Origin of the sequence: Gemmatimonas sp., from assembly GCF_044376735.1 — a bacterium.
GTDB lineage: Bacteria > Gemmatimonadota > Gemmatimonadetes > Gemmatimonadales > Gemmatimonadaceae > Gemmatimonas.
Map to the genome: position 1 here is coordinate 1 of NZ_JBILKJ010000006.1, position 57,671 is coordinate 57,671.

Here is a 57,671-nt window from a genome sequence, read left to right on the forward strand (position 1 = left end):
ATCCGCTGCCGGAAGCGCAGCTCGATCGCTTCATGCTGGAAGTCATGCTCGACTACCTCCCGGAAGAAGACGAAGTGGCGGTCGTGAAGTCCACCACGTCGTTGCCGCCGGAAGCGGTGCAGTCGGTGGTGTCGAAGGAGGAGATTTTAGCCTACCAGCGCGTGGTGCGTCGCTTGCCCATTGCCGACGCCGTCACACGCTACGCCGTGAAGCTGGTGCGCACCACGCGCCCGGGCGACGGCGCCCCCGACTACGTAAAGCAGTTTGTGTCGTACGGCGCCTCGGTGCGTGCCGCGCAGGCGCTGGTGTTGGGTGCCAAGGCGAGGGCGCTGCTGCAGGGGCGGGCCAGCGCCAGCTTTGAAGACGTGCGGGCCTTGGCGCGTCCCGTCTTGCGGCATCGCGTGCTGGTGAACTTCACCGCGCAGTCGGAGAAGGTGACCACCGATTCGCTCATCGGGCGTCTGCTCGAGAGCGTACCACTCCCCCGCTCGTCGCTCTGAGCCATTCGTGGCCACCGCTCCCGCCTCCTTTCTCGACCCCGCCATGCTGGCGCGGATCTCCGACCTCGCGCTGTTGGCGCGCACGGTCGTGGACGGCTTCATGCACGGCCAGCACCGGTCGTTGCGCAAAGGCTCGTCGCTGGATTTCGCCGAGCATCGCTCGTACCAGCCCGGCGACGACCTGCGCCGCATCGATTGGCGCGTGTATGGGCGTACCGACCGGTTCTACATCAAGGAGTACGACGCCGACACCAACGCCGGCGTGATCTTCGCACTCGATGCCTCGGGGAGCATGGACTTCGGCAGCGGCGCGGTCACCAAGTTCGACTACGCGCGTTTTCTCGTGGCGTCACTGGCGTGGCTGTCGAAGTCGCAGGGCGATCGCATTGGACTGGCCACGTTCAAGCAAGAGTTGGTGGATGTCGTGCCGCCGTCGGTGCGTCATCTGCAGCTGCTGCTGCACACACTGGCGCGCGCCAAGGCCGCGGGTCCGAGTCGGTTAGTGCATTCCATCAGTCGCATCGGACACCTCACCACGCGCACCGGCATCGTCGTGCTGGTGACCGACTGCTACGAGCAACCGGAAGCACTGGGACGCGCGGTAGCGGCGCTCCGCATGGGCGGGCACGACGTGATCGTGTTTCACGTTGTCGACCCGGCCGAGACGCAGTTGCCGGGTGACATGCCGGCCACCTTCGAGGACGCCGAGAGCGGCGCGCTGTTGCCGCTTCGTCCGGGCGAACTGCGCGACAAGTACGCCACGCTGATCACCGCGCACCACGCGGCGTTGCAAGAGCGCTTCACCAGCGCCGGTGCCGACTACGTGCGCCTCGACACGAGCGAACCGCTCGACCGTGCCCTGCATGCGTACCTCGACGCGCGACTCTCGCGCAGTCGGGTCCGCTGACGATCGACTAACCGAATATTTCGCGCATGGGCATCGGATTCCTCGTTCCCGCATTTCTGGCCGGACTCGCTGCATTGGCGATTCCGCTGCTGATGCATTTGCGGCATCGCGACAAGGACCGGCCGTTCCGGTTCCCCTCGCTGATGTTCCTCGAGCAATTGCCCATCCGCACGTCACAGCGCCAGCGCATCACCGACTGGCCGTTGCTGCTGTTGCGCGCGCTGGCGGTGGCGGCCCTGGTGTTCGCCTTTGCGCGCCCGGTCCTCACCGACCGCGCGGCGGCTGGTGGCGACACGCGTCGGCGGGCGGTGGTGCTGGTGGTCGATCGCTCGCTCAGCATGGGCTACCAGGGTGTGTGGCCACGGGCGCTCGATTCCGCACGGGCCGTGGTGAACGCCCTCGGCACCGGCGATCGCGTGGGCGTGGTCGCCTACGACGACGCCTCTGAAGTGCTGCAGCGCATGAGCGACGACAAGTCGCAGGCGCTGGCGGCCATCTCCACGCTCAAGCCGTTGTCGCGTGGCACTCGGCTGGCGCCGGCGTTGCGCACGGCGCGCCAGATGCTGCTCGACGCGCCCTTTGCGGCGGCCGAGATCATCGTGATTTCCGACCTGCAGCGAGCGGGCGCGGCGGGCCTCGCCGGCATCGATCTGCCGGCTGGCGTGAAGCTGCGCAGCATCCCCGTGGGTGCAGCCACGCGCGCCAACAGTGCCGTGCGCGTGATCGAAGCGCGGCGGGTGCTCGATGGTACACGCTCGCTGTTGGCGGTGAAGGCGCGGGTGCAGTCACACGAGCTGCCGGCGGCGCGCATGGTGAAGGCGCGCCTTACGGTGAACGGTCGTGATGCCGCCGGCAGCGACGTGTCGTTGCAACCCGACGGAGAAACCGTCGTCACGTTCGCCCCGGTGCCGGCCCCCGATGATGCCGTGGCGCTGCTGGTGTCGCTGGAGTCCGACGCGCTGGTGGCCGACGACACGCTGCACGCCGTGGTGCCGCGCGACGACGCCGTGCGCGTGGCGCTGGTGTCGCCGTCGGCCGGCGCGGCCAGCGAGGCGCTGTTCCTGGAGCGCGCACTCGCTATCGGCGCCGCACCGGCCATTCAGATCGACCGGCTGGCTTCTGCGCCGGTGAGCCGCGAGGCGCTGGCCCGTACCAGTCTCGTGATGTTCTGGGACATGCTGCCGTCGGCCTCGTCGGTTGCGGCGTTGCAGGAGTACATGAACAAGGGCGGCGGCGTGGTGATCGCCGCCGGCTCGCGGCTGGCGGGGCAGCGTGGCGACAACTTGCCGCTGCTGCCGGTGCGCATGAGCGGACTGGCCGACCGGTTGGCCGATCGCGGCGGCACGCTGCGCGATGTGCGCATCGAGCATCCCCTGTTTACGCCGTTCCGCGAAGTGCCGGATGCCTTGAGCTCAGTGCGTTTTCTGCGCTATCCGCGAGTGGATGTGTCCGGTGCGGTGGACGTCTTGGCGCGTTTCGACGATGGGTTGCCTGCCGTGCTCGAACAGCGCCTCGGGGAGGGCCGGTTGGTGGTGCTCACGGTGCCGCTCGACGCCCAGCGCAGTGACTTCCCGCTGCAACCCGCCTTCCTGCCCTTCGTGCGACAGCTCGTGCTGCACACGTCAGGCCGCGATGCCGTACCGCTCTGGCGCTCCACCAGCGAGAGCTGGTCGTTGGCGCCGTCGGTGAACGATCCGGTGGTGCGCGCTCCCGATGGCACGCTGCTGCGGCCGCAGGCCGACTCATTGGGCACGGCGGTGCCGCTGGCCGATGCCGGCGTGTACGAAGCGTTTGCGGTGAGTGCGACCGGCGCCTCCGTGGGGCGGGTGGCGGCCAACGCGCCGGCTAGTGAATCGGAGCTCACCCCCATGGACACCACCGAGCTGTTGCTGGGCGTGCGCGACGCCGAGCCCGGCACGATGGCGTCGAACGCGCCGCCCACCACGGTGGAGCTCGAGCGTCGCCAGAATCCGTGGCGCGTGTTGCTGATCATCGTGGCGTTGGTGTTGGTGATTGAAACGATCATGGCCACGCGCGGATGGCGTGCCGTGGCCCGACGTGTCCGTCCTGTCTCTCCCGCGTCCGCTTCCGACCGGAGCCCCACATGAGTCCCGACCGTCAGCTGCTCACCACCCTTGGCGCCCTGCGCCGCCAGTGGCGCCAGCGCATTCTCCTCGAGTCGCTCGTGTGGATCGGGGCATCGATATTGCTGGCCGTGCTGGCCACCATGCTGGTGCTCACCGTGTTCAGTGGCGACGGACGGGCGCCGGTCATCGCGCGAGTGATTGGCTACACGCTCATTGCGGCGGCGTTCATCCGCGGACTCGTGCTGCCCCTCATGCGTCGCGCCAGCGACGAGCGTTTCGCGCTGTACGTGGAAGAACGCGCACCGCAACTCAAGCAGACGCTGATCACCGCGGTGCAGGAAGCACTCGTGCCGGAGCGCGAGCGGCAGTCGGGCGCGCTGTCGGCGCGATTGATGTCGCGCGCGAGCGCAGCGATTGCCCCGCTGCAACAGCGCGCGGCGCTGGAGCGTCCGCGCATGGTGCGTGCGGGGCAGATGTTGGGTGGAGTGGCCGCGGTGGCGGCGCTGATGTTCGTGGCGGGCCCCGCGCGTTTGCGCGAAGGCGCCAAGTTGCTGTTTGTGCCCTTCGGGACGGCCGAAGCGGCGGTGCCGGTCCGGGCGCTGAGCGTCGAGCCGGGGAACGTGGCGGTGCCGCGTGGTGGTGCGATTGAAGTGCACGCCGCCTTGGTGGGTTTCGCCGCCGATGGGGCGGAGCTCGTGTTCCGCAGCGATTCCGCCGGTGAGTGGCAGCGACTCCCGATGAGCCCCGAAGCCGATTCGTCGCGCTTCCGCTCGCGGCTATTCGACATCACCAAGCCCACCGAGTACTACGTGGAGTCGGCCGACGTGCGGTCGCCCACGTACATACTCACGGTGAACGACCTGCCGGCGGTGTCGAATGTGTCGCTCGACCTCAGCTTCCCGGCGTACAGCGGCCTGCCCGCCGAGCATGTGGAAGACGGCGGTGATGTGGCGGCGATTGTGGGCACTACCGTCGTGGTGCACGCCAAGGTCACGCGGAAGGTCGCGAGCGGCGTGTTGCGTTTCGACGACGGCACCACGGCGCCGATGGCGATCGAGGGCGACAGCGCGGTGAGCGGCCGCTTCAAGGTGTCGAAGAGCGGGTTCTATCACGTGGACCTCGTTACCACCGACGGCACCACGGTGGCGGGTTCGGTGGAGTACGTGATCGATGCGATCCCCGATCGGGGGCCGCGCGTCACCATCGAAGAGCCGGGGCGCGACACGAAGGCGTCGAACACCGATGAGGTCACGGTGGCCGTGCAGGCCAGCGATGATCTGGGTGTGGTCGCGCTCGAACTGCGCTATCGCGTGAACGGCGGGGCCGAGAAGCGCATCGTGATGCAGGACAGCACCACGCGCCGGCCGCGTGATGCGCGCGCGGCGCACACGCTGTTCCTGGAGGAGATGTCGCTGGTGCCGGGTGACTTGGTGGCGTATCACGCCGTGGCCAAGGACGGCTCGGGCCACAGCGGCAGCAGCGATGTGTACTTCCTCGAGATCCGTCCGTTCTCCAAGGACTATCGGCAGGCCGAACAGCAGGGTGGTGGCGGTGGTGGTGGCGGCGGTCCGCAGGGGGAATCACCCGAAGGCTTCGTGGCGCGGCAGAAGGAAGTGGTCGCCGGCACCTTCAACTGGTTGCGCGACAGCAGCAGCACCGCTGACAAGCGTCGTCGCGAGAACATTACGACGCTTACGATCGCCGAAGGGCGGCTGCGCGAAGAAGTGACGAAGCTGGCGAACAGCCTGAAAGAGCGCGGGCTCGCCGCTGGCGACACGATGTTCGCCAAGATCCGTGTGGAAACGGAGACGGCCGCCGCCGCGATGAAGCTGGCCGAGGAGCAGCTGGGCCGGGGACGCGGCACCGACGCATTGCCGCTGGAGCAGAAGGCACTGCAGCATCTGCAGCGCGCGGAGGCGCTGTACCGCGACGTGCAGGTGCAGATGGGGGGCGGTGGCGGAGGCGGCGGTGGTGGTGGCGGCGGCGGACCGAAGGCGGAGGACCTGGCCGATCTGTTCGAGCTCGAGAACGACAAGCTCCGCAATCAGTACGAAGCCGTGCAGCAGCAGTCGCAATCGCAGCAGAGCGCGCAGCAGGCGGTCGACGAAACGCTGGAGAAGCTGCGGCAACTCGCGCAGCGGCAGCAGCAGGAAAACGAACGGATGCAGCGACAGGCCGAAGCCATGCGTCAGCGCGTGGGTCAGCAGCAGAGCGGTGGCGCCTCGGGCAGCAGTGGCGGTGCATCATCCAGCGGAGGTCGCGGGCAGCAAGGACAGCAGGGTGGCCAGCAAGGCGCGCAGGGACAGCAGGCCAACAGTGGTGCGCAGCGTGAGTTGGCGCGTCAGGCGGAAGAAGAAGCTCGGCGCCTTGAGCGGCTGTCGCGCGAGCAGAACAACCCGGAGTTGGGTAACGCCGCGCAGCGGTTGCAGCAGGCGGCCGACGCCATGCGTCGCGCATCGAGCGGATCGGCGGCGCAAGGCAATGCGGCACTGGAAGAGTTGAACCGGGCGGCGCGCAATCTCGAAGGCACGCGCGCCAACGAACTCAATCGCGGCGTGCAGCAGTTGGCCGAGCGCGCGCGGGACCTCGAGGCGCGTCAGCAGGAGATCGCCGAGACCGTGAAGTCGATGGCGGGGGCGGCGCCGAATACACGCAACGAACAGCAGCGACGGTTGGGCGAGCAGAAGGACGCGCTGGGCAACGACGTGCGCAAACTGGAAGCCGATGCCGATCGGTTGGCCCGTGAGGCCCGTCGCGATCAGCCGAAGGCAGCGGGCAAGCTGGGCGAGGCGGCGGAGACCATTCGCGACACGCGGGTAGCCGACAAGATCGACTTCAGCAAGCAGGTGATTCGCGGCGGCTCGGCCGAGTACGCGTCGCAGTTCGAAGGGCAGATCGGCGAGAATCTGAAGGACGTGGCGGAGCGGCTCCGGGCGGCCACAGGCGCGATGTCGGGCGAGTCGGCGGCGCGCGCGCAGGAACGCACGCTGGAGCGCACGCGGGCCCTCGTGGAGGGTTTGGAGTCGCTGCGCGAGCGCGTGGCCGACAGACAGGGCCAACAGGGGGGCCAGCAGGGCTCACAGGGGCAGCAAAGCGGCCAGCAAGGGCAGCAGAGCCAACCGGGCAAGCAAGGGCAGCAAAGCGGCCAGCAGGGGCAAGGTCAGGGCCAGCAACAGGGCCAAGGCCAAGGCCAGCAGGGCCGCCAACAGGCCAACGGCGGACGCGGCGGCAATTCAAGCGGTGCGCCGCGGGCCGGTGGGATGCCGAATGGCGAAATGCCCTCCGGGCAGTCGTCGCCGACCGGCAACGAGGGTGGCATGATGCCGTCGGGCACGCCGGAACAGTTCGCGCGAGAGTTCCGGTTGCGTCGTGAGAACGCCGAAGGGCTCCGTCGCGAGGCGGCGGCGCAGGGCGTGGATACGCGTGAACTCGATCGCGCCATCGAGGGGCTGCGTCAGCTCGAGAACAGCCGCGCGTTCGGCGACCCCAAGGGGCTCGAGCAGTTGCAGACGGCCATGCTGGAGCGCCTTAAGAACTTCGAATTTGCGCTGTATCGCTCGGTGGGACTGGGCGCTGATGGTCGGCCGGCGGCCGGTGCCCGCGCCGCCGCACCGGCGGAGTATCGCGCGTTGGTTGACGAGTACTATCGGGTGTTGGCGGGAGCGAAGCGGCGGCCGTAGCCGTCGTTCACCAGCCGTGAGCGGCTGCCGCTCACGGCTACCGCGCGCGTGCCGGCCGCGCGAACAGCTGTCGCTCCGGTGCATCATCGAGCGGCCGTGGATCCGGCGGCGCGGTGGCACCGTGCGCCGCCATGGGCGTGAGCCACGACGAGATCCACCAGCGGTAACGCTCGTCCTGATGCAGCGCCAGAAAGCGCGGCCCCGCTCCGCTCATGGCCGACGCCGTGAACGGCAGCATCGCGCTCTGGATGTATCGTCCGCGCTCGTCGTAGTAGTCGAGCACGCGCCCCTGGCGGTCCGACTCGAGTCCCACCAACACCACGAAGCCGCCATCCACGATCGCGGCATCGACCACGAATGGCTGCCGCAGACGCGCGCTGTCGGTCGCCGTTCCACGACGCTCGATGGTGGGCGGCGGCCCCGAATCGCCCGGCGCGCGGAGCGTGGTGAGTTGAGGCGACACACCCGTGCTGGGGTCGACGGGCGCGCTCACGATAAGCACCTCGCGATCGGTAAGCAGCAGACAGCGCCGCGCGTCTCCATTGCCCCACCGCAGTCGCGATGACGGGGCCACGATGAGACGATGCCGTCCAACCAGCGCATCGTCTGTCGGGCTCGCCGTAATCGTGAACGCCTCGAGCGCGCTGCGCTGCCCCAACGTGCGCACATGCAGCAACGTGGCCGGCGACAGCGTGCAGAGCTTGCCGCTGCCGCCGCGCAGCAATGGCAGTTCGCGACGGAACATGAAGCCGCCGATCGACTCGCGCACCAGCGTGCTGGTAACGCTGTCGATCACATCAACCTCGCCGTCATCGGTGATACGCGACAGTTCGGTGGGGGCGATGATGTCGCGCGGAACCGCCGCGTTCAGCACCGAGTCGATACGCACCGGACGCGTGGCCAGCAACATGCCGCGCCGATTCAGCTCGAACAGCGAGATGCGCATCGGCGACGCCTGCAACAGCGCCACCGTGGTGCCACCGGCCCGGAACACCAGCGGCACCATGGTGCTGTCGGTGTGCTCCGTGATGTCGGTGCGCCACTCTTCGCGCTTGGCCGGATAGATCGTGCGCGTGGCCATCGCCGCCCGGAGCGCGGGCGGGGCCTCGTCGCTCACCGGCGCCGTGCGATCACACGCCAGCACACCCACCGGCAGCGTGAATACGAGCAGGACGCGCGCGATTATCCCCCGCACACGTTCCAGCGGACCACGGTCTCGTCGTTGCACCGGTACGTGCAGAAGCCGCAGCTGTTGCCCGCGATGTTCGTGCACGCGCCGTAGCCCGGTACCCGCGCGAACTGCGGGCAGCGACGCTGCCGAGCCTGCGACTGCACGTGCGACGATGCCGACACAAGCAACGTGAGCACCGACAGGGCGGCATACCGGACTCGTCCGCTACAGCACATGGCCTTGAGTATTGAAGAGTTTGGCATACGAGTGAACTAGGGGGTGGTGCGAAAGTCGGCAAGAGCGGATCATCGCGGTCTGCCCGCGGCATGCTGTTGCACTCCCCCGCCCTCGCGCCGCGCCCAGGCAGGCGGTATGTTCGCTCCGCCCTGCTGGCACTTCTCAATCGTTGGATTTCGCAAGAGGAGCATTCATGAATCGCTGGAAAACAGTGGTGCTAGGCGCGCTTGTGCTGGCATCGACGACCGCCTGTTTCAGGCAGGTTGTACAGACCGGTCGCGCGCCGAGCCAAACGGTCGTTCAACAGAGTTGGGTGTCCACGTGGATTTTCGGCCTCGTTGCCGCAACGCCGATCGATGCCCGCACGAAGTGTCCGAGTGGCGTGGCCACCGTCGAGACGCTGACGAGCTTCCCCAACGGATTTGTGAGCGCCCTGACGCTTGGCATTTGGGCACCGCAGACGGTTCGGATTACCTGTGCCTCGGGCACGGCGGCGCTCCCGAACGGCACGGAGATCGTGCACGTGGCATGGTCGGCGACCGATTCGCAGCTCTCCGACGCGCTACAGCAGGCAGCCGCGCGCTCCGCGCAGCTGGATCGCCCCGTCGCCGTGCAGTTCGGTGACGTGACCTCGGCCGAGGAGTAACGTCCATGCGCATCACCAACATCCTCTCCGTGGTGGCGTTGGTCGCCCTCAGCGCCTGCTACCGCGTCACCGTCAACACGGGCGCGCCGCCGGCGGCCACCGTGATCGACAAGCAGTGGCAGCTGTCGTTCGTGTATGGCTTGGTCCCGCCGCCGGCGATCGACGCCAAGCAGACCTGCCCTCAGGGCGTCGCCTCGGTCGTGACCGAACGCAGCTTCCTGAACGGCTTGGTCGGCGCCATCACGTACAGCCTCTTCACGCCGATGCACACCACGGTCACCTGTGCGTCCGGGCCCGTCGCGAAGTAGATCACGCACGATGGGTACCGCGGGGGAGCGTCTCTCACGAGATGCTCCCCCGTAGTGCATCCCGGGCACCGCGAGCACCGATTCGGCGTTGAGCCGTCTGTTCATCACCGTGTATCACTCTCATCACCGTTTCTCAGCAGGAGTAGTCGATGCGTCGTAGCGGAAAGGCCGTGTGGCTCGGCACGGGATTGGAAGGCTCGGGGAGTCTGACCACGCCAAGCGGCGTGCTGACGGAGCAGCCGTACTCCACGAAGATGCGGTTTGCCGATGCCGAGGGGCGGAGCGGCACCAACCCCGAGGAGCTGATCGCGGCGGCGCATGCCGGATGTTTTGCCATGGCGCTGTCGTTTCAACTCACCGGCGCGGGCTTTCCGCCGACCGCGCTGCACGTGGAGTCGGTGATCACGATGGGGCAGCAGGGCTTCGACTGGTCGATGACCGGCATCGTGCTCACGCTGGATGCCGTCGTGCCGGGAATCGACGACGCGACCTTCCGTGAGAAGGCGAACGCGGCAAAGGTGGGCTGTCCGGTGTCGCAGGCGCTGTCAGTGGTGCCGATCACACTTGAAGCGACGCTTCGGGCGGAGTAGGGCCCAGCGTCGCTCGCCACCAGCCGGCGGGACCGCGTCGACGCAAAGGGAGTGGGCCGTTAAGCTTGGTGGATGTTCCCCCTCCTGTTCGCGCTGCTGCAGCAAGTCAGTGGTCCCGCTCCCGCCCAACCCCCCGCCGGAGGGGAGTCGTTTTCGGGCCGGGCGCGGGCCCTCGACGTCCGCGCCCCGCGACTGTCTGATGCCATCGCCATCGATGGGCAGCTGACCGAACCGGCGTGGCAGCGCGCAAGCCGTCTCACCGAGTTCACATCGTACAATCCCGTGGACGGGCGTCCGGCGCAGGACGAGACGGAGGTGAGGGTCTGGTATGCGGCCGATGCGATGTATGTCGGCATTCGCGTGTACGCGCCGGCGGGGACGGTGCGGGCCACGCTCGCCGAGCGCGACCGCATCGCGAACGATGACTGGGTGGCGCTGCATCTCGACACGTTCAACGATCGCCGCCGCGCCTTCGTGTTCGCGGTGAATCCGTTCGGTGTGCAGGCCGACGGCATGCGCACCGACCAGTCGGCCGGCCCCGGCGTGTCGCGAGCCTCGCTACAGGCCGTGGACCTGTCCCAGGACTACGTGTGGCAGTCGAAAGGACGCCTGCTCGATGACGGGTACGAGGTGGAGGTGCGCATCCCCTTCAAGTCGATCCGCTATCAGTTGCGCGAGACCCAGGACTGGGGGCTGCAGATTGTGCGCCAAACGCAGCGCACCGGCTACCAGGACACGTGGGCACCGACCTCGAAGGCCATTCAGGCCTTTACGCCGCAAGCTGGCTATCTGCGGGGGATGACCGGCATGAAGCGCGGGCTCGTGCTCGATCTGACCCCCACAACGACCACAGCGACGCGCGGCACCCGCGACGAGAAGGGCTGGCGCTACGGGACCCAGGGGGAGGCCGGCGGCGACGTGCGCTGGGGCGTGACGTCCAACTTCACGCTGAACGCGACGGCCAACCCCGACTTCAGCCAGGTGGAAACTGACGTCGGCCAGATTCCCGGCGACGTGCGTTTCGCGCTCTTTTTCCCGGAGCTTCGCCCGTTCTTCGTGGAGGGCAGCGAACAGTTCGACGCCCCGAACCGGCTCGTCAACACCCGCTCCATCGTGCAGCCCCTCGGTGCCATCAAGCTCACCGGCAAGATTCCGCGCACGGATGTCGGCCTGCTGTCGGCACTCGACGCACCGAGCGCGGGCAGCGATGGCAAGACCAGTCCGCTGTTCACCATCGTACGGTTGCGCCGTGACCTTGGCGAGCAGAGCACCGCGGGGATCGTGTTCACCGATCGGAGCGAAGGCGCCCGCTTCAATCGTGTGGCCGGCTTCGACGCGCGTCTGCAGTTCGCCAAGGTGTACAGTGCCGACCTCCGCTTTGCCAACAGCACCACGCGCGACAGCGTGTCGCGCAGCGGTACACTCTGGGAAGCGAACACCGGACGCTCGGGACGCGAGTACGGATACCGCTTTGCGCTGCAGGGCTTCTCCCCGGGATTCCTCACTCAAACCGGCTTCGTCAATCGTGTGGACTTCGTGCGCGCGCAGGTCAACCAGCGCTATACGATCTTCGGCCGCAAAGGTGGATGGTGGGATCAGCGGCAGCATTTCTTCAGCGGTTCTACCCTCTGGAGCTACAATGGCTTTTCCCAGCGTGACACCCCGCTGGAGTCACGCTTTTCGCTCGACAATTCCATGACGATCCGCGGTGGGTGGCGCGTAAGCGTCACTCCCGACTTCCAGGTGATCTCGTTCGACAGCCGTCGCTATGCCGACTACAGGGTGCCGACCGCCACGCAGCGCGACACCGTCGCGTTTGCTGCAAGCGCGGCACAGCGTACCAGCAGCACGACGCTCGTCGTGAACACGCCGCAGTGGCGCCGGGTGGGCGCAACAATCACGGCCGTGGTCGGCAGCGAGCCGGAGTTCTTCGAGACCGCCACCGTGAATCGGCGGGACGTCGAGGCGCAAGTCGACTTGCGACCGTCGACGCAGGTACGCATTGGCACGCTGCTGCGCTACCAGCGCTTCGTGCGCGCGCGAGACGGTTCGCTGTTCAGTACGCAGATCGTGCCGCGGCTGCGACTCGAGTATCAGTTCTCGCGCGCGCTCTTCCTGCGGTTCGTGGGGCAGATGGAATCACGCGACCGCAGTGCGCTGCGCGACCCCCGCACGGAGCAGCCGCTCTTTCGCCGATCCGCCAACGGGTCGCTGGTACGGCAGTCGGCTCGGCGCTCTCTGCTCGGTCGTGCCGACTGGCTGATCAGCTACCTGCCAAGCCCGGGCACGGTGGTGTACCTCGGCTATGGTACCGGCGTGGACGCCACCGAAACGATGCGCCCCATCGACGTCCAACGCACCACGGACGGCGCGTTCGTGAAGTTCAGCTATCTGTACCGGGTACGGGGTACGACACGCTGAGTGAGGTTGGGGGGGAGCCGCACACCGAGCGTACCCGGTGGCCGACTCGCGCCGGCACGGACCGACGCGCATGCTTCCCTCATGCAACTCGAGCTGCCCTGCCGTCAGCCGGTGATCCTTCTGCTCCTCGCGACGGCACTCGCCTGCGATGGTGGGCACGACGCGACGACGGCCGCATCGGAAGACACCGCGCCGGTGCTCGTGTCCGGCCCGGCGCCCCGCATTGTGCCAGTCGGTGCCACGTGGACGTTCACGGTGACTACCACCGGCGCGCGACTCGCCTACCAGTGGCGTCGCGATGGACAACCCATCGCCGGCGCCACGGCGGCGGCCTATGTCTTCACGCCGCGCTCCATGGCCGAGGGGGGCCGTTTCGACGTGGTCGTACGCAACGGCGCCGGAGCGGTCACCAGTCCGCCGGTCACCGTGCGCGTCGTGAGCACGCAGGGGCCGTGGCAACAGGATCTCAAGATCGCCGTGGGCACCGACGCCGACCGCTTCGGCACCCCCACCACGTTCGTGCGGCAGGCTGGCGTCGTCAGTCTTGCCCGCCGGACCAGTGGGCAACTGGTGGCGGTCTTTCAGTGGTTTCCCTTCGATGACCCCGATGCGTTCGACCTCGTGGCCGCGTCCGTCTCCACCGACGGCGGCCGCAGTTGGTCCGCGCCGCGGACTCTGACCGTCACCGGCCTCCCCGCCGGCTTCCAGCGCCCCTTCGACCCCACCATCACGGTGCGGGAGGACGGCGCGCTCCGGCTGTTCTTCACCTGCGGCCCGCTGCCTGGGGGCGCCACCACCGCGACGCTGGGCTTCTGCAGCGCCACGTCCACCGACGGCGTCACCTACACCGTAGAGCCCGGGTACCGGTTCAATCCGGGGCGCAACGCCGTCGATTGCGCCGTGCTGCGCTGGAACGGCCAGTGGCACCTCACCGCACCCATCGGCGCCCCGCAGGAGGGGGCCTACCACGCCGTGAGTGCCGACGGCCTCACCTTCACCCGCGTGGCCGACATCCCTAGCACCGCCACGGTGAACTGGACCGGCAATCTGGTGGCGGTGGGTAGTACCCTGCGCTTCTACGGCAGTCCGCTTTGGTACGCCGCCACCACCGACGGCGCGACGTGGGGTACACCGCGATCGTTGGGCGTCACCGGCGGCGATCCGGCGGTCGTGGAGGCCGAGCCCGGTCGCTGGTTGATCGTGTACACCGGCGCGCCGGGCAGCTGACGGCGCACGACGGGCGCGCCCTTGGGCACGATCGGCTAGCGGCCGGTACGCACGCCGTACACCCGGCAATCCAGGCTGCCGACGTACACCACGTCATTCACGATCGGAGGGGGCCCGATGGTTGACGGGGCGTTGACCCACTTGCCGGCGTCGAACCGCCAGTGCACTTCCCCGGTAGCGGGATCGAGCGCGTGCAGCGAGTTCCCGCCGGGTACGTACAGGACGTCGCCATACCGCACGGCGCTCCCCACGGGGCCGCCGCCAAGGTCGTACGAGCGGGTGTCGCCGTCGGTGAGCCGCACCGCGTACAGGCGGTCGGCGCCGAAGTAGACCCATTCCCCGTCGATCAGCGGCGTCGCTTGGCTTAGTGTGTGCGTATTGACGGACCACCGGACGGCACTGCGCTGCAGGTCGTAGCCGATCAGCGCAAAGCCGTCATCGACCTCGGCGTTGAACACGAGCAGCGCCCCCTGCTGCACCAACGGGCTCAGGATGCGCGTGGCTGGCCGCAACAGCGTCACCTTGCGATCGGTGAGGTCGAGCGACACGAGATACCCGCTGCGCGTGCCGTAGCGGAGTATGGGGCCATCGGCGATCGGCGTGCGATCGGGGCGATCTGGGAGCGGGATCTCCTCGAGCAGTGACCAGTCCTCCGGGTCGAGCACCATCAGGGTGGGCGTCGCACTGGCGCTGAGGTACAACCGCCCATCGGTCACGAACGGCAGCCCGTACACATCCGCCCGCCTCCACAGGAGCGCGCCGGCGGCGCTGAAGGCGCTGAGAGCCCGCCCATCCCAGTGGTACAACACGTCGTCGATGACGCGGAGCATGCCGCACCCGTTCGGCTGGCCGCGGCGCCAGAGCTCCTTCGACGTGCGGAGATCGACGGCGATGAGCCGTTCCTCATTCTTCCAGTTACTGCCGCCGCAGAACACGAGGGTCGTGCCCATGACCACCGGCGCCGGGCAGTTGCAATCGCCCCGCCAGAAGCGCGCATTGAAGGTGGTATACGAGAACGCCAGCCGAGCATCGCGACGCGGGCGCAGTCGGGGGGCCAGCACCACCAGCACGCCGATGAGCGCCAGCAGACCAATGATCGCCCAAATGGCTCGTCCTGCTGGTGGTCGCATGAAAGCTACGGTGTGCGCGTTGAGACGGTCGGATCGGCGAGGCATGGAACCGCCGGGTACATGAGAATTCCGGCGTCGCGTTCCGATCCGCAGTAAAGTAGATCGGGCGTGCATCGCCGGCGAGGATCAGGGCCTATACTCGACCTGCTTCGATGGCATTGCCCCCCGGATCACGGAGCCCGTGCACGGCGCCGTCGATCTGGACGTGTTCCCCCTCACCCCCTGAGAGCCGTTCGCATGCGTACGAATTGGCGTGTCGTTTCGCTGTTGTGCGTCGTTGCCGGCATCGCCTATCTGGTGCGCACCGACATCGCCGTGGCGCAGGAGCGCATGGCGCCCGCGATCGGTCTCACGATGACGGAGATGGGCGCAATCACCGCGTGGGGCTTCCAACTCAGCTACGCGTTGCTGCAGGTGCCCGCTGGATTGTTCGGCGAGCGTGTCGGCGCCCGCATTGCACTCGCGCTGGCGATGCTTGGCGGCAGCCTCGCGTCACTCGTGGCCGGGCTGATGCCGGCGGCGGCGGCGACAGGCACCTTGATTGGTTCCCGCATTGTCCTCGGTGTCTCGCAAGCGGCCGTCTTCCCGGTGGCGGCGCTGGCGGTCTCACAGTTCGTCGACGCGGCATACCGGACCCGCGCGCTGGCGATGGTGATCTCTGCATCCTCACTTGGCGGTGCGGTCGCACCACTGCTGATGGCGCCCGTGATGGAGCAGTTGGGGTGGCGCGCCGTATTCGTGATCAGTGCAACGATGGGCGCCGCGACGGCGGCGGCATGCCTGTTGTTCATGCCGCGCGCAACGCCAGCCCATGTGGTGTCTCGCCAGCAGCCCGCGTCTGGTTTCTTCCACGGGGCCCGCGTGCTGCTGGGCGAGCCGAACCTGCAGCGCCTGTCGATCGCCTATCTCCTCCACTCGGCCGTCTACTTCGTGTTCGTCTTCTGGTTCTTCCGCTATCTCACGGAAGGGCGAGGCTTCACGATCCTTTCCAGTGGCGTGTGGGCCAGTCTTCCGAATGTGGCGGGATTCGTCGCGGCGCCACTCATCGGGACGTTCGTCGATAGATTTGGCGCCCGCATCGGCGGCGCTACCGCGCGCCGCCGTGTTGCCATGGCGTGCCTACTGGGCGCCGCGGCGTTCGCACTCACGGGGGCCGTCGTTCCGGGGGCGGTCCTTGCGATCGTTGCGCTGAGCCTCTCGTCAGCGTGTCTCAACGGCGCGGAGTCACCGTTCTTTACGTCGGCTACGACAATCGGCGGGCCGCACGCGGGTGCCGCCGCCGGACTCCTCAACCTGATGGGCAACGTCGGCGGCGTACTGTCGATCTGGCTTGCGCCGCAGATGTCAGCGGCGTGGGGATGGAATGCGACGTTGCTGTGCTGGGCGGCGGTCGCGTTCGTGGCGGCGATACTCTGGCTGACGGTGCGCGTCAACGATCACGCCACGACGACGCGCGATCGATGACGCGCGATCGATGACGCTACGGCCTGGATGCAATCCAGGACTCGACCTTGCTCCCCAGCACCGCCAGCGGAAGGGCGCCGGAACCAAGCACCACCGCGTGGAAATCCTTGATGTCGAAGCGCGGGCCCAAGGCACGGCGCGCCTGTTCGCGCAGCCGGATGATCTCGAGTGCCCCGATGCGATACGCCAGTGCCTGTGCCGGAAGATCGACTGAGTACCGGAGCATTTCCGTGCCAAGCTGCGTGGGGCTCTCGATGACGCGCGCCGCCATGTAGCGGAACGCCGAGTCACGTGGCCAGCCGTAGTAGTTCATGCCCGTGTCCACCACCAGTCGGCACGAGATGAACAGTTCCATCTGCAACCGCCCGTAGCGGTCGTACAGATCTTCGTACATCCCCATCTCGCCGGCGAGACCCGAGGCATAGTCGCCCCAGCCCTCGAGAAAGGCCGTCGGTATGATGGCCTGACGAAACGGGGGAAGCGCCGCGTTCTCCAGCTGGAGGCTGATCTGAAAGTGATGGCCCGGCACCAGCTCGTGGTAGATGAGCGCCGCGGCACTGATCTGCGGACGCTCCTCGAGCTTGGAGCCATTGAAAAAGTAGTGACCCATGCTGTCCGCCGGTGATGGCGGCGCATAGTAGCCGAAGGTCATCGAGGGTTCGAGGCGTGGGTCGAGTCGTGTCGCGTTGGCCGGCGCACGCGGCACGAGCGAGAACCACTGCGAGACGACGGGACGGATGCGGTCCGCAAAGCGGTTGAGTCGTTCACCCACCTCGTCCGGCGTGCGTGCGAGAAAGCGCGGGTCGTGCCGCAACTGCTCGAGGTATTCAGCGGCAGGAATGGTGACGCCCAGCTGCTGGCGAATGGCCGCCATCTCGCGTTCGATGCGCGCGACTTCGCGAAGTCCCGTCGCGTGGATCTCCTGCGGCGTGCGATCCGTAGTGGTGTGCAACTTCACGAGCCAGCGGTATGCCGCAGGACCACCCGGGTACTGGCCCATCCCCACGCGTTCCGGTGCTGCGCCGAGGTATGCGCCCTCAAGCGACGCGGCCAGGCGCTCCAGCGCTGTGTTGATGCCGGGCTCGATGGTGGCAGCGGCGATGCGCACGCGGGCGCGCTGCGCATCGTCGAGCGACTGCAGGCGCGTGTCCGCGATGACGAACGGACTCTCGGCGCGTGGCTTGATATACGCGCGCACGAGTGCAGTTACCGCCGGTATCTCGGGCTTCGGGATACGGATGCCCCGCGATGCGCGGGCGGTCAGGCGCGCCCTGATCCCGTCCACCCACGTGGGGAGTGTGCCAATGAGACGCTCGTAACGCGCGACGTCCGCATCGGTGCGCAGCGGAAGCGCGGCAAACGCGCGGACGACGTGTGGCAGGGGGGACGCGTAGGGGGTCACGTCGGTGAAGCGCACCCACGCATGCGGTGCAGCCTCCGCGTCCATGCCCAGCTGCCAGCGAAGGATGCGCAGGGTGAGACGTTCCTCGGCGTTGAGATCGCGTTCGCGGACGGTGGCGAGCGCGCGCAGCCGTTGCCGAGCCTTGGTGCTGGCGCGGGTACTGGCCTCGAACGACAGGTCCGGTAACTGCTCGAGTGGCATGCCCGCAATGTTGCGTTCACTGACGTCACGATCGAGCTGCTCGCGTCGCAGCTCGGCGCCCATGCGGGCGACCGCGCGCTGTGCCGCGCTGGAGTCGGCAGCGAACAGCGTGCCGGCGAGCGCCAGGACGTGAAGCACTACCGTTGCTCCTTCGTCGGATGCAGCGTGAGCTTCTGCACGCGCCAGTTGAGGATCTCGCCAATCCAGAGTTCGTTCTCCGACGGACAGGCGATCTGGTGAATCCACCCGAACTCACCCACCCGCTTGCCGGCGTCGCCCAGTACGCCGAGCACCTTACCGTCGAGGGTGAGTTTGTAGATGCGGCCGGGAACGGCATCGGCGCTGTAGAGGTACTGCGTGGGCCCCTTGGTAATGCAGATGGCCCATGGCGCACCGGACACGCCGAGCGCGTTGACGCCCGGACGCGGCTGCGCGCCGAGCATCACGTTCACGTCCTTCGTGTAGGGCACATCGATGGTCATGACGCGCAACAAGGCGCCGTTGGGGTCGAACACCTGGATGCGGCGATTCGTGCGATCGCCGACGTAGATGTTGCCCTGTGCGTCGTTGGCGATCGTGTGCAGGATGTTGAACTGGCCGGGCTCCTTGCCGCGCTCACCCCACGTCTTGAGCCAGCGTCCGTCCTTGTCGATCTTGACCACGCGCGAGTTGTTGTAGCCGTCGGCCACGAAAATGTTGCCGTCGTTGTCCCACGCGACATCGGTGGGGCGATTGAAGCCACCCCAGCGCGGTGCCGGCTCCGGTGCGCCGGGCACATGCGGCGCGCGTTCTTCCACCGCTTCGTCGCGTCGGCCGAGTGCCATGAGGACTCGGCCGGTGTTGCTGAACTTCACGATCATGTTCGTGCCTTCGTCGCTCGTCCAGATGTTGCCCTGCGGGTCGACACGGACGGTGTGGGCGAACGAGAAGCCGTACAGGTCCTTGCCGATCTCGCGGATGAAGCGTCCATCGGGGCCGAACTCGAACAGTTGCGAGGCCACGCCGTCGTGCACACTGCTGCGTGCGCCGGTGCGGGTGAACACGTACACATGACGCCGCCGATCGATATCGATGCCGGTGACTTCGCCGAAGTGCATCGATGGCGGCAGGATCAGTGGCGACGCATTGGCGTCGTACTTGATCTCCGTCGTTGGCTGCGCGGCGAGCGGGGTGACGCTCGCAGTCAGGAGAAGCGAAGCGACAGCCAGTCGATGAAGCGTGGCCACAGTGCGTGTCTCCGATAGACGCAACTCCGACGAACGGCCATCGGAATCGCGAGGTGAGGATGTCGACTCAGCGGTGGGAGCATGCCTACAGTACGAGCGAACTCGCTCGGGCACCAGCACTCCCGGGTCACTCGAGCGTTGCGGGAACGCCAGTCGGCTCTCCGTGCGTTCAGCCGATGTCGTCGCACGGGGCTGCCACGCCGTTTGCTGTTCGGAGTCGCGATGGCATGAGCGGTATCCCTTGACCAGCTCGATCGCGCCGGTGAGGCTTCTCGTATGTCTGCCCAGAACGACCTTGGTCTTCCCGGCGCGCTCCCGGAGCGTGACCGCCTCGCACTCCGTCGCTGGATGCTGCTCTCCATCGTGGCCGTGTTCTTCGCGGTGGCGGTGGGCGGCATCACCCGGCTCACCGAGAGCGGGCTCTCCATCACCGAGTGGAAGCCGGTGTCCGGCGCCTTGCCGCCGTCGGGTGACGCGGCGTGGGCGGCGGAGCTCACCAAGTTCCAGCAGATCCCTCAGGCCAGCTCCACGCACGCCGGCATAACGCTGGCGCAGTTCAAGTGGATCTACTGGTGGGAGTGGTTTCACCGGAACGTGGCACGCACCGTGGGATTGGTGTTCGCCATCCCATGGCTCCTGTTCATGGTCCAGGGGCGCATTCCGCGCCAACTGCGCCTGCGGCTCACCGCCCTGCCCCTGCTCACGCTCGGCCAAGGTGCGTTGGGCTGGTACATGGTCAAAAGCGGCCTCGTGGAGCGCATCAGCGTGAGCGCCTACCGGCTCACGGCCCATCTGGGGCTGGCCCTTGGCATTCTGGCCGTGAGCGTGTGGACGTACAGCGAGCTGCGCGCGCGCACGGCGGCGGAGCGGAGTGAACCCGTGGCCACGCCGCGCGCCTGGCAGCGCGCGTTGCTGAGTGCCGCGGTGTTGCTGGGGATCACGGTGCTGTCGGGCGGCTTTGTGGCTGGCCTGCGCGGCGGCCGCATCTTCAACGAGTTCCCGCTCATGGGCGGACAGGTGGTGCCACCCGGCTACGGCACGCTCACGCCATGGTGGAGCAACGCCTTCGAGAACCCGGCGGCGGCGCAGTTTCACCACCGGGTGTTGGCGCTCACGGTCACGGCGTTCGTCCTCACCCTCGCGTGGCGCGCGCGCGGCGCCGCGCTGCCCCGAGAGGTTCGTCGGGCGGTGTTCGCCTTTGGTGCGGTGATCACCACGCAGCTGGTGCTCGGGATCACCACCCTGCTGCTGGCCGTGCCCGTGCCGCTCGGGGTGCTGCACCAATTCACCGGCGTGCTGGCGCTCACCGCCGCGCTGGTGGCGACTCAGCGGGCCATGGCGTCTGGGGCGACCGTGGAAGTTCCGCGCGAGGTGGTGGCCGCACGCCCCGCACGCGCGGCGGCGCCGGTCGAGACGGCAACGGCCGTCTAGCGACGGAGCGTTGCCCATGCCCCTGCTCCGCCTTCGCTCCCTCCTGGGACTCCTGCTGCTGATCGCGCTCTGCTGGGCGCTGAGCCGAAATCGCCGCGCCGTCACGTGGCGGGTGGTGGCGTGGGGCGTGGGGCTGCAAATGCTGTGCGGGGTGCTGGTGCTCCTCACGCCGGCCGGTGCGTCGTTCTTCAGCGCCGTGAACGACGCCCTGCTCGGCATCATGCGCTTTTCCGACGTAGGCGCCCGCTTCCTGTTCGGCGACCTGGTGTTCAACAACATCCCCGTGGGGACCGGCGTGGCGGGCACCAACGGACCGCTGTCGAACGTCGGCACGCAGGTGGCGCGGACGGGCGCGTACTTCGCCTTCCACGTGCTGCCCACGATCATCTTTTTCTCGTCACTCATGGCCGTGCTGTATCACCTGCGGATCATGCAGCGGGTGGTGCACAGCATCGCGTGGGTGATGCAGCGGACGATGGGTACCTCCGGGGCGGAGTCGCTGGCCACCGCCGGCGGCATTTTCGTGGGCTTGATGGAAACGCCGTTGCTGGTGCGCCCCTATCTCGAGCGCATGACGCGGTCGGAGCTGTTCGCGCTGATGGTGGCCGGGCTCGCGTCAATCAGTGGCGGGCTGCTGGTGGCGTACGTGGGGCTGCTGTCGCCGTTCTTCCCGGACATCGGCGGCCATCTGGTGTCGGCGTCCTTCATGTCGGCGCCGGCGGCGCTGGCGGTGGCGAAGCTGTTGTATCCGGAAACCGAGGCGGCCGAGACGTCGCGGGGGCTGCCGGTGGAGTCGAAGCGCAGCGCCGATGTGAACCTGATCGATGCGGCCGGCCGAGGCGCCAACGAGGGGCTCTTCATGGCCCTCCGGGTTGGCGCCATGCTGATCGCCTTTCTGGCGCTGCTGGAAATGGTGAACGCGGGCGTCGGGCTGCTGGGGCGGACGGCGGGTGTGGCCGAGCTGTCGTTACAGCGCATACTCGGGTTGCTGATGGCGCCGGTGGCGTGGCTGATCGGCGTGCCGTGGTCGGATGCCCAGTTGGTGGGGGAGCTGATCGGGGTGAAGACGATCCTCAACGAGTTCGTGGCGTTTCGTCAGCTGGCCGACCAGCTGCAGACTCCGGGCGCGATCAGTCACCGGTCGATGGTGCTGGCCAGCTATGCATTGGCGGGGTTTGCCAACTTCGGATCGATCGCAATGCAGATCGCCGGCATGAGCGAACTTGCCCCCGGCAAGCGCCCCATGCTGGCGGAGCTGGGAATGCGAGCCTTGCTGGGTGGACTGATCGCCTCGCTGATGACCGCGGCCGTGGCGGGTGTGCTGCTGTCGTGAATTTGTCTTTAATATGTCTTGAGTTTGTCGTGATATTGTCGTGAAACCGTCTTGGTTATCAGCCTATGGTGGCGGCCATGAGCCAGCGCGCGCGCTGGTGGTGAGCGGGACGCTCACGCTGGATACCACGGAGCGGGCGGGGGTGGTGCACGCCGAGGTGCCGGGGGGGTCGGCGCTGTATGCGGCGGCGGCGGGGAGCCTGCTGCTCCCTACGCGGGTGGTGGGCATCGTGGGCGACGACTTCCCGTTCGATGCGCTGGCGCCGCTGTGGGCACGCGGTAGCGATCGCACGGCGGTCGAAGTGGTGCGCGGCCGCACCTTTCGCTGGCATGCCCGCTACGCGCCCGATGGCGACACGCGCGAGACGCTGGCGCGGGTCGCCGGGGTCGCGGACGGTCGGCTGCCCACGGTGCCCTCGATGCCCACGGGAGACTACGCGCTGCTGCTGGGGAGCACCGATCCGCGGGTGCAACGGCACGTGCGTGCGGCGTGCCCCACCGCGGCCGTGGTGGGACTCGACAGCATGGCGCACTGGTGGCAAGCGCGAGGCGATGCGCTGCGCGCGCTGCTGGCGCAGGTGGACGTGCTGTTCGTGGACGAGGACGAGCTGGCGCAGGCCACCGGCGAGACCGACGCCACGGCGGCGGTGGCGCGAGTGCTGGCGCTCGGGCCGGGGGTGGTCGTGGTAAAGCGCGGGGCGCGGGGCGCGTGGATGCAGCGCCGGGACGGCGCACCGGTGGAGACGGCGGCGGCGCCCGTTCGTGAGGTGGTGGATACCACGGGGGCGGGCGACGCCTTCGCGGGCGGGTTCATGGCGGCGCTGGCGCAGCGGCCGGCCCTCTCCGACCACGAGCTGCTGCGCATGGCCGCGGCGATCGCCGCCTTCGCCGTTGAGGGTGTCGGCCCGGCCGCCCTGCTGGCCGCCGATCGCGCCGCGGTGGAGCGCCGGCTCGCCGGCTGAGCCGTCGCGACAGCTTGCTGCGCACACCCACCGATTGGACATTGTCCACGTCGACATGGACCACGTGGACATTCTCCGTCGACCCGCGCGGTCCGTCCCTCCACCCTGGCCCCCGTCGCATGCGCCCCGTTGGCCCTCGTGCTGTGCGTACCCGTAGGTGGCCCCTGTGGGTGGTGGCGCTCATCGGGATGGGGCTACCGGTGGCCCGCGCCGGTGCCGAGTGCCTGCGTCGCGAACCGGGATGGCTCTGGAACTACGAGGGGACCCTGGGGACGGCCGGGCGCGCCCGGATGACGCTGGTGATCGACGGCGAGCGAGTGAGCGGGGTCTATGCGCTCGCGGGCTCGGCGACCGACGTGATCCTCACCGGCCGGCTCACGGCGGGACGCATGCTGGTCCTCGAGGGACGTGACGCCACTGGGCGACGCACCGTGCGCCTGACGGGCACGTTTCCCACGCGCGATCCCAGTGGCCGCCTGGGGGAGAGCCCACTCACCTGCGACGTGATTGCCGGCACGTGGGAGTCGCTCGGCACGCCCACACGCGTGGCGGTGCTGTTTGCTTTGCAGGACGGCACTGCGGGCTCGCTCACGCATCGCTATGCCGCCCTTGGAGTGACGGATGACGCGATCATCAACCACACGGCGCTGCGCTGCTGGGTGGCGCTGCGCGACGGCGACCGTCGGACCATGGCCGATCTCGTGGCGTATCCGCTCACCGTGGTGGTGGGCGGACGCCGCATACGCCTGCGCACCCGCGCACAGTTCCTCGCCCGCTACGAGGCCATCGTCACGCCACGCCTGCGCGCCGCGGTGCTGGCCTCGGTCCCGCGACACCTGTTCGTCCGCGACCAAGGGGCGATGCTCGGCGCGGGCGACATCTGGATCGGCGCCACGGGGCGCCTGGTGGCGATCAACCCCTGACGCCCGAGCCCTCGCACGCCGGCGGCGTTACGCGAGTGGCGGTCGCACCCGTGTCGCATGACGCGCAGTACTCACACCATGGCGAGAGAGAATACCAGAATGCCGCGCGCATTCCGGAACGCGCCCATGAGGGCGAGCGGATAGTGCTGAACATCGCGCGCGTTACCGCTCGTTCATCCAACGATCTTCGAGCACCTGCACCGACTTGGTGTATTCCTTGCCCCCCACGCTGAGCTTCACGATGTAGCTCCCCGGTGTCGCGCCATTCCCCGCGCCGCCCCGTCCGCCACCACCGCCACCAACTGCACTCGGTGCACAACTTTTGTCCAGCGCCGCAGCACCAGGCTGCGCCGCGGCAACCGGTGCACCCGGTGCCGTCGGCGCGGCGGCCAGCATCGGGGCCACCAGCGTCCACTGCACGCGGTTCATTCCGGCCACTGCCTTCACGGTCGTCTCGCACAGCGCGCGACCGGTGGGATCGGCGATGGAAATCTTGGCGTCCCCAGCGGTCTTGAGGTGGAAGTGGATCGCGGTGCCGCGCGCCGGATTCTCGCCCTCGAACTGCTTCTCACCGCCGGTGTAGATGTCGAGGCGCACATCGTTCGCATACGCGACCGCAGCGCGCACATCGAACAGCGTCGCGTCGGCCGCCGCCACCGAGGGCGTCCACTGCTGCAACGGCGTGATGTCGTCGGCAATCCAGATGCTGCGGCCGTGCGAGGCGACGATGAGATCGCCGTCGCGCGGATGCACGAGAATGTCATCCGTGCGCACGGTGGGATACCCGGTCATGAACGACTCCCACGTGGTGCCACCGTTCAGCGACATGTACAACCCGAACTCGGTGCCGGCGTACAACAGTTGCGCGTTCTTGGGATCCTCGCGGATCACCTGTACGTTGCCGCGCCGAGGCAGCGTGCCGCTGACACTCGACCAGCTGCGGCCGTAGTCGCGCGTGACAAACACGTACGGCGTGAGATCATCGCTCCGATGGCCGTCGATGGCGACATAGGCGGTAGCGGCATCGTAGTGCGACGCCTCAATGCGTGAAATCCAGTAGGGATTCGCGCCATCCAGCGCGCCACTCGGCAGGCCGGTGATGTTCTTACCCACTTCGGTGAACGTTACGCCGTGATCGCGGCTCAGCTGCAGGTTGCCGTCATCCGTGCCCGCCCACACCACACCCGCCAGTGCCGGCGATTCGCTGACGCTGATGATCGTGCTGTAGTTGGCCATGCCGTCGTTCTTGCCCAGCTGCGGCGCGGTGCCCGCGGCACCCATCACCGTGATCGTACAGCGATCCACCTGCTTGGTCAGGTCGGCGCTGGCCACCCAGAGGTCACCCTGATTGGTGGAGCGGAACAGGCGATTGCCACCCAGCCACACCACGCTCGGGTCGTGCGGCGACAGCATGTACGGCGTGTTCCAGTTAAAGCGATACGTGTCGCCCGGCTGCGCATTGATCACGTTGGCCGCGCCAGCGCCACGTCCGCCAACGCCTCCGCCGGGTCCACGCGCGCCCGCGGCCCCCGGCGCGGGCGCGGCAACGATGCGACCGTCCACACACGTGCCCGGCGCCGGTGTGGTGGCACCGACACGCGCGGGCGGCCCCACGGGGCGGATGCTCTTCACCACGCCCGTGCTCAAGTCGGTGCGCTGCGTGTTGCCGTCCTGCGACTCACTGAATACGACGAACTTGTTGGTGGGATCGACGGCGGTCTGGAATCCGTCACCACCGCCGAAGCGGAACCAGTTGTGATCGCGGATCCCGTTGCGGCTGCGCATCGCACTCGCGCCGCCCCAGCTGTCGTTGTCCTGCAAGCCAAAGTAGATGTTGTACGGCCGCGCCATGTCGGCGCTGACCCAATACGCGAGGGCGACGGCCACGGTGTGTACGTACTCCCACGTCACGCCCTGATCCCAGGACACGCCGAATCCGGCGTCGGCGCCACGCAGGATGTGATCGCTGTTGGCGGGATTGATCCAGAACGCGTGCTGGTCCACCATCTCGTTGCCGGCGCCCAGCCCCGAATCGATGGGCGCGAACGTCTTGCCGCCATCCACCGACTTGGCGGCACGCACGTTGGCGAGATACACCGTCTGGTCATTCGTGGGATCGACGCGGACCTGGCTGAAATACATCGGGCGCCCGTTGCAGTGGCTGACGAGCGTCCACGTCCTGCCCTTGTTCTCCGAGCGATAGAGCCCCGGGCGATAGCGGCTGAGTGCGGGCACCTTCTTGAGGCTGTCGGGCGTGTTCGCGCTGAATCCCTTCGTCGACTCGGCGTTGCTGCACCAGTCGTACCCGCCGCGTCCACCACCGCCGCCCGCACCGGCGCCGCCAGTGATGACCGCCGCGGAATCGGCACCGTCGGTCTCGATCTGCGCGTACACCACGTTGGGATTGCTGCGCGCCACGTCAATGCCGATGCGGCCCAGCGTACCCGGAGGCAGTCCGCCGCCCGTGAGCTTGGTCCAGCTCTTGCCGCCGTTCTCCGTCTTCCACAGCGCGCTGCCGGGGCCGCCGCCGTTGAAGCAACAGCCAGTGCGTCGACGCTGATAGCTGGCCGCGTACAACACACTCGGGTTCTGTGGGTCCATCACGAGATCGGTGAAACCCGTGTTCTCGTCGATGAACTTGATCTTGTTCCACGTCGTGCCACCATCCGTGCTCTTGAACACCCCACGCTCGGCATTCGGCCCGAACAAATGTCCCGGCGACGCGACATAGACCGTGTTGCTGTTGCGCGGATCGAGCACGATGCGCGCGATGGTCTGCGTTTCCTTGAGGCCGATGTTGGTGAACGTCTTGCCGCCGTCGGTGCTCTTGTACATCCCGTCGCCGAATGACGACGTCTGCCGATTGTTCGGCTCGCCCGTTCCCACGTACACGATGTTCGGATCGCGTTGATCCACCGCAATGTCGCCGATGCTCGCGCTGCTGTAGCGCTCGAAGATAGGTGTGAACGTCGTGCCCGCGTTCACGGACTTGAACACGCCGCCCATGGCGTAGCCGACGTAGATGATGCGCGGGTCCTTCTCGAACACCGCGATGTCATCAATGCGGCCGCCCATGCTGGCCGGACCCACGGAGCGGAACCGGAACGGCGCGAGCACCGGGTTCGCGCTGCGGTTGACCAGCGCCGTGGTGTCGCGCCGACGGATGTTGGATTGGGCACCCAGCCCGACGAGGGGCGCGGCGAGCAGCAGCATAAGCGCTGCGCGGAAAGCGGAAGGACGCACGATGAGGCTCCAAAAGAGGATGGAACTAATGTGCGCCACCCCCGGTCATTCGGGGAGTGCGGGCGCTACCGCGCGCGGGTCGCACTCCGGGCTATCGGTACAGCAACGCGGGCAGTACCCGCGCTGCCCAGTCGTCGAGGCGCGTCCACTCGCGCACCTGCGCGAGGTCGATGCGCTCCGCATCGCGATCGAACCACCGCTGGAGATCGGCGCGACCGACCAGCCGCGCCAGATGCGCGTGCCCGGTCGGATTCGCCGCCGTGGGATAGGGCACCCACGCGAACGCCTCGCGATGCACCGTCATCACCGACGCCAGCAGCAGTAGCCCAAGCGCGACCGGCCCGATGCCCAGCGCGTCGGCTGGCGCCACGCGGACGCCATCACACGGTTCAGCGTCATACGGCGCCAGCGTCGGCGTGAACGTGACCGGCGTACACGTGACGGCCCCGTGCGTCCGGCGTGCGACGTCGTGCGCCACGGCCGGCGCATGCAGCCACGGAGCACCCACCACCTGAAAGGGCGTCGCCGTGCCACGTCCCACGCTCACATTGGTGGCCTCGAACAGGCACGTCCCGGGATAGCACGCCGCGCTCGCGTACGACGGCATGGATGGCGAGGTGGGTACCCACGCACATCCGGTGTCCGGCCACTGCATGGCGCGCGTCCAACCATCACACGCCATCACCTGCAACATCGCGTCGGGAAACCGCTCGCGTTGCCAGAGGCGCGCGAGCTCCCCCAGCGTCAGCGCGTGGCGCACCGGGATGGCATCCTCTCCCACGAACGAGCGGCAATCCGCACGCAGCACCGGCCCTTCCGCCTGCGACAGCACGCCACCCAGCGGATTGGGGCGATCCAACACCATCAGCGGCACGCCCGCCTCGGCGCACGCCGCCATGACGTGATACAGCGTCCACGTGTAGGTGTAGAAGCGAGCGCCCACATCGGGGATATCGAACAGCACCCCATCCAGATCGCGGAGCGAGTCGGTGGTTGGTCGCATACGCTCGCCGTACAGCGAGATCACGGGCAAGCCGGTCAGCGCATCGACATCGTCGTCCACCGGTGCGCCATCGGCCGCCAACAGCTGCAATCCGTGCTCCGGGCCGAACAACCGCACCAGCGGCACGCCCGCTGCCCGCAGGGCCTCGCGTGATCGGCGCGCCGGGTCGGTGGCGAGACGCGCGGCATCGTTGGTGACGAGACCAACGCGCCGCCTCGCGGTCGGCAGCGCGTCCGGCCGTGTACGCCACAGCGCATGCAGTCGCGTCGGGTCCGCGCAGAGCCGATCGACGCCGAAGCGCAGACTCAGGGCATCCGTCCGTACTTGCGCATCGCTGCCAGCATGCGATCCAGCGGCATGGCGTAGATGCGCAAGTCATTGGCCCCGGTGGTGGTCTCCGCCGCCAGCAGCGCATTGGTGATGGCCGCCTCCGTGGCCTGTGCGGTCGCCTGAAACAGCGGCGAGAGGCGATCGTTGTTCACCATCCGCACCGAGGACACACTGTCGGACGACCAGCTGTTAGTGTTGGCGGTGGAGAAGGCCACGAAAATGTCGCCGGAGCCATTGCCGCCAAAGCCACCCTGCCGCCCGATCCCCAACGACACGCGGGTCGCCACGCGCTTGAGTTGATGCGGCAGCAACGGCGCATCGGTGGCGACCACGACAATGATCGACCCTTGCTCGGGCGCGTCCGCCGCGTCGCCATCGCGATCACGCGTGCTCTCACTCGGCACATCGCACCGCCGCACCGTCGCGTTGGCCGCGAGCGGCGCGGTGTTGGCAATGCACGGTTGCAGATCGGGGATCTCCTCGCCCACCGGCACGCCGGCAATCCGCAAATCGCGACGCGAACCGAAGTTGCACTGCACGAGCACCCCCACGGTGTAGCCACCCTGGGCCGCCGGCAGTTTGCGCGACGCGGTACCGATGCCGCCCTTGAAGCCGAGGCAGCGCATCCCGGTGCCGCCGCCCACCACGCCTTCGGCGGGGAGGCCGCCCGCGGCCGAGTTGAGGGCGGCGAGCGCGTGCGACTCCTTCACGTGGAAGCCGTTGATGTCGTTGAGGCCGCCGTCGAACGTCTCCGCCACCACCGGCAACCACCACGGTTGCAGTACATTCTTTTGCGAGACTTCCCACTTGATGATCGCGTCGCGCACCACGCCCACGCTGTGCGTGTTGGTGATGCCGATGGGCCCTTCGAGGAAGCCGCTCTCCTGCACCCAGGTGGTGCCCGTCATCTCGCCATTGCCGTTCAGCGCAAACCACGACGCGAACACCGGGTCGTGATTGGCCTTGCCGCGCGGGTGCACGATGGTCACGCCGGTGCGTACCGGCCCCTGTCCCACCACGAGCGCGCCACTGCCGGAGATGATGGTGCTGTGTCCGACTTCTACGCCCGCCACGTCCGTGATGGCATCGAGCGCGCCGGGCGTGCCGCCGATGGGCAGCTTGAGGTCGTTCTCGCGCGGCTTCCGCTGCGCACTCAGCGCGGCGGCATCGAACGTGGACGCGATGACCGCCAGCAGCGCGAGGGTGAAAGACACGGACCGCATGCGAACTCCGGCGAAGCGTGATGAGCGCGGCGTCGACCAAACCCACGGCGCGAAGGGCAGATGTCGCCGAAAGGGTACGTCGGCTTCCGCCTCTTCGTCAAATGTGGGCGTGTTGCGAGCCCGGCAGACACCGCGCGCGCAGCGAGCCCGCGCGCCATCGCACCGATGGTCCGGCAACAGCCTGCGGCGCTGGCGAGATCGGCGATCGCGTCGTAAGCTCGACGGACCGTCGAATCCACCCCGATTGAAGTTCCTATTCCGGCGCGATGGGGCGATCACGCGTACGGTCGAGGCAACGCGCTCCCCCATTCTCATGACACCTCCCGTCCGCTCCCCGTTGGGCTCCCGCAGCGCGACCATCGGCGCCAACTGCGGCGCGATCTTGGCCGCGACCCGTGTCGCCGCCCTGCTGCTGACGCTCGCCCCCGCGAGCATCGTCGCGCAGCCCCCGAGACAACCCGCCTCGTTCGTCATTACCGGCGCGCGCATCGCCGACGGCACCGGCGCCCCACTGCGCGCCGCCAGCGTGCGCGTGCAGGGAGACACCATTGCGGCCATTGGCGCCATCACGCCGCGCCCGGGTGAACCGGTCATCGATGGCACCGGCATGGTGCTCGCCCCGGGGTTCATCGACACGCACAACCACTCGTCGTCGGGTATCGAAGTCGAACCCGCCGCCGTCTCGCAGGTCTCGCAGGGCATCACCACCATGGCAGTCGGGCCCGACGGGAGCTCCCCCTGGCCGGTGGGCGAGTACCTGCAGCGGCTGCGCGCCAAGCCGCCCACGGTGAACGTGGTCACCTTTGCCGGACACGCCACCATCCGCCGCGAGATCATCGGCTACGACTACAAGCGTCAGGCCACGCCGGCCGAAGTGGCGCGCATGGCCGCGCTGGTCACGCAAGCCATGAACGAAGGCGCCTTCGGTCTCAGCTCCGGCCTCGAGTACGAAGTGGGGAGCTACTCCGCCACCGACGAAGTGATCACCATGGCGCGCGCTGCCGGCGCCAAGGGCGGCATCTACACCTCGCATATTCGCGATGAAGCCGATCTGGCCATGGACGCCATCCGCGAAGCCATCACCATTGGTGAGCAGGGCAAGGTGCCCGTGCAAATCACACACATCAAACTGGGCACGGTTGGCGTGTGGGGAAAAGCCAACGAGGCCGTCGCCATGGTGGAGGCGGCGCGCGCACGTGGCGTCGATGTCACCGCCGATGCGTATCCGTACCTCGCCTGGCAGTCGACGCCACGCGTGCTCATTCCCAACAAGCGCTACACCGACTCGGCCAGCGTGCGACGCGGGCTCGATGACATCGGCGGCGCCAGGAATGTGCAGATCACCCGCTGGGGCGCGCATCGCGAGTTCGTGGGGAAGCGGCTCGACGAAGCGGCGCGACTGCTCGGCGTGAGCGACATCGAAGCGTACATCCGCTTTCAGGGCGACGAAGAATCCGGGATGATTGGCCATGCCATGACCGAAGCCGACCTGCGCCTGTTCTACCGGCAGCCGTGGGTCATGGTGGCCAGCGACGGGGGCATTGCCAACAATCACCCGCGCGGGGCCGGCACCTTTCCGCGGGTGTTGGGTCAGCTCGTGCGCGAGCAACAGTGGATGACGCTCCCCGAGGCCATTCACAAAATGTCCGGCATGCCGGCGGCGCGGTTGGGGCTCCGCGATCGCGGCACGCTGAAGACGGGCATGAAGGCCGACCTCGTGCTCTTCGATCCGGCCACCGTGATCGATCGCGCCACCTTCGAGCAGCCGCGTGCGCTATCCACCGGCATTCACCGCGTCTGGGTGAACGGGGCGCTGGTATGGACGGGCACCGCGGTCACCGATGCGCGGCCGGGACGCGTCTTGTCGCGGCAGTAGCGACACCGGCGTCGCGCGGCGTCGCGCGGCGTTGCGATGCGCCAGCGCGGGGGCGCGGGCACGGCGTGCTCAAGACGGCGGCACCACCGACGCCGCCGGCCGCGTCCCCTGCAGAATCCACCGCTGAATACGCCGGCCGTTCCCCGCTTCGCCGGTGTACAGGCGGTTCTTGGAATCGATGGCGATCATGTGCGCGCGAATGAACTCGCCCGACTGACGGCCCGGGCGCCCGAAGCGATCGAGTATCGCCAGGTCCTTCCGGCGCAGAATCCATACCCGCTGATTCGTGCCGTCGATCAGGTACAGCAGGCTTTGTTCGGCATCCCGCGAGACCTGCAGACTGAACCCGCTACCGGAACCGCCCGTCTCCGGGCGCACGAACTTCTCCATCAGGTATTCGCCATTCTGCCGGAACACCTGAATGCGATTACCGCGCCGGTCGGACACGTAGAGCAATCCGTCCTTGGTCCCCACCAGGCCATGCACGGTGGAGTACTGCTGCGGCGGTGCCGCCGGGTTCACCGGATACCTGTAGCGCTCGGTATCATTGGGCCGCTTGCCGTAAGCGCCCCAGTGCCGCTTGTAGGCGCCGGTGGTGGCATCGAACACGATGACACGCTTGTTGAGGTAGCCGTCGGCAATGAACAGCTCATTGGTCTTCGGCTCCACGTAGAAGTTGGCCGGGCCGCCGAGGTGGGTGGAATCGTTGCTGCCCTTGTTCACGCCCGGTTCACCGATGGTCATCACGTGCTGGCCGCCCTGCGTGAACTTCATGACGTGCATGCCGTTGCTGGTGCCCATCCACACGAAGCCCTGGTGGTCGATGTAGATGCCATGCTCCTGGCTGAACCAGGTGTAGCCGGTCCCGGGGCCCCCCCACGCCTGGACGAGCTTGCCGTTGGCATCCAGCTCGATCACCGGTGGCGCCGGAACACAGCAATCAGCAATCGGCGGCTTCTGCGCGGCGCCGATCTCCTGCTCGGTGAGGCTCGACGGCATGTGAATGATCCACAGATGGTCGCGGTCATCCACGAACAGCCCGCGGATGTCGCCCCACGTCCAGTCGTTCGGCAGCGTCGGCGGCCAGGTGGGGTCGACCACGTAGATCGGCAGGCGCTCCGCCGTTGGTGAGCCACGCGCCACCGCGGCGTTGGCGCCCTGCGCGCGCGTGACACATGCCGGCACGAGGAGGCCGGCCAGCAGGCCCAAAGTGGTAGCGCGACGGATCGTGGGCAGCACCGGTGGCGGGTGGGGGGGGCTCGCGGGGAAGGCAGGAGCTCCCAACACTCACGCCGGAACGCGCCGCGCGCAATGCAACGAAGCGTGCTCGTGCAGCTCACGCCGACACCGTAGCGCCGCGATCAGCCGTGGCCGGCCGGCGGGCTCAGTCGCCGGGGCGCGGCCCGCGCTCGAGGAAGGCCTCGATGCGTTCCCACTGGCGGTGGACATCCTCTTCGCCCAGCTCGATCAACCGTCGCAGGTAATCCTGCTGGAACATGACGAGCGACAGGATGTCGGGGCTGGCGGTCTTCCGGGTACCCAGTCCGCGGGTAAGGAAGCGGAAGACCCGCGGCAGGCGCGGTTCGTAATCGCCCGCAAGGCGGCCGAGGTCGCGCGACGGGCGCAGCACCAGCATGTCCACCACCCGCAGCCCGTGACGATGCTCGGGAGGCAGTCGCTCGACGAGCCGGTTGGTGCGCTGCAGCCGCAGGACGTCCTGGTCGATGAGATCGAGAAACACCGCGTTGTACAGCACGCCCAGCACCTGCGCTGGCGGCGGATAGCCGGCGACCTGCGGCTGGGCGGCCTCGGTGCCGCTGCGATCGTAGCGGGTGGCAATGGTGATGATGCGCGAGGCGCCGAGGTGCAGCGCCGGCGACAGCGGGGACGTGAGGCGGATGCCGCCGTCGCCGAACCACTCGTTGCCCACGCGCGTGGCCGGGAAGAGCAGCGGCAGGGCCGTGGACGCGAGCACATGATCGACCAGGATCTGCGTCCGCTCGCTGCGCCGCTGTGGGCGTTCCCAGAGGGCGATGTCGCGTCCCTGCACCCACGTCACGCTCTGCGACGTCGTGTAACTGGTGCCGCACAGGGCGAGTGCGCGCAGGTGCCCGCGGTCGAGGTTGTGGGTAATGCCGGGCAGCGTCCCGTCGGGGTTGCGTTCCAGCACCCGCTCGAGAAAGTCGCGCAGCGGGGCGGTGTCCACCATGCCCTGGAACTGCTCGGGGTGCCCCTGCCCGCCGGCGACCAGCCGGAAGCCGCTGCGCATCACATTGGCGGCGAGCGACGAAGCGTCCACGCGGAACACCTGGTCGGGGGTCAGCGACAGCCAGTGCTGCACCAGCGCCTGCATGGCGTCGGCGAAGGTCCCGCGGTGGGCGGCCAGATGCGTGGCGTTCACCGCGCCGGCCGACACCCCGACCAGAATGGGGACCTGCAGGCTCGGGTAGCGGGCGGCGATGGCGTGGAGCACCCCCACCTGGTAGGCGCCGCGCGCGCCCCCTCCGCCGAGGACCATGCCGAGATCAGACGTGACGGGTGCCGAAGCAGGCATGCGAGGTGGGGTGGAAGACGGCGGAAACATAGCGCCCCATTCAAGCTGGGCACCGTGGGCACCATTCTGCAGGGACCGGGGCGGCCGTACCCGGGCATGTGCGGGCCCATGCACACAGGGGGCGGGAACCGGCACCGACCGCTTCCCACCCCCCGTCTGATTCCGTCAGCGCACCGCGACCCGGTCAGTACCCCGGGTTCTGCGTCAGCTGCGGTGAAACGCGCACGTCGCGGATGGGAATGGGGAAGAGCACCTGCCCCGGCCGGTCCTGAATGCCCTTCACCTGCACGGCTCTGCCAAGCCGGATGAGGTCCGCCCAGCGATCGCCCTCGAGCGCGAGTTCGAGGCGACGCTCCAGTTCGATCTGGTTGATCACGGTCGCCTGCGTGGTGACCTGATTCCCCAACGTGTGCGGCGCCAGCCCGGCACGCACGCGCACCTTGTTGTACTGGGCCACCGCCTCGGGGAGGCGATTGAGGCGGGCCAGCGCCTCGGCCTTGATCAGCGCCACCTCGGCCAGGCGAATCACGTGCACGTGCTCCGTGCCCGGACGCGCCGACCACTTGGTGCCGTTGAGCGGACGTGACGCCACGCCGCTGGGGCGTACGCTCACCGTCTTGCGGATATCGCCGGCGGTGTACGCCGCGTCGAGTCCGGCGCTGGGCGCCACCTCGGCGCGACCCACCGAGAGGTAGTAGTTGCTGAGACCATTGGTCTCGGTCGCATTGAAGGCGACGCGGAAGATATCCTCGGTGGTGTTGCTCCCCAGCGCCGAGAAGAGATCGGCGTAGGGCACCACGAGCGTGTCACGCCCCGCCAGCACCTGATTGGCCGCATCCAGCGCCGCCTGGTAATCGGCCTGGCTGTTCGCGTTCCCCGCGAGCCCCGCGCGGTAGAAGAGCACGCGCGCCCGCAACGCGCGCGCCGCCGTGGGCGTGGCGTAGCGGGTATTGGTGGTGTTGCGGGTGAGCGTCTGCGCGCTGTCGAGGTCTTTGAGCACCTGCGTGTACACGTCGTTCACCGGCGTCCGCACGTAGGCCTTCGACTCGTCGGGACCGGTCGTGACCTTGGTGGGAATCGGCACCGCGCCCCAGTACTTGACCAGGTTGTGGAAGCCGAGTGCGCGGATGAAGTACGCCTGTCCCATGACGTCGGCGCGGGTCGCCTCGGGAATGGCGGTCACCGTGGGCGCGACGGCGATCAGCAGGTTTGCGCGGTTCACACTGGAGTAGATCGCCGTCCAGAGGGCCGTCACCTCCGCGTTGTCGGCCTGCATGCGATTGGTCTGCATCTCCCCGAGGTACTGGAAGGTGCCCGACCAGACGGCGTTGTCGGCGGCGAGGTCGCCCACCAGTTGCGCCGAGAGGCCATAGTAGCTGCCGCTCTGCAGCGCGTCGTAGGCGCCGTTGAGGGAGGCGGTGGCCGTGGCGGCGTCCTGAATCATCTGGTCCTGCGGGAGCGACGTGACGGGCTCCGTCTGCAGAATGCCGTCGCAGGCCACCGTCGTGGCCAACGCCGCCACCGCGACGGTGCGTGCGAGCAAGCGGGTGCGAGTCTTGAGGGCAGTCATGATCACCATCCGGCGTTGATGCCCACGGTCCAGGTGCGGGCCAGGGGGTACGCGTAGAAGTCGACGCCCAGCGACAGATTCGCGTTGGTGCCGGCGGAGTTGACGTCGGGGTTGTAGCCCGTGTAGTTGGTCCACGTAACGAGGTTGCGACCGCTCACGTAGAGACGGGCGTTATCGGCGCGCATCTGCTTGGCCAGCGACGCCGGAAGACGCCACCCGAGGGTGACTTCCTGCAGGCGCACGAAGGATCCGTCCTCGATGAACCGATCGGACATGAAGCGTGCACCACCGGTGCTGCCCATGCGCGGCTGGTCGGTGATGTCACCCGGCTTCTGCCAACGGTTGCGTACGTTGGCGAACTTGTTGTCCGAAGAGTTGCCACCGTCATCGGCAAAGAGACGGTTCATGTTGAGGAGCTCGTTCCCCTGCGTGAACTGCAGGAAGGTGCGCACGTCGAATCCCTTCCACCGCATCGCATTGGAGAGGCCGCCGAAGTAGTCGGGCTGGGCGCTCCCCAGGTCGGTGGAGAGGTCAGCCGTGACCGGGGTCGTTGTTTCTCCGCCATCACCGCGGCGATAGATGGCGTTGCCCGTCGCCGGGTCCACACGGAGAAAGTCGTAGACGAAGAACGTGCCGATGGGCTTACCCACCATGGCCACGCTCGTGAGCCGGCCCGAGGTGGTGGAGTTCACCGGCTGCCCGTCGGAGAGCGCGGTGATGAGGTTGCGGTTCCAGGTGACGTTCAGATCCGTGGTCCACTCGAAGCCGTTGGTGCCGGGCCGACGAATGTTCACCGTCTGCAGCTGGAGGTCGAGACCGCGGTTGCGCAGGGAGCCGACGTTGTCGGCGACGGTGGTGTAGCCGCTGGTGGCGGCCACCGGGCGGTTGACCAGCAGGTCGGCCGTGGCGCGGTTGTACCAGTCCACCACGAGGTTGACGCGGCCGCTGAAAAAGCCCATGTCGGCGCCGAGATCGGTCTCGGTGGTGCGCTCCCAGCGAAGGTTGGGGTTACCCAGCTGCGAAGGGGCGAGCCCGGCGATGCCGGCGTACGGGTTGGCGGCAGCCAGTGTGCGGCTGCCGAAGTCGGCGATCTGCTGGTTCCCGGTGCCGCCGCGGCTGGCGCGCAGCTTCAGCGTCATGAGACGGGAAAGCGCGCTGGCCCAGCGTTCGTCGCTCACCGTCCACGCACCGGAGAGCGCCGCGAAGTTACCGTAGCGGCTGTTGTCACCAAAGCGCGACGAGCCATCGCGCCGCAGGCTGGCCGTGACCACATAGCGCTCGCGCCACGCCCAGTTGGCGCGGGTGAAGTACGACACCAACGCGTTCTCGGTCTCGCCACCATCGAACACCGAGACCTGCGCCGCGTTGCGCACGAAGCGTTCGAAGCCGGTGGGGAATCCCGTGCCGGCCACGTAGTTGAAGTTGGTGGAGTTGCGCTCCTGACTGGCGCCGGCGGTGATGCGCAGCGTCTGATTGTCGGAGTCGATCACATCCCAGTTGCCGAACGTTTCGGCCAGGAAGCGATAGGCGCGGGTGCGTCCATTGGCGCCTTCGCCGCCCACGCTGGCGCTGACGGCGCGGTCGACCTTGGGGGAGCGCCAGCGGAGTTCGTCGAGCGAGTAGATGTCGGTGCCGAGGCGCGCGGACAGGTTGAGCTTGGGCGAGATCGTGTAGCGCGCCTCCATGTTCCCGAGCGCGCGCAGCGTGGTCACGTTGAGCGCGCTGTAAGTAGCCGTGGCCACCGGGTTGGAGTAGATCAGGCCATTGGCGATGCCGGCGAACCCGAAGGAGCCGCCGCGCACCGGCGAGAAGGGCTGCATGGCCAGTGCGTTGGTCACAATGCCGTCGATGTTCTGGTCGCCGGGCACGCGATCGTTGGACTCGCGGGTGAGGCCGATGTTCGAGGTGACGGTGAGCTTGCTGGTGGCCTGCGCGTCGGTGTTGAGGCGCACTGCCTGCCGCTGGTAGTCGGACCCGATGACGATGCCCGTTTGCCGCGTGTCGCTACCGCTGAGGAACATGCGGAGGCGGTCGGTGCCGCCGCTCACGCTCATGTTGACTTCGCTCATGGGCGCCTGGCGGAAAACGGCGGACTGCCAGTCGGTGTTGATGCTGTCGGTGCCGGGAGCGAAGCGGGGGGCCAGCCCTTGGTTCGTGCGCGCCTCGTTCATCACCGCCACGTAGTCGCTGGCGTTGAGCAGGTCGACGGTGCGCTCCACCTCTTGCGACGCCGTGTAGGCGCTCAGGTTGAAGCGGAAGCGATTGCCGCCCGCGCCACGCTTGGTGGTAATGACGATCACACCGTTGGAGCCGCGCGACCCGTAGATGGCGGCGGCAGCGGCGTCCTTGAGCACGTCAATGGAGGCGATATCGTCGGGATTGATGCCCGAGATGGGGGTCATACGCTGGCCGCTGGTGCCGGTGATCTGCTCGAACGTGCCCTGCAGCATGGGGACGCCGTCGATCACGTAGAGCGGCTGGCTGCCGGCGTTGAGCGACGCGGGGCCACGAATGCGCACCGACACACCGCCGCCGGGCTCACCGCTGTTCTGCATGACCTGCACGCCGGGCACGCGCCCCTGCAGCGCATTGTCCACACTCACCACGGGAATGGCGTCGAAGGCGCTGCTGTCCACGCTGGCGATGGCGTTGCTCACGGTGGCGCGGCGGCTGCTGCCGTAGCCGGTGGCCACGACGGTGCTGAGGACGGCGGCCACGGGGCGCAGCCGGATGTCCATCGTGGCGGTGCCTCCCGCCGTCACGTCCACGGTGCGCTGGGCGGCGCCGTAGCCGAGGCGCTGGGCGCGCACGGTGACCCGCCCGGCGGGGACGCCGGTGAGCTGGTAGACGCCCGACTCCGAGGTGGCCGCGCGCGCGGACGCGCCGGCGACGGTCATCTGCACCCCGGCCACCGGACGGCCCGTGGAGGAATCGGTGACCACCCCGCGCACGGTGCCCGTTGCCCCCTGCGCCTGCAGGGTGTCCGCGGCAGGGAGGGCCGTCAGGACACCGGCGAGTGCGATCAGCGACGTCACGCGCAGCAGTGCGGGCGCCCTCCCTGCCACCACAGACCACAACCATCGACGAGCGATCATGTCTTTCCTCCGGAAGCCGAATGACGGAACAGGTACAGCACGCGGGATCGATCAGATACGCGGCCAGTATATGGTCTCACGGCCAATTCGGCGAGCGCGCCTAACTGTTTTCCACTTCGGGGGATGCCAGCGAGAGCAACCACGGCACGCGTGCGCCGGTTGCCGTACACGTGCCGGCTACTTCAGCGCTTTTCGTTCGGCCGCGAGGGCCGACCGGCCGAGCTTCTCCACCAACGTCGGGAACCATCGCCCCAACCGCCACGCCAAGCGCGCTCGCGCCGGGAGTACGATGACGCCGTGATTCGCGTCCAGCGCGACCAACAGTTCGGCCACGGCGTTCTCGACGGAGTACGGCGGACCGGCCAGCGCGGTGAGGAACCGGCGCGCATCGGGGGCGGAATTGATGCCGAACTCTGCCGGATTCATGCTGTCCAGAATGGGTGTCTCCACGGCCGCTGGACAAAACACGCTCACCCGCACGCCACGCGCCGCGGCCTCGATGCGCAAGCTGGTACTCAACCCGACCACGGCGTGTTTGGTCAGGGCATACGGCGCGAACAAGGGGGCGGGTCCCAACCCCGCCAGCGATGCCGTATTCACGATGTGTCCAAATCCCTGCGTGAGCATCAGCGGATAGGCCGCAAGGACGCCGTGCAACACGCCATACACGTTGATGTCAACGATGCGACGCCACGCATCCAACGGGATGTCGTCGACTTCACCGGCCGTGCCGATGCCCGCATTGTTGAACACATAGTCCAGCCGTCCATGCTCGGCCGCGAAGCGCTCGATGGCCTCGCGCACAGCGGTCGGGTCCCGTACGTCCAGTGCCGCCGCGACGGCGCGCGGACCACACTCCTGCGCCACGCGTGCGGCCGCATCATGATCAACGTCGGTCACCGCCACTGTGATACCGCGGGCCGACAGCGCCTTCGACAACGCCCGGCCAATCCCCGAGCCACCGCCCGTCACGAAAGCCGTTCTTGCACCAAAAGCATTCATCGTTTTTCTCCGCTCTGAATCGGTAGTGGCGCCGCCCAACGCTGGCCTCGGTGGCGAGCGAGGAAAGCATACGCGCGGTGCTGGAGTGGCGCTCGGTGGGTGGGATACGCGTTGAGCGGCCGTCCCTGAATCTGCGCGGTGCGGCCGGGGACGGCGCAACCTGGCCGGCCGGGCCCATCGTGGTCGCGGTTGCGGCGTTGGGCGCGTTCTAAAGGTCGGCCGAGTGGGACAGTCCGCGGCCCGGTGGGACGGTTGGAACGCCTCGACAGTAGCCGTCGTTACAACGTGCGTACATAATCCGCTTGTGTGGTGCGCATCACCCGCCTCCCATCCCGCCCCACGCTTCATTCCTTCCCCACCCCTGAGGAGACTCGCTCATGCTTAACTCGTGGCGCCCCCTGCTGGCGCTCGCGGGGCTGCTTGCGCTCGCCGGCCCGTCAGCTCGAGCGCAGCAGCCCGCTACCCTGACCGTGACGGTGACCGACGCCGCCAACCAGCGCCCGGTTGAAGCCGCTCGCGTGTTTCTGGTGGGTACGACGGTTGCCGGACAGACCACCCCGGAAGGGCGTGTCACGTTTCGGGCGGTCAGTCCCGGGCAGTACACCGTTCGCATTTTGCGCGTTGGCTACACGGAGCAGGCCAAGCCGGTCACCATCGCGGCGGGACAGTCCGCCACATTGAGCGTGGCGATGACGACCGCCGCCATCAATCTGGCCGCCGTAGTAACCACCGCCACGGGCGAGCAGCGTCGCGTGGAAATCGGCAACGCCACGGCCAACATCGACGTCGCCAAGGTCGCGGAGTCGGCGCCCCTCGGTAACCTCAACGATCTGCTCAACTCGCGTGCACCCGGTGTCACGGTCACGAGCGGTACGCAAACGGGAACCGGCGCCCGCATTCGCATTCGCGGTATGAACTCCGTGAGCTTGAACAACGAGCCGATCTGGATCATCGACGGCATTCGTATGACGAGCAACAACGCGAGCTTCACCACCGCGACCGGTAGCGGCGGTGGTACTGGTGGTAACGCCCCAAGCCGCGTAGGCGACCTCAATCCGGAAGAAATCGAGAACATCGAAATCGTGAAGGGACCGTCGGCGGCCACGCTGTACGGCACCGACGCGGCCAACGGTGTCATTCTCGTGACGACCAAGAAGGGACGCGCGGGCGCGGCCCGCTGGTCGGTCTACGGGGAAGGCGGCACGATCTACGATCGGAACTTCTATCCCGATGCGTACTCGCTGTGGGGGAAGCGTCCGGGGGAAACGGTGTCGTCCCGCGCCTTCTGCAACTTGCAGCGCATCGGCCTCGCGCAGTGCACCGCCGACTCCACGAGTGCGCTCAATCTCTTCGACGAAAAGAATCTGACCCCCGTGGGGACGGGCAACCGTCGCCAGACCGGCGTGCAGGTCTCGGGTGGTACCGAAGCCGTCCGCTACTTCCTGTCGGCCGAAGACGAAAACGAAATCGGCGTGCTGGAACTGCCGGCGTTCGAACGGCAGCGTATGGATTCCACGGGCATCCCCATCCGTCCGTGGACGGAGCGTCCCAACACGATGAATCGCCGCTCGCTGCGATCCAACGTGAATGCTCAGCTGAATCCGAAGCTCGACGTGGCCATGTCCACCAACTTCATCAACGTCGCGCAGCGGTATTCCCTCGAATCGAACGCGACGGCGGGTCTTGGTTCTCACCTGTTTGGTGGCCCGGGCACACGCGAAAACGGCACCGTGACAGGCTTGGGCACGCCGCTCAACGGCTACCGCGCATGGACGCCGGGATATATGTGGGCGGAAAAGACCGAACAGACGGTCAACCGCTTCATCTGGTCGGGTCAGGCCAACTATCGTCCCACATCGTGGCTCTCCACACGGGCGACCGTGGGTAACGACTGGACGGGACGCAACGACGAAAACCTGCTCTTCCGCGGCGAAGGCCCGCCGCTGACGGCGACGACGCGCTTTGGCTCGCGCGGTATCGGCCGGGTGTTCATCAACAACCTCACCGTCGATCTCGGCGCCACGGCCAACTACGAAAAGTTCGGCTTCCAGCACAAGACGACCGTTGGCGCGCAGTACATCGGTTTCCGCTCCACGAGCTCGACCACGGGTTCCGAGCAGCTGGCACCGGGTTCGCAGAACGTCAGCTCGGGCACGGTGCTCACCGTCGCCGAAGGCACCACGCTCACCAAGACGTTCGGCAGCTTTATTGAACAGTCATTGGCGTGGCGCGACCGCCTGTTCCTCACGGCGGCCGTGCGGAGCGACCAGAACTCGGCGTTCGGTACGAACTTCCAGAGCATCGTGTATCCCAAGGCGTCGATGTCGTACCTGATCTCGCAAGAGGACTGGTGGAAGGCGCCTGGCTTCGTGAACACCTTCCGTTTGCGCTACGCATACGGCCAGTCCGGCGTGCAGCCCGGCCCGAACGACGCGCTCTTCTTCTACACCGCGGGCATTACCAGCGTCGCCGCCACCGACCAGCCCACGGTCATCCAGGGCGCACTCGGTAACGCCAATCTCCGCCCGGAGCGTTCGGCCGAACACGAGATGGGCTTCGAAACCCAGATGTTCAACCAGCGCGTGAGCCTCGACTTCACCTACTACAGCAAGCTCACCACCGACGCGCTCATCAGCGCGGTGCTGCCGCCGTCGTATGGCTCCGTCGCCTCGCAGCTGCGCAACCTGGGCTCGGTGAAGAACGCCGGTGTCGAAGTGGCGCTCAACGCGCAGCTGGTGCAGAAGAACAGCTTTGGATGGGACGCGAACATCGCCTTCTCGTCGAACGACAACAAAGTCGTGTCGCTCGGCGACACGCCGCCGCAGCTTGGACTGCCCACGCGTACCGTGGCAGGGTACCCCATCGGTGGCCTCTGGTCGCAGCCCATCACGGGCTGGGCAGACAAGAACGGCGACGGTCTCCTGACGTACTTCCCCGATGCAGCCCGCAACGAAGTGTTCGTCGGCGATTCGGTGATCTTCCGCGGCTACTCTACGCCCCGGTACATGACGACGCTGGTGAACGGCTTCGATCTGTTCAACCGGCAGCTGCGTCTGCAGGGCATGGTTGACTGGCGGAGCGGCGGCAAGTGGTACAACAACACCGAGCGGATCCGCTGCACGCGCCCGAACTGCTCGGGACGCAACAACCTGAAGGCCGAGTTCGTGGATCAGGCCACGAATATCGCCGCGAACGAACACCCGGCCCGTACGCTCGACGGCTTCCTTCAAAGCGGCGCGTTCGTGCGTTTGCGTGAAATCTCGGCCCAGTGGACGGTCTCGAGCAGCTTGGCCAAGCGCCTCGTGCGCGGCCGCTCGCTGTCGCTCGTGGTCACGGCGCGTAATCTCAAGCTGTGGACGAACTACCGCGGCACCGATCCGGAGTCGGGCTTCAATACCACGAGCGGCACGGACGCGCCCAGCGAGTTCCAGACGGTGGGACCGCCGAGCTACCTCATCACGCGTATCAACATCGGATTCTGAGGCTACCGACCCCTATGACTCCATATCGATTTTTGGGCCGGCGCTCGTTGAGCCGAACGGCAGGCGCCGTGGCCGCGCTCGCCCTCTCGCTGACGGCCTGCCAGACAGCGAACGACCGCCTGCTTGGCGTGGTCGACCCCGACATCATCGCCCCCGGGGATCTCGAAAAAGTTGACGGCGCCGTCGCGCTTGCGAACGGCACCATCGCCACCTTCCGTGGCATTACGGGTGGCGGTGAAAGCTCGTGGCTGTTCGGCGGCTTGTTGGCTGATGAATGGTCCACCAGTTCGACGTTCATTCAGAACGACGAAACCGATCAGCGGCAGATCCAGCTGATCAATTCGTCGATCACGGGAATGGTGCGCAGCCTCTATCGTACGCGTACGCGTGCGTACGAGGCGATCGAGTCGCTGCGGAAGTTCAGCCCGAGTTCACGGGCGACGATTGCCGAGATGTATCTCGCGCGTGGTTTTGCGGAGATGCAGTTGGCGCTCGACTTCTGCAACGGCATTCCGATTCCCAGCAATCCGCTCTCCAACCCGCCGGAGAATGGAACGCCGAAGACCACGGCGCAGGTGTTTGCGCTGGCGGCCGCGTCGCTCGATACCGGACTCACGTTCGCCAACGGGACCGACGCGGCGAGCGTGCTGATGAATCGTTCCATCCGTGTGGTGCGTGCTCGTGTCGCCCTGGCGCTCGGCGACTTCGCGGGCGCGGGGACGCTGGTCGCCGGCCTCCCCACGAACTTTACCTACGCGCATACCTTCTCGAACTCCACGAGCAACAACACGATCTGGGGGCAGGGGCTCAGCTCACGCCGCTACAGCGTGGGGGACAGCGTCGAAGGCAATTCACGCAACATCCTCGTCGCGAACGCCATTCCGTTTGCGTCGGCCCGCGATCCGCGCTTGCCGGTCACCATCCCGACCAGTGGTTCTATCAACGGTCAGGACGGACAGACCTTCACGCGGACCACGGGCATGTGGGGGCAGCTCACGTCCGTCGACGTGGTGAACGGCATCGATGCCCGCATGGTTGAGGCCGAGGTGGCGCTGCGCACCAACAACCCCACGCAGTGGTTGGCCATTCACAACGCGTTACGGGCGGCCCCGCCGAAGCTCGGGGAAATTCAGCCGGTGGCGATGGCCGCGCTGATTGATCCGGGTACTGAGGCCGGTCGCGTGAATATGCACTTCCGCGAGAAGGCGTTCTGGACCTTCAGCCGCGGCCAGCGGTTGGGTGACATGCGCCGCCTCATCCGTCAGTACGGTCGCACGGAAGCCACCGTCTTCCCGCAGGGGCTGCACTACAAGGGCGGCAGCTACGGGAAGGATGTGAATCTTCCGATCACGCAGCCGGAAGAAAACAATCCGCTTTTCAAGGGATGCACCGATCGTAATCCGTAACGCAGTCATGCCGCGGTAGGCGGCAGCACGTACGACGACGGCCCCTTCACCATCACGGTGGAGGGGCCGTCGTTTTTTGGCACGAGCGGAGGGCACGGAGCAGCGGCCACCGCCCGCCGCGCCGACGCGCGTCGGCTACACGCCGAACTGCGTGAGGTGGTGATCGAGGTGCTTGGCGAAGAGCACGTTCCACTCGGCCGCCGTGAGGGGACCGAAGGAGGGTGATTCCCGCTTCTCGAACGCGGCCCGCCCCTCGGCAGCCACCCGCCGGAGGAACGCGATGAGACGCTGACGCTCGGTGGCGAAGTCGCGCGCTTCCTTGATGCGAAACGCCGGCGCCGTGGGCGAGTTGCGCGGATACGGCGCCAAGCCGACGACCTTCTGCTTCACGATGGTCTTGAGGACGAAGCGCACGATCGGGTTGGGGCGCGGGTGCTTCTGCTCATACACCATCTCGTAGGCCACGTTGGCGTGGGCCAGCATCTCGGCGACGCCCATTTTCCCCCACAGCGGCCGCGTGTCCGGCGTGAGTGCATCGAGGCGGCGCAGCATGGTGTCCACGCCGGCGGGGTCGAAAAGATCGGGAAGTTGGGACATGGTACCGGGGCAAGGGGACTGGGAACCGATCGCGGGGGCGCCTGTGTATGAAATGATATGCGCCCACACCGTTTCTTATCCAGCCTCCCGCTGCTCCTGCTCTTCGCGTGCGCTTCCGACACGGATACGCCGGTGCAGCCGGTCGCGCCCGTCACACCCGTTGCGCCCGTCACCGACCCGCCGGTGCTCACGCGCAGTGTGGTGGAAAGCGGGCTCAGTGCCCCGTGGGACGTCGCCGTGTCGAGCGATGGCGCGCTGTTCTACACGGAGCGGTGTGCAGGGCTCAGCGTACGCCGTTCCAACGGGACCAGAGCGCGCCTCTTCGGCACCACGGGCAGTGCCCTCGTGGCGCCCGATCTCTTCTGCCTCGGGCAGAGCGGGATGAACGGCGTCGCGCTCGACCCCGGCTTCGCCACCAATCGGCTGATCTACGTCTTCATGGCGTCAGCGCTCACGACGTCGCCGCGCACCAATCGCGTGGTGCGGCTGCAACTCGATGCCGGCTACACCACGGCGACTGCGCGCACCGACATCGTCACCGACATCGCGTTCAAGGATGCCGCGAACGCCGTCGGTGGTTCGGGGGCGCACAGCGGTGGGCGCATCCGCTTCGGCCCCGACGGCTTCCTGTACATCGCCACCGGTGACAACCACAGCGCCACGTTGCCCCAGCATCCCACCCTGCTCGGCGGCAAGGTGTTGCGCGTGACGACGTCGGGTGCCGCTGCGCCGGGCAACAACCCGCCGGCGGGATTCGACCCGCGCATCTTCACCTACGGGCTGCGCAACCCGCAGGGCATCGCCTTTCGCCCCGGTTCGGGGCAGCCGTTCATCGCGGAACACGGGCCCAACCACAGCGACGAAGTCACGCGACTCGTGGCCGGCGGAAACGGCGGGTGGGATCCGCAGGGCCGACCGGCGCTCTCCTGTCCCAGCAACTACTGCGGCTACGCCGGCACACCGACGAGCATGCCGATGACCGACCTCGCGCGCTTTCCGGCGGCGCTGGCCCCCGCGTGGAGCAACGGGGGCACTTCGCAAGGCATGGGACCCGCCACGTTCCTGGTGGGCCCGCAGTGGCGCGCGTGGAACGGTCGGCTCGCCGTGGGGATCATGGCGGGACAGCGGCTCGTTGTGATCGACCTCGACGCGGCGGGGCTGGCCAGCGGCACGCTCAACGCCCCGCTGCCAAGCGTGCGGTACCGGGCGCTCACACAGGGGCCGGACGGCGCGCTCTACGTGGTCACCGACGCGGGCGAGATCTGGCGCGTGGTGGCGTCGGCGGCGCCGTAGCGGGCCGACCGCCGCGCTGCCCACCAGCGATGGACGCGCGTGCGGTCTACCCGGCTTGAGAATCGGTTCGGCTTCCCTGCATAACGCGCAACGGGCACCGGTAAAGATGCCCGCCGGCGGCATGATCGTGCACGGAGGCGTCACCGCCGATCGTGGCGTCACGCGGGGTGGCCGGGCCACGCGTCGCGTCGGTTTCTTCGTGAACGCATCCAGACTGGCGTCGATCGTCCACGGATCGTGCGGCGCGCGCAGCAGCGACGCGACACACGCCCACGCATGACGAAGGATCGGCGACACGGAACCGCGGGGCCGATTGTCCAGATCCCGCGCGTGAGGAGGCGATCACCGGCGCCTGCTTCGCGGATTCGAGGAGAATGCCGTTCCATTGGGATGCGTACTCCCCCAAGCCGCTCGCGAGGACACGCGTAGGCGATCACGCGGTTTGCGCGACGGATCATCGACCCACCGCGACAGCAGCTCCGATCCCATCCGGCGGCGAGTGCCCTCGATGCAGCGAGCGCCGCTCCCCGAACGGGGAGCGGCGCTCGCGTGCACCACATGGACCAACCGACTAGTTGGCGCTGCGCCGGCGACGCCGGACAGCAAAGAGCCCCACCAACCCGGTCGCAAAGAGCGCGTAGGTCGACGGCTCCGGCACGACGCTCGTGCCCGACGGCGGGGTCAGTTCCTGAGTGATGGATGGGTTGACGAAGCCGCCGCCGCTGGCGTTCTCGAAGCCCTTGACCTCGAGCGAGTTGAACTGGGCCACTAGGTCGGTCGTCCCGACGTTGGTGGTGGGCCCGCAGAAGTTGTCGTAGACGCGGAGCGAATTGGTTGCGGGTCCGCCTAGAATGATGCTGCTCGCGCTGGAGATGTACAGGTAATCGGCCTGCGCTTGCTGCCCCGCCAGCGTGCTGCAGTCTTCAGGGGAAGGGTTGTTCGTGACCAGCTCGATGGTCCCGTAGAACATCTGGTTGAAGGGAGTCCCCCCACTCGTGGCCGTCGTCGTGATCACGAAATCGAGAAAGGTCGGTATGGTACCACCCCCCGGGTCTCCCGCGCCGAACCAGGCGCCGTTCTGGTACAGCAACGAGCCGAGCACGAAATCCTGACCGAGCGGCACGTTGTTGAATGCATTCGGTGTGAACGAGACCAAGTTCTCGAAGATGGTTCCTGCCCCAGTAAACGTACGATCGTAGCGCATCGAGACGGAGTTGCCAGTCAACGCTTCCGAATACAAAGTGAGCCGGCAGTTCGGGTCGGTGTCTGGGCGGCTGCAGGTTACGACCCGGTCGAAAGTGCTGGGGGACGCGCCGTTCACGAGCCCTTGAATGGGGAAGTTGCTGCTGGGGTTCGTGTTCCATTGGTACGCCGGACCACGGAACCGCGTGAAGCTGAAACTTACGGATCCAGATCCGACGTCTTGGGCGTGCAGCGTGCTAGGGCCGAGCAGAGCGGCGAGCGCGAGCGCAAGCGCCAACTGGCGCGCACGGTGACCGCGATGTTTGTTTTGCGGCAAGGTCGAGGGCATCAGAGCTCCAGAGCGAAAACAGAAGGGAATTCGGGAATCGATCAATTGCTGATCGAAAACCAATCTCAGCTGTCGGTTCAACCCGGGATCAACTGCCTCAAACCATTGTTGTATAATCACTTATGCAGACATCAACAGGTCCGGTCCGTGATCGTTGATGTCCTTGGTCGCTGACACCGCCGGAACCACGTTCATCCGATCGCGTTCATCCGATATGAGCAACGGACCCGCTGTGGGCCCTACCGCGCGCCGCGCGCCACGCGCCTGTATACGCACCCTCGGCGGCCTCACGCTCGAGATCGCCGAGGGGAGCGGTACCACCGAGCCCGAAGCACGGGCGCTGCAGGAGCTGGCCAGCCGACGCCGCAAGGTCGCGCTGCTGCTCTACCTGACGGGCCAGACCAGACCGGTTTCCCGCGAGCTGCTGGCCACGCTCTTCTGGAGCGAGGACGAGCCGGCGCGTGCCCGCCATAACCTGGCCGAGGCGCTGTCACACATCCGACGGGCATTCGGACGTGACGCCATCGCCTCGCGCGTCCAGGACGTCCAGCTCGCCGACAGCTGCCCACTCGACGTGGACGTCCGCCTGTTCGACGCGGCACTGGCCAACGGCGAGATGGAGCGCGCCGCCGCCCTGTATTCCGGCCCTTTCCTCGACGGCGTGTTTCTGGATCGTGCGCTAGGGTTCGATGACTGGGTCGCTCGCGAACGGGCTCGATGGTCGGGACGCTTCGCCGCGCTGTGCGCGACGTTGGTCCCACGCCTGCTCTCGGAGGGTCGATCGGCCGAGGCCGGCGCGTTGGCTGAGCAATGGCTGGGGGAAGATCCGGAGGACGCCGACGCGGCGATCGGGGTGCTGAGAGCGCTTGCGGCGCCCGGTACCCGCACCGCGCTGCGCGACGCGATCAAGCGCTATCGGCGGCTCGAGACTCGGCTCCGAGCCGAGTACGAGAGCGAGCCCGACGATCGCGTGACCGCGCTGTCGGCCACGCATGTCGCAAAGTTGGCGGCGCTCCCTGCACGGCGGGAAGCGGACAGCTCGCGCGTCACCCCAATCGAATCCGCGGCGATCACGACCGACGCCCGTCCGCACACTGTGCCCGCGGTGGGTACTACGACGCAGGTTTCGTCGCCGCGCCGATTCAGCGGCATCTTCATTGCTCTGGCGGCAGTGCTCGTCACGGTCGCCGCGTGGGTTGCTTTGCGTCCGCGCGAGGCCGTTTCGTCGGCCCCGGTGTTGGTGCTGGTCGCGGACACCGAGGACCCGGCGCGTGATCCGGTCACGGCCGCCTCCATTACCACGGTGTTGCGCATTGCGCTCGCGCAGGGCGACCGGCTCAATGTCGTCACGCACGACCGCATGCGTGAGGTGCTACGATTACTGCGTCGCTCGGACAGTACGTTCGTCGACGAGCAGACGGCGCTTGAGATCGCCACGCGCACCGGAGCGGGGTGGGTCGTCATTCCTTCGCTCGCCAGGTTTGGCGCGCGGCGCTCGCTGTCCACACGCACGCTCGAGGTTGCGACCGGCCGGGCGCTCGGCGCTGATCAGGTCACGGCGGTCTCCGATGACTCGCTGCTGTCGGCGCTGGATTTGGTAGCACGCCAATTGCGCGGGCGACTCGGTGAATCTGCAGGCAAAGCCAACGCGCCGCGACCGCTGCCCGACGTGACCACGGCCTCCCTCGGCGCCCTGCGCGAGTATACGATCGCGAATGACTACTCACGACGTCGGGTGTACGACTCGGCCGTCGTTGCCTATCGGCGGTCGATTGCCCTCGACTCCAGCTTTGCCACAGCGTACGCGGCGCTCGGCCAGCTGCTGCATTACACCAACCAACCCGCCGAGGGGGAGCGGGCTCTCGAACGCGCGCTGTCGCTGCGCTCGCGGCTGAGTGAACGCGAGGTGATGCGCAACGAAGCCACGCAAGCCAGATGGCGGCGCCAAGCAGATAGTGCGATCGCCATCCAGCAACGCTGGCTTGCCGGACACCCGCGCGATTCCGATACGCGGTCATCCATGGCCTACGACCTGTTTCTGGGGCGACGCTTCGCGGCGGCGCGGCAGGCGTATCTGGAGGTGTTGGCCACCGATTCACTGAATCCGGTCGACTGGATCAACCTGGCGGCTGCCGGGAAGGCACTCGACACGGAGAGCGATCGGGCGGTGGCGCGTCGGGCGTACGCGCGTGCGTTTGCGCTCGATCCGTCGCTGCGCACCGATGTCATCCAGAACAACGAGTACGGGTCGCTATTGGTGCGTGCAGGATTCCCGGATTCCGCCGCGGCGGTGTTCCGGCTGATGCTCAGCGGTCCGCCGGGGCAATCGGCGCGAGGCTATCGCTCGCTCGGCTTGCTCGCGCTCTGGCGCCGTGATCCGCGTACCGCCGTGGCGCTGTTCGACAGTGCAGCGCAGGCGCATCAGGCGATGAAGAGCGAAGCGCTGGGCGAAGTGCGTGCACGACTGATGCTCGCGTGGGCGCGCGGCGAAGCCGGTGACGAGGCGGGTGCGCGGGCGGAACTCGAACGCGCACGTGCACTTTCGCGAAACGGGGTCGCCGAGCCGACGGTGCTGTACTGGGCAGGAAAGGCGATGGCGCGACGCGGCATGACGGACGCCGCACGCGAGATGCTCGACATGCTGGCCCGCCGCGCAGTGTCAGGAAACGTGCGGCATGAGAGTGCGGAACTGCTGCTCCGCGGCGAGCTGGCGGTGGCGCGGGGGGAGCTGGGCATCGCGGTTCCGCTCATGGAACGCGGCGTCGCGCTCGACACCGTGGACGTACCGCGTGAGTCGTTAGCCCATGCGTTGCGCGCCGCCGGTCAGTCGGCACGCGCGGACTCGCTTTATCGGACACTGGCGGGCGCCCTCAGGTTCGGAACGGAATCGATGTTGGCGCAGCAGTCCGCGGCGCAGCAGATCCGACCGAACGCGCGCTGATCATCGCGGAGATCTGCACGGCACCGCGCCGGCCGATGGCGCCGCGCGCTACTGCCCTTGCCCCAGCGAAAAGCCGCTCACGCCATCGAACGTGTACAGGTGCTCCGTCTTCACGAAGTCGAAGTGCGCATTGCCGACGCGCATGAGCAGGCTCAGGACCTGCGAGAGCTGCAGCGGATGCGACGCATCCGTCGCCACGAAACGACAGCGCCAGTGGTCCGTGCAGAACGTTTCCGGCATCCCGTTGGGCCACACCTTCACGCCACGGTTGGAGATCATCGAGAGGGTGAGGCCGTCCCCGTTGACGCGCGCCAGCTGCTCGCCCAACGCATCGGCTGGGCCACGCCAGTGGAGGAACACGTCCACACCCACGAGTTCCTTGCGCGCCGGGTGCGTCAGCGTGACGCGGCCCGCAACCGCGATCGGGGGGCCGCCGGCGTACACGACGGGCGTGAACTTGGTGGGACGACGGCCCAGCCGCTCGATAACCGCGTCGGCGAATCCTTCGGTTCCTACCTCCACCTCCGACACCTTCTCGTGGTAGATGTCGCCCGTGTGCACGCCAGCCTCGAGCGTGGTGAGCCACGCGTTGTGGACCTTCTCCGCCACGTCCCCCTGACCGATATGCACCAGCATCATGACGGCGGCCAGCAGCAGACCACTGGGATTCGCGATACCACGACCGGCAATGTCCGGCGCGGAGCCATGCACGGCTTCGAACATCGCGCACTGATCGCCGATGTTCGACGAGCCACCCAATCCGACAGACCCCGTGACCTCAGCGGCGATATCCGAGATGATGTCCCCATACAGATTGAGCGTGACCACGACATCGAAATCCTCGGGGCGCGTGGCCAGGCGCGCGGCCCCGATGTCGATGATCATGTGATTGGTCTGGATCTCCGGATACTCGCCTTTCACCTCGTCGAAGACCTGATGAAAGAGCCCATCAGTGAGCTTCATGATGTTGTCCTTCGTCATGCAGGTAACGCGCTTGCGCCCGTTCGCGCGCGCGTACTCGAAGGCATAGCGAATGATCTTTTCGCACCCGGGACGTGACACGAGCTTGAGGCACTGGTACACGTCGTCGGACTGGCGATGCTCGATACCGGCGTAGAGATCCTCTTCATTCTCGCGCACGATGACGAGGTCGACCCGCTCGTGCTTAGTGGCCACGTACGGATGGAAGCTCACGCATGGACGGACATTGGCGTACAGGCCGAGTGTCTTCCGCACGGTCACGTTGAGCGACTTGAAGCCACCGCCCTGCGGCGTGGTGATCGGCGACTTCAGAAACACCTTGGTCCGGCGCAGGGAGTCCCAGGAGGCGCTCTCGATGCCAGCCGAATGGCCGCGCGCGTACACGCGTTCGCCGATCTCGATGACGTCGGGGGTGATGCGTGCGCCCGCGGCGGCGAGTACGCGCAGCGTGGCGCTCATGATCTCGGGGCCGATGCCGTCGCCGTACGCGACGGTAATGGGGGTGGCCATAGCCGGAATCGATACCGTCGAGGAAGCGGGAGCGGCCACCGTCCGTTGCCGGCGCGGCCGCGCGAATGATGGAAGAAAGCGATTGGATGCCTCGCGTTCAACCGCCCCGCCAATGGCATGCTCGAGGGCTTCCTCGCGACGCTCGAAGGCGAGTGCCCGGCCAAGCATGATGACCCAACCTCACCGGCTCTGCTGAGCCGGGCCACGTTCAGCAGTGGTTCAGCAGTGGTTCAACGGTGTTGATCCACGAGTATCTGGTTGCCGTCGGGGTCGGTTACCGTAAAGCTCGCCGGGCCCTCCGTGCTCTCATCGGCGGCAGTGGAAAGTGCTATGCCTTGGCTCTTCAAGTGACGTTGGATGTCTCGGACGTCAGTGAATTCATCCAGATTCTTGGCGTTGCTATCCCATCCTGGATTGAACGTCAGGATGTTTCCTTCAAACATTCCCTGGAATAGTCCGATCAGGACATCGTCGTTCTTCATGATCAACCAGCGCTGATCCTGATTACCACCCAGGATGCTGAACCCGAACTTCTCATAGAAGGCCCGTGACGCCGCGATGTCTTTGACCGCGAGGCTCACGGAGAAGGCGCCGAGTTTCATGTGCGATCCTTGGTGTGGAGTGAAAGCGCGATACACGAAAGTGGGCGCGTGACGACGCCGAACGCCCTGGCATTGCGATACGGCCCGGCCTGCTCGACGCTCGACTCCGAATCCTCAGGCATGCGTTCCTCCGCGGACACCGAACGATGGCGTGTGCGGCGGGCGCTTCCACCAGCGGTCTTCAGAAACCGTTGCTATGCTGCGCCGATCTCGGTCAGCGAGAGGAGGTTACCCTCAGGGTCCTTGAACCACGCGATGCGTGCGCCGCCCGGGGCGTCCCAAATCTCCTGCTCGTCCTGTAGCAGGAACGGGTAACGCTCAAAGGTGACGCCGCGCGCATGAAGCGTGGCGACCGCGTGTGCCGCGTTGGCCACCTGCCAGCCCAGCGCCGTGAAGGGCTGGGGCGTGAACTCCCTTACCTTCTGGATGCGGAGGGGCACGCCCTGGAGGTCGAAGACAATCGAGAAGTCGTCTTCGGAGCGCAGAGGCAGGCCGAGGGTGTCGGCGTAGAAGAATCGAGCGCGGTCTGGATTGGCCGTCGCGAGGAAGGCAATGGGAGCGTGGGCGTCAAGCATCGCTAAGGTCCGCGAGAAGGTGGAAAGTCTGCATACAGTCCTCGACTTCGAGCGACACGCACACGTCCCGCCCATGTCCAGGCATCGGCGCATCGATCGTCAGGATGATGCCGCCGCGCTCCATTGGTTCCTCGTGAGGAATTGCGACGGATGCAGGGAAACGACGAGCTCTGCTACTTCCTGACGGCGGGGATCGCGTCGTTCCACGATGACGTGACCGTGATCCGCATGCCCTCGGGTGTGCGCACAAAGACACGCGTGGACACACCGTTGAGGGTATCACCCGGGGTTGGCACGCCGATATACCGATAGTATCCGTAGACTACACCCGGAGCGAGCGGCACGACTCGCATCTCTTTCACGATCAGGGTGTCTGGCCACGAGTTCTGCGTGATGGCTGACCAGCCTTCGTATCCGGTTTCGAGTGCCGTTGGGGAGTGGCGTACCAGTCGTTCGGTGTGAACGTAGGTTTTGAGGTACCGCGCCTTATCACGCTGATGAATCGCCGCCAGATTCTCGCGAAAGGTGGCGAGCGCATCGGCGGAGTCCTTGGCCGCGATGCGTTCTTGTGCGGCGGCTGACGGCGCCCGTCTTGCCCCAGCGGAACGGCCGCCTTGCGCGTGCGCGCTGTGCGTCAACGTCAGGCCGGCAACCAGAACGATGGCTGACGTAATCCGGTGGTGACGCCTTGATCGGTGGGAGTGCATGGGCTATGGCTTGAGTGTTCTGAGCAGATCCAGCGCCTCTCGCTTGCGTCCGTCATCGCCGATCTCTTGTTCGGCCAGCGCCGCGACCCCCTGAAGCGTGGTACGGGCCGCAGCGGCATTGCCGTCCTCGATGAGAGCTCGGCCATACTCCAGCTGGAACATGACGAATCCTGGCCGCAGCTCGGTCGCTCGTCGCAGATGCTTGAGCGCGTCCGCGAGGTTGCCGAAGCCCAAGCCGAGCGGCATGCGGAGCGGGCGCGGTGTCTCCGTGAGCTTCAAGTGCGTGCGACCCAGAATGTACTCGGCGCTCGCTACGAGGATGGGAGGAGCGCCGGGCATGGCGATGACACGCTCGGCGTCTTCCTTCGCCTGAACAACGTAGTCGGCGGCATCCAGGGTGCCGGCAAACAGTGCCACCTTCCCCGCCGCGGCAGCGCGACGCAGATAGCCATCGGGAGCAACGCTGTTGGCTTTGATCGCCCGTTCGGCGAGAGCAAAGGCGTCCTTGTACGCCTTCTCCTGCCCCTTGCTCTTGGGTGCCGCCACATCCCCCTGCAGGACGCGCACTCGGGACGCGCGCCAGAGCACATCAAACTGCCGCGGCGAGGCGGCAAGCGCCTGTTCAGCAATGGCCACGGCGGCAGGCAGCTGATTGGTCGCGAGCAGCGTATCCACGCGCGCGATACTCAGCGGGGTTGCAGGCGCCTGCGCATATGCGACTGGCGCGCTTCCTGTTTGCCCGATGATGGAAAACGCGGCAGCGAGTGGCAACAGCACACGTAATGGTCGTGTGGACATGGCAGGAGTGGTTGGCATGGTCTGTCCGATTGCACCTCAGGCGAAAGATATTCAATGTTGGCTGTCCCGCGATGCGTGGTCTCTTCAACCCTCCTGTCATGTCGCGTTTTGCGCTGTCGTTTCGTCTGCTCTGCGTTTTCGGGTTTGGCGCGGTGGCCACGCCAGGCACGCTGCTGGCTCAACGGGAACGGCTGATCGTTCGCCTCGAATCGTTTGCGCCTACGACGGCCGAGCTCCCGCTCGGGCGTCGATCCGGTGATGATGTCGACCAGCGCTCGCTGCAGCTGTCGCTCGCCAATCGGCTCATTCGCGACAAGGGCAATACGATGTTTCTCGTTGGGGCTCAGTATCGGGAAACACGTGCGGCGTTGCCGGCATTACAAACGGTCGGGGGACGTCCCGCGCCGGCGCTGGAGAGCCGCTTGCGTGTGGTGACGGCCGATCTCTGGATGCTGCGCACGCTCAACGCCACGTACACCGTGATCGCCGTCGCCCGTCCTGGTCTCTACGGCGACCTCGATGCCATCGGTGATCAGTGGCGCCTTGAAGGGGCCGTCTTTGTGGATCGCATCATGTCTCCCAAGGCCACCGTTGGCCTTGGCATGTCCTATGCGTCAAACTTCGGCCGTGTCTTGGCGGTACCCGTCGTGCATGTGGTGGCCCGACCGAAGCGGCGTCTTCTGTTCGATGCATTACTGCCGTCGCGAGCGGATCTCTGGTGGATGCCAAGGAAGGGTTTGGATCTTGGCATTGGCACGTCGCTCACCGGTGCGCAATACGGTCTCTCCAACGCTGCGGCGCAGCCGCTCCAGGCTACCGCGTTGCAGCTGGCCAACGCCACCGTTGGTCCACAGCTGCGGTGGACGCCGCGCGGAAAGTGGCAGCTCACCGCTGATGCCGGAACAACGGTCCTGCGTCGGCTGCAGTATGCGCGGGGAGCTGCGACGTTAGCCGAAATGACACCGGACAATGTGTTCTTTGGGCGCCTTGGGGCGCAGTGGCTCTTTTAGGCGGACACACGCAACGTGGCGCAACGTGCATACAGGCGATTTGCCGTGTCCTCCACGGTGCTCTTGCTGCCGCCGCGTTGTCGGGCTACCGAGGGCGCCGTCGTTGCAGCAGGCCGCGTAGCAAGTCCGGTCGATCCGTCGTGATGCCATCCACACCAAGGTCGATCAGGCGCGCCATGGTCGCTGTATCGTTGACCGTCCACGGATAGACGCGAAGACCAAGCGCCTGTGCCTCGGCGAGTCGTTGCGGTGTCAGGTTGCGATAGTTGGGAGACCATGCCTTCCCCCCAGCCGCGACGATCGCGCGCGGAACCGAACCGCTGTGCGCATCGACATCGAGTCCACCCATCCAGACGGCGCCCCCAGGTCGCCCGATCTCAATGGTGTTCCACGCCGTCGAGTCTTCGCCTTCAAAGGTGAGATAGCTCGTGGGTATCTCGGGCGCGATGCGCTGTACGGCCATCGCCGCACGCCAATCAAAGGCGATGACCTGCGCGCGATCGGCTACGCCGCGTTGACGAAGCTGTGCTGCAACCTGCGCCGCGATCTGCGCAGGTGCCGCAGCGAGATCCGGCTGTGTCGGATCCGTCTTGATTTCCACCACCAGTCGCGTTGGCCTCGCACAGGACGCCTGGAACAGCGTAATCACTTCATCAAGCGTCGGGATACGCTCGCCATCCGCCGCCTGCTGTTCAGGGTGCTTCGTCGCATACTCGGATCCCGCCCTGAGACGTCCCACATCATAGCGGCGGAGCGTGGCGAGCGTGCTCTGATGCAGTTGCGGTCGTGGTTCGGACACGCTGAACGCTCCGTTCGCGTCTCGCGTCAGGTCTGGGTGCAGCGCATAGTCGTGGTGAACCACGAGCACGCCGTCGGCCGTGAGATGCACATCGAGCTCGATACCATCCACTCCGATAGCGCAGGCGCGTCGAAATGCCGCCAAGGTATTCTCAGGTGCCAGCCCCGCGGCGCCGCGGTGTCCGATGATCTCGACAGGACGCGACGAGGGAGCGCCTTGCGCACCGACCGTCTCGACAGTGAGCAGGGCGCCGAGCACGATCTTCCGTGCGCCGCGCAACATCGGTAGCTGGTGATTGTTCATACATGGCAGCGAGAAAGGAGTGCGAAGCTCTCCTCGCAGGATAGCGGTGCCGTCCGTGCACGCACTCGCGTGCCGTGGTCCGTTGCAAAGGCGGGACGGTTCCGTGACAGACGAAAGAGCACCCTTGAGCCGCTGGCGGCACGACCCTTGACGAACAACGGGCACGGCTGCCAACTCACAGCTGTCACCGCACACCATCAGTGTCGCTTACAGGAGGACCACCATGTCGGAGCGTGATCTCACCAAGACGTACGGACGGGCACAATTCGTCGCAAAGCTCCGTCGTCTGGCAGACGCTATCGAATCTGAGCAGGCGTTTATGATTCAGGTTGGTGGACAGCGACTACGCGTTCCTGCCGACGCCGCCTTTACGGTGGAGCATGAACGCACCGATG

The 57,671-nt window shown here is 67.1% G+C and carries 43 protein-coding genes (1 of these 43 running past the window's edge); 21 read left to right on the forward strand and 22 right to left on the reverse strand.

Annotated features, from left to right (window positions below; all coding sequences use genetic code 11):
* The 4 genes from ACIRA7_RS01685 to ACIRA7_RS01700 all read left to right on the forward strand — a co-directional run.
* A partial coding sequence (locus tag ACIRA7_RS01685) for an AAA family ATPase (RefSeq protein WP_396219056.1) occupies positions 1-500 on the forward strand: 500 nt, incomplete at its 5' end.
* A gap of 7 nt (positions 501-507) precedes the next feature.
* Positions 508-1,407, forward strand: coding sequence for a DUF58 domain-containing protein (locus tag ACIRA7_RS01690; RefSeq protein ID WP_396219057.1), 900 nt, complete (start codon positions 508-510; stop codon positions 1,405-1,407).
* Positions 1,408-1,433: 26 nt separating this feature from the next.
* Complete coding sequence (locus tag ACIRA7_RS01695) at positions 1,434-3,515, forward strand: VWA domain-containing protein (protein ID WP_396219058.1); 2,082 nt, start codon at positions 1,434-1,436, stop codon at positions 3,513-3,515.
* Positions 3,512-7,174 (forward strand): DUF4175 family protein, encoded by a 3,663-nt coding sequence (locus ACIRA7_RS01700; RefSeq protein ID WP_396219059.1) that lies wholly within the window; start codon positions 3,512-3,514, stop codon positions 7,172-7,174. The genes ACIRA7_RS01695 and ACIRA7_RS01700 overlap by 4 nt, the downstream gene beginning before the upstream one ends.
* 37 nt (positions 7,175-7,211) lie before the next feature.
* Here ACIRA7_RS01700 and ACIRA7_RS01705 read toward each other — a convergent pair whose 3' ends face one another.
* A complete protein-coding gene (locus ACIRA7_RS01705) occupies positions 7,212-8,369 on the reverse strand; it encodes a hypothetical protein (RefSeq protein ID WP_396219060.1) in 1,158 nt (385 codons plus the stop codon).
* Positions 8,357-8,608, reverse strand: a complete 252-nt coding sequence (locus ACIRA7_RS01710; RefSeq protein WP_396219061.1) for a hypothetical protein — start codon at positions 8,606-8,608, stop codon at positions 8,357-8,359. Before ACIRA7_RS01710 ends, ACIRA7_RS01705 begins: the two co-directional genes overlap by 13 nt.
* 167 nt (positions 8,609-8,775) lie before the next feature.
* Here ACIRA7_RS01710 and ACIRA7_RS01715 point away from each other — a divergent pair, with 167 nt between their 5' ends.
* From ACIRA7_RS01715 to ACIRA7_RS01735, 5 genes are all read left to right on the forward strand, one after another.
* Positions 8,776-9,228, forward strand: coding sequence for a Bor/Iss family lipoprotein (locus ACIRA7_RS01715; protein WP_396219062.1), 453 nt, complete (start codon positions 8,776-8,778; stop codon positions 9,226-9,228).
* Between the two features lie 5 nt (positions 9,229-9,233).
* A complete protein-coding gene (locus ACIRA7_RS01720) occupies positions 9,234-9,536 on the forward strand; it encodes a Bor/Iss family lipoprotein (protein WP_396219063.1) in 303 nt (100 codons plus the stop codon).
* Between the two features lie 149 nt (positions 9,537-9,685).
* Entirely contained in the window at positions 9,686-10,126 is a 441-nt protein-coding gene (locus tag ACIRA7_RS01725; protein ID WP_396219064.1) for an OsmC family protein, read from the forward strand.
* Between the two features lie 72 nt (positions 10,127-10,198).
* Positions 10,199-12,547 carry a DUF5916 domain-containing protein gene (locus ACIRA7_RS01730; protein ID WP_396219065.1) on the forward strand — a complete coding sequence of 783 codons (2,349 nt, stop codon included), beginning with the start codon at positions 10,199-10,201 and terminating at the stop codon, positions 12,545-12,547.
* A gap of 81 nt (positions 12,548-12,628) precedes the next feature.
* Complete coding sequence (locus ACIRA7_RS01735) at positions 12,629-13,774, forward strand: hypothetical protein (RefSeq protein ID WP_396219066.1); 1,146 nt, start codon at positions 12,629-12,631, stop codon at positions 13,772-13,774.
* A gap of 35 nt (positions 13,775-13,809) precedes the next feature.
* Here ACIRA7_RS01735 and ACIRA7_RS01740 read toward each other — a convergent pair whose 3' ends face one another.
* Positions 13,810-14,904: a PQQ-binding-like beta-propeller repeat protein gene (locus ACIRA7_RS01740; RefSeq protein ID WP_396219067.1), complete on the reverse strand. Its 1,095-nt coding sequence runs from the start codon at positions 14,902-14,904 to the stop codon at positions 13,810-13,812.
* 237 nt (positions 14,905-15,141) lie between these two features.
* Here ACIRA7_RS01740 and ACIRA7_RS01745 point away from each other — a divergent pair, with 237 nt between their 5' ends.
* Positions 15,142-16,368 (forward strand): MFS transporter, encoded by a 1,227-nt coding sequence (locus tag ACIRA7_RS01745; RefSeq protein ID WP_396219068.1) that lies wholly within the window; start codon positions 15,142-15,144, stop codon positions 16,366-16,368.
* A 16-nt stretch (positions 16,369-16,384) separates the two neighbouring features.
* On the opposite strand, the gene ACIRA7_RS01750 is transcribed toward ACIRA7_RS01745, so the two are convergent.
* Both ACIRA7_RS01750 and ACIRA7_RS01755 read right to left on the reverse strand, forming a co-directional pair.
* Positions 16,385-18,109 (reverse strand): DUF885 domain-containing protein, encoded by a 1,725-nt coding sequence (locus ACIRA7_RS01750; RefSeq protein ID WP_396219069.1) that lies wholly within the window; start codon positions 18,107-18,109, stop codon positions 16,385-16,387.
* The gene (locus tag ACIRA7_RS01755; RefSeq protein WP_396219070.1) at positions 18,109-19,197 is read right to left on the reverse strand and encodes a peptidyl-alpha-hydroxyglycine alpha-amidating lyase family protein; all 1,089 of its coding nucleotides are present in this window, start codon (positions 19,195-19,197) and stop codon (positions 18,109-18,111) included. The genes ACIRA7_RS01750 and ACIRA7_RS01755 overlap by 1 nt, the downstream gene beginning before the upstream one ends.
* Before the next feature lie 276 nt (positions 19,198-19,473).
* On the opposite strand from ACIRA7_RS01755, the gene ACIRA7_RS01760 reads away from it, so the two are divergent.
* From ACIRA7_RS01760 to ACIRA7_RS01775, 4 genes are all read left to right on the forward strand, one after another.
* On the forward strand, positions 19,474-20,628 hold the full coding sequence (locus tag ACIRA7_RS01760; protein ID WP_396219071.1) for a COX15/CtaA family protein: 1,155 nt from the start codon (positions 19,474-19,476) through the stop codon (positions 20,626-20,628).
* Positions 20,629-20,644: 16 nt separating this feature from the next.
* Positions 20,645-21,961 (forward strand): NupC/NupG family nucleoside CNT transporter, encoded by a 1,317-nt coding sequence (locus ACIRA7_RS01765; RefSeq protein WP_396219072.1) that lies wholly within the window; start codon positions 20,645-20,647, stop codon positions 21,959-21,961.
* A 40-nt stretch (positions 21,962-22,001) separates the two neighbouring features.
* On the forward strand, positions 22,002-22,922 hold the full coding sequence (locus tag ACIRA7_RS01770) for a PfkB family carbohydrate kinase (RefSeq protein WP_396219073.1): 921 nt from the start codon (positions 22,002-22,004) through the stop codon (positions 22,920-22,922).
* A gap of 143 nt (positions 22,923-23,065) precedes the next feature.
* Positions 23,066-23,845 (forward strand): hypothetical protein, encoded by a 780-nt coding sequence (locus ACIRA7_RS01775; protein ID WP_396219074.1) that lies wholly within the window; start codon positions 23,066-23,068, stop codon positions 23,843-23,845.
* 162 nt (positions 23,846-24,007) lie between these two features.
* Here the strand turns inward: ACIRA7_RS01775 and ACIRA7_RS01780 are convergent, their stop codons facing one another.
* From ACIRA7_RS01780 to ACIRA7_RS01790, 3 genes are all read right to left on the reverse strand, one after another.
* The gene (locus tag ACIRA7_RS01780; RefSeq protein ID WP_396219075.1) at positions 24,008-27,088 is read right to left on the reverse strand and encodes a WD40/YVTN/BNR-like repeat-containing protein; all 3,081 of its coding nucleotides are present in this window, start codon (positions 27,086-27,088) and stop codon (positions 24,008-24,010) included.
* Between the two features lie 91 nt (positions 27,089-27,179).
* On the reverse strand, positions 27,180-28,400 hold the full coding sequence (locus ACIRA7_RS01785) for an exo-beta-N-acetylmuramidase NamZ domain-containing protein (RefSeq protein WP_396219104.1): 1,221 nt from the start codon (positions 28,398-28,400) through the stop codon (positions 27,180-27,182).
* Positions 28,397-29,644: a P1 family peptidase gene (locus tag ACIRA7_RS01790; protein WP_396219076.1), complete on the reverse strand. Its 1,248-nt coding sequence runs from the start codon at positions 29,642-29,644 to the stop codon at positions 28,397-28,399. The genes ACIRA7_RS01785 and ACIRA7_RS01790 overlap by 4 nt, the downstream gene beginning before the upstream one ends.
* A gap of 313 nt (positions 29,645-29,957) precedes the next feature.
* Between ACIRA7_RS01790 and ACIRA7_RS01795 the strand changes: the two genes are divergently transcribed.
* Positions 29,958-31,520 carry an amidohydrolase family protein gene (locus tag ACIRA7_RS01795; RefSeq protein WP_396219077.1) on the forward strand — a complete coding sequence of 521 codons (1,563 nt, stop codon included), beginning with the start codon at positions 29,958-29,960 and terminating at the stop codon, positions 31,518-31,520.
* A gap of 69 nt (positions 31,521-31,589) precedes the next feature.
* Here the strand turns inward: ACIRA7_RS01795 and ACIRA7_RS01800 are convergent, their stop codons facing one another.
* From ACIRA7_RS01800 to ACIRA7_RS01820, 5 genes are all read right to left on the reverse strand, one after another.
* The gene (locus ACIRA7_RS01800) at positions 31,590-32,759 is read right to left on the reverse strand and encodes a hypothetical protein (protein WP_396219078.1); all 1,170 of its coding nucleotides are present in this window, start codon (positions 32,757-32,759) and stop codon (positions 31,590-31,592) included.
* 145 nt (positions 32,760-32,904) lie between these two features.
* Complete coding sequence (locus tag ACIRA7_RS01805) at positions 32,905-34,074, reverse strand: patatin-like phospholipase family protein (protein ID WP_396219079.1); 1,170 nt, start codon at positions 34,072-34,074, stop codon at positions 32,905-32,907.
* A gap of 184 nt (positions 34,075-34,258) precedes the next feature.
* The gene (locus ACIRA7_RS01810; protein WP_396219080.1) at positions 34,259-35,644 is read right to left on the reverse strand and encodes a RagB/SusD family nutrient uptake outer membrane protein; all 1,386 of its coding nucleotides are present in this window, start codon (positions 35,642-35,644) and stop codon (positions 34,259-34,261) included.
* Between the two features lie 2 nt (positions 35,645-35,646).
* Positions 35,647-38,739, reverse strand: coding sequence for a SusC/RagA family TonB-linked outer membrane protein (locus tag ACIRA7_RS01815; protein WP_396219081.1), 3,093 nt, complete (start codon positions 38,737-38,739; stop codon positions 35,647-35,649).
* A 177-nt stretch (positions 38,740-38,916) separates the two neighbouring features.
* Positions 38,917-39,741, reverse strand: a complete 825-nt coding sequence (locus ACIRA7_RS01820; RefSeq protein ID WP_396219082.1) for an SDR family NAD(P)-dependent oxidoreductase — start codon at positions 39,739-39,741, stop codon at positions 38,917-38,919.
* Between the two features lie 377 nt (positions 39,742-40,118).
* Here ACIRA7_RS01820 and ACIRA7_RS01825 point away from each other — a divergent pair, with 377 nt between their 5' ends.
* Together ACIRA7_RS01825 and ACIRA7_RS01830 are read left to right on the forward strand one after the other, a co-directional pair.
* The gene (locus ACIRA7_RS01825) at positions 40,119-43,223 is read left to right on the forward strand and encodes a SusC/RagA family TonB-linked outer membrane protein (protein ID WP_396219083.1); all 3,105 of its coding nucleotides are present in this window, start codon (positions 40,119-40,121) and stop codon (positions 43,221-43,223) included.
* 47 nt (positions 43,224-43,270) lie between these two features.
* Positions 43,271-44,629: a hypothetical protein gene (locus ACIRA7_RS01830; RefSeq protein WP_396219084.1), complete on the forward strand. Its 1,359-nt coding sequence runs from the start codon at positions 43,271-43,273 to the stop codon at positions 44,627-44,629.
* Between the two features lie 135 nt (positions 44,630-44,764).
* Here the strand turns inward: ACIRA7_RS01830 and ACIRA7_RS01835 are convergent, their stop codons facing one another.
* Entirely contained in the window at positions 44,765-45,226 is a 462-nt protein-coding gene (locus ACIRA7_RS01835; RefSeq protein WP_396219085.1) for a DinB family protein, read from the reverse strand.
* A gap of 57 nt (positions 45,227-45,283) precedes the next feature.
* Here ACIRA7_RS01835 and ACIRA7_RS01840 point away from each other — a divergent pair, with 57 nt between their 5' ends.
* A complete protein-coding gene (locus tag ACIRA7_RS01840; protein ID WP_396219086.1) occupies positions 45,284-46,519 on the forward strand; it encodes a PQQ-dependent sugar dehydrogenase in 1,236 nt (411 codons plus the stop codon).
* Between the two features lie 571 nt (positions 46,520-47,090).
* Here the strand turns inward: ACIRA7_RS01840 and ACIRA7_RS01845 are convergent.
* Positions 47,091-47,723, reverse strand: coding sequence for a PEP-CTERM sorting domain-containing protein (locus ACIRA7_RS01845; RefSeq protein ID WP_396219087.1), 633 nt, complete (start codon positions 47,721-47,723; stop codon positions 47,091-47,093).
* Positions 47,724-48,264: 541 nt separating this feature from the next.
* Between ACIRA7_RS01845 and ACIRA7_RS01850 the strand changes: the two genes are divergently transcribed.
* Positions 48,265-50,991, forward strand: a complete 2,727-nt coding sequence (locus ACIRA7_RS01850; protein WP_396219088.1) for a BTAD domain-containing putative transcriptional regulator — start codon at positions 48,265-48,267, stop codon at positions 50,989-50,991.
* A gap of 48 nt (positions 50,992-51,039) precedes the next feature.
* Here ACIRA7_RS01850 and ACIRA7_RS01855 read toward each other — a convergent pair whose 3' ends face one another.
* From ACIRA7_RS01855 to ACIRA7_RS01880, 6 genes are all read right to left on the reverse strand, one after another.
* Complete coding sequence (locus ACIRA7_RS01855) at positions 51,040-52,482, reverse strand: NADP-dependent isocitrate dehydrogenase (protein ID WP_396219089.1); 1,443 nt, start codon at positions 52,480-52,482, stop codon at positions 51,040-51,042.
* Between the two features lie 230 nt (positions 52,483-52,712).
* Positions 52,713-53,084 carry a VOC family protein gene (locus ACIRA7_RS01860; protein ID WP_396219090.1) on the reverse strand — a complete coding sequence of 124 codons (372 nt, stop codon included), beginning with the start codon at positions 53,082-53,084 and terminating at the stop codon, positions 52,713-52,715.
* A complete protein-coding gene (locus ACIRA7_RS01865; RefSeq protein WP_396219091.1) occupies positions 53,081-53,206 on the reverse strand; it encodes a hypothetical protein in 126 nt (41 codons plus the stop codon). The genes ACIRA7_RS01860 and ACIRA7_RS01865 overlap by 4 nt, the downstream gene beginning before the upstream one ends.
* Positions 53,207-53,278: 72 nt before the next feature.
* Positions 53,279-53,659 (reverse strand): VOC family protein, encoded by a 381-nt coding sequence (locus ACIRA7_RS01870; RefSeq protein WP_396219092.1) that lies wholly within the window; start codon positions 53,657-53,659, stop codon positions 53,279-53,281.
* A 173-nt stretch (positions 53,660-53,832) separates the two neighbouring features.
* Positions 53,833-54,366 (reverse strand): hypothetical protein, encoded by a 534-nt coding sequence (locus tag ACIRA7_RS01875; RefSeq protein WP_396219093.1) that lies wholly within the window; start codon positions 54,364-54,366, stop codon positions 53,833-53,835.
* Positions 54,367-54,369: 3 nt separating this feature from the next.
* On the reverse strand, positions 54,370-55,182 hold the full coding sequence (locus ACIRA7_RS01880; protein WP_396219094.1) for a tetratricopeptide repeat protein: 813 nt from the start codon (positions 55,180-55,182) through the stop codon (positions 54,370-54,372).
* 80 nt (positions 55,183-55,262) lie between these two features.
* Here ACIRA7_RS01880 and ACIRA7_RS01885 point away from each other — a divergent pair, with 80 nt between their 5' ends.
* Positions 55,263-56,174 (forward strand): DUF6268 family outer membrane beta-barrel protein, encoded by a 912-nt coding sequence (locus tag ACIRA7_RS01885; RefSeq protein ID WP_396219095.1) that lies wholly within the window; start codon positions 55,263-55,265, stop codon positions 56,172-56,174.
* An 85-nt stretch (positions 56,175-56,259) separates the two neighbouring features.
* Here ACIRA7_RS01885 and ACIRA7_RS01890 read toward each other — a convergent pair whose 3' ends face one another.
* Positions 56,260-57,276 carry a glycerophosphodiester phosphodiesterase family protein gene (locus ACIRA7_RS01890; RefSeq protein WP_396219096.1) on the reverse strand — a complete coding sequence of 339 codons (1,017 nt, stop codon included), beginning with the start codon at positions 57,274-57,276 and terminating at the stop codon, positions 56,260-56,262.
* A gap of 223 nt (positions 57,277-57,499) precedes the next feature.
* Here ACIRA7_RS01890 and ACIRA7_RS01895 point away from each other — a divergent pair, with 223 nt between their 5' ends.
* Positions 57,500-57,671, forward strand: partial view of an amphi-Trp domain-containing protein gene (locus tag ACIRA7_RS01895; protein ID WP_396219097.1) — the 5' portion only. It continues 50 nt past the right edge of the window; the window shows 172 of its 222 coding nt (coding positions 1-172); the start codon lies at positions 57,500-57,502; the stop codon falls past the right edge of the window.

Bases quoted from the DNA above. Each gene is read 5' to 3' on its own strand.
- ACIRA7_RS01695 (WP_396219058.1), top strand. From the start codon at position 1,434: ATGGGCATCGGATTCCTCGTTCCCGCATTTCTGGCCGGACTCGCTGCA.
- ACIRA7_RS01700 (WP_396219059.1), top strand. From the start codon at position 3,512: ATGAGTCCCGACCGTCAGCTGCTCACCACCCTTGGCGCCCTGCGCCGC.
- ACIRA7_RS01710 (WP_396219061.1), bottom strand. From the start codon at position 8,608: ATGCCAAACTCTTCAATACTCAAGGCCATGTGCTGTAGCGGACGAGTC.
- ACIRA7_RS01715 (WP_396219062.1), top strand. From the start codon at position 8,776: ATGAATCGCTGGAAAACAGTGGTGCTAGGCGCGCTTGTGCTGGCATCG.
- ACIRA7_RS01720 (WP_396219063.1), top strand. From the start codon at position 9,234: ATGCGCATCACCAACATCCTCTCCGTGGTGGCGTTGGTCGCCCTCAGC.
- ACIRA7_RS01725 (WP_396219064.1), top strand. From the start codon at position 9,686: ATGCGTCGTAGCGGAAAGGCCGTGTGGCTCGGCACGGGATTGGAAGGC.
- ACIRA7_RS01730 (WP_396219065.1), top strand. From the start codon at position 10,199: ATGTTCCCCCTCCTGTTCGCGCTGCTGCAGCAAGTCAGTGGTCCCGCT.
- ACIRA7_RS01735 (WP_396219066.1), top strand. From the start codon at position 12,629: ATGCAACTCGAGCTGCCCTGCCGTCAGCCGGTGATCCTTCTGCTCCTC.
- ACIRA7_RS01740 (WP_396219067.1), bottom strand. From the start codon at position 14,904: ATGCGACCACCAGCAGGACGAGCCATTTGGGCGATCATTGGTCTGCTG.
- ACIRA7_RS01745 (WP_396219068.1), top strand. From the start codon at position 15,142: ATGCGTACGAATTGGCGTGTCGTTTCGCTGTTGTGCGTCGTTGCCGGC.
- ACIRA7_RS01760 (WP_396219071.1), top strand. From the start codon at position 19,474: ATGTCTGCCCAGAACGACCTTGGTCTTCCCGGCGCGCTCCCGGAGCGT.
- ACIRA7_RS01765 (WP_396219072.1), top strand. From the start codon at position 20,645: ATGCCCCTGCTCCGCCTTCGCTCCCTCCTGGGACTCCTGCTGCTGATC.
- ACIRA7_RS01790 (WP_396219076.1), bottom strand. From the start codon at position 29,644: ATGCGGTCCGTGTCTTTCACCCTCGCGCTGCTGGCGGTCATCGCGTCC.
- ACIRA7_RS01795 (WP_396219077.1), top strand. From the start codon at position 29,958: ATGACACCTCCCGTCCGCTCCCCGTTGGGCTCCCGCAGCGCGACCATC.
- ACIRA7_RS01805 (WP_396219079.1), bottom strand. From the start codon at position 34,074: ATGCCTGCTTCGGCACCCGTCACGTCTGATCTCGGCATGGTCCTCGGC.
- ACIRA7_RS01810 (WP_396219080.1), bottom strand. From the start codon at position 35,644: ATGACTGCCCTCAAGACTCGCACCCGCTTGCTCGCACGCACCGTCGCG.
- ACIRA7_RS01815 (WP_396219081.1), bottom strand. From the start codon at position 38,739: ATGATCGCTCGTCGATGGTTGTGGTCTGTGGTGGCAGGGAGGGCGCCC.
- ACIRA7_RS01820 (WP_396219082.1), bottom strand. From the start codon at position 39,741: ATGAATGCTTTTGGTGCAAGAACGGCTTTCGTGACGGGCGGTGGCTCG.
- ACIRA7_RS01825 (WP_396219083.1), top strand. From the start codon at position 40,119: ATGCTTAACTCGTGGCGCCCCCTGCTGGCGCTCGCGGGGCTGCTTGCG.
- ACIRA7_RS01835 (WP_396219085.1), bottom strand. From the start codon at position 45,226: ATGTCCCAACTTCCCGATCTTTTCGACCCCGCCGGCGTGGACACCATG.
- ACIRA7_RS01840 (WP_396219086.1), top strand. From the start codon at position 45,284: ATGCGCCCACACCGTTTCTTATCCAGCCTCCCGCTGCTCCTGCTCTTC.
- ACIRA7_RS01845 (WP_396219087.1), bottom strand. From the start codon at position 47,723: ATGCGCTACGATCGTACGTTTACTGGGGCAGGAACCATCTTCGAGAAC.
- ACIRA7_RS01850 (WP_396219088.1), top strand. From the start codon at position 48,265: ATGAGCAACGGACCCGCTGTGGGCCCTACCGCGCGCCGCGCGCCACGC.
- ACIRA7_RS01855 (WP_396219089.1), bottom strand. From the start codon at position 52,482: ATGGCCACCCCCATTACCGTCGCGTACGGCGACGGCATCGGCCCCGAG.
- ACIRA7_RS01860 (WP_396219090.1), bottom strand. From the start codon at position 53,084: ATGAAACTCGGCGCCTTCTCCGTGAGCCTCGCGGTCAAAGACATCGCG.
- ACIRA7_RS01865 (WP_396219091.1), bottom strand. From the start codon at position 53,206: ATGCCTGAGGATTCGGAGTCGAGCGTCGAGCAGGCCGGGCCGTATCGC.
- ACIRA7_RS01870 (WP_396219092.1), bottom strand. From the start codon at position 53,659: ATGCTTGACGCCCACGCTCCCATTGCCTTCCTCGCGACGGCCAATCCA.
- ACIRA7_RS01875 (WP_396219093.1), bottom strand. From the start codon at position 54,366: ATGCACTCCCACCGATCAAGGCGTCACCACCGGATTACGTCAGCCATC.
- ACIRA7_RS01880 (WP_396219094.1), bottom strand. From the start codon at position 55,182: ATGCCAACCACTCCTGCCATGTCCACACGACCATTACGTGTGCTGTTG.
- ACIRA7_RS01885 (WP_396219095.1), top strand. From the start codon at position 55,263: ATGTCGCGTTTTGCGCTGTCGTTTCGTCTGCTCTGCGTTTTCGGGTTT.
- ACIRA7_RS01890 (WP_396219096.1), bottom strand. From the start codon at position 57,276: ATGAACAATCACCAGCTACCGATGTTGCGCGGCGCACGGAAGATCGTG.